Raw genomic sequence first — 56,848 nt, forward strand, 5'->3', positions numbered from 1 at the left:
TGCATGCTAAGAGACTCAAAACATCAAACGGACTGAACTGAGGAGGCGGCCGTCATGACAGGCGAAAGCAAGAAGGCGGCTCGATCCGACCTCGACGAAGCAGCGCTCTATTTCCATAAGCACCCCCGTCCCGGAAAGCTGGAAATCCAGGCGACGAAGCCACTGGGCAATCAGCGCGACCTGGCGCTTGCCTATTCGCCGGGTGTAGCTGCCCCCTGCCTTGAAATCCGCGACGACCCGGCAACCGCTGCCGACTATACAGCCCGCGCCAATCTGGTCGGCGTTGTCACCAACGGTTCGGCGGTGCTGGGCCTCGGCAATATCGGTCCGCTCGCCTCCAAGCCGGTGATGGAAGGCAAGGCGGTGCTGTTCAAGAAATTCGCCGGCATCGACGTTTTCGACATCGAGATCGATGCACCGGGCATCGAGCGCATGGTCGAGACGATCTCGGCACTGGAGCCGACCTTCGGCGGCATCAACCTGGAAGACATCAAGGCGCCTGAATGCTTCGAGGTCGAGGAGCAGTTGAAAGCGCGCATGGGCATACCGGTCTTCCATGACGACCAGCACGGCACCGCCATCATCGTCGCTGCCGCCGTGCTCAACGGGCTGGAATTCGCCGGCAAGTCGATCTCGGACATCAAGATCGTCACGTCGGGCGCAGGTGCTGCGGCGCTCGCCTGCCTCAACCTTCTGGTCTCGCTCGGCGCGCGGGTCGAAAACATCTGGGTCACCGACCGGTTCGGCGTCGCCCATAAGGGCCGCGTCGAGGAGATGGACCGCTGGAAAGACCCTTATGTGAAGGACACCGAGGCGCGCGCGCTGGCCGACGTTCTGCCCGGCGCCGACGTGTTTCTCGGCCTGTCTGCCGCCGGCGTGCTGAAGACGGAATTGCTGCACCACATGGCGCCCAAGCCGTTGATCCTGGCGCTGGCCAACCCCAATCCCGAGATCATGCCGGAAGCGGCACGGGCGGCGCGACCCGATGCGATGATCTGCACCGGCCGCTCCGATTTCCCCAATCAAGTCAATAACGTACTCTGTTTTCCTTACATCTTCCGTGGCGCGCTGGATTGCGGCGCAAGTGCCATCAACGAAGAGATGAAAATGGCCGCCGTTCGGGCGATCGCAGCGCTTGCCCGCGAAGAGCCGTCCGACGTTGCCGCGCGCGCCTATTCCGGCGAGACGCCGATCTTCGGCCCGGAGTTCCTGATCCCCTCGCCTTTCGATCCGCGGCTGATCCTGCGCATTGCCCCCGCCGTTGCCAAGGCAGCCTGCGAGACCGGCGTCGCGACCCGGCCGATCACCGATTTCGCCGCCTATATCGACAAGCTGAACCGCTTCGTCTTCCGCTCCGGCCTGGTCATGAAGCCCGTGTTCTCGATGGCCAAGACGTCAAGCGCCAAGCGCGTCATCTATGCCGACGGCGAGGACGAGCGCGTGCTTCGCGCCGCGCAGGTCGTGCTCGAGGAAGGCATAGCCGAACCGATCCTGATCGGCCGCCCGCACGTCATCGAGGTGCGGTTGAAACGCTATGGGCTGCGCATCAAGCCGGGCGTCGATTTCGGCCTGATCAACCCGGAAGATGATCCGCGTTACCGCCACTATGTCGACCTTTTGATCGAGCTTGCCGGCCGCCGTGGGGTGACTACGGAAGCGGCACGCACCATGGTGCGCACCGACAATACGGTGATCGCCGCCCTTGCCCTGAAGCGCGGCGACGCCGACGCCATGGTCTGTGGCCTTGAGGGCCGTTTCGAGCGCCATTTGCGCAACGTCACGCTGATCATCGGGCCACGCGCCGGCATTAGGGATCGCGACCTGTCGACGCTTTCCATGCTGATTTCGCAGCGCGGCATTATTTTCCTCACCGATACCCATGTCTCCGTCGATCCGACCGCCGAGGAGATTGCGGAGATGACCGTTCTGGCGGCCGAGGAGATTCAGCGTTTTGGCATCGAGCCCAAGGCAGCCCTGCTTTCGCATTCGGATTTCGGCTCCCGCGATTCGCCAAGCGCCATGAAGATGCGGCAGGCGGCGGCGATCCTGGCGCGCATCGCGCCCGACCTGCAATGCGACGGCGAGATGCATGCCGACTCGGCACTGTCGGAGCAGCTGCGCCAGCGCGTCTATCCGCATTCGCGGCTGAAGGGCGAAGCCAATCTGCTGGTGTTCCCCAATCTCGATTCGGCGAACATCACGCTGACCGCGCTGCGCACGATGATGGACGCGCTGCATGTCGGCCCGATCCTGCTCGGCACCGACAGCCCGGCGCACATATTGACGCCGTCGGTGACGTCGCGCGGTGTCGTCAACATGACCGCACTGGCAGTGGTCGAAGCCGCGCATAAGGCGCAAGCCATCGTCGAGCTGGGCTAGCCATGGGCCTTCTCAGATTGGCTTGAACCGGAAATGCCCTGTCTGCCTGAAGGCAGACAAAGTGTCCTCTTCCCTGGCGCCGCCGCCGATATTGTGAATGACCAGTCTTCTTGTCGGTACCAATGTGGAGCGATTGGACGACACGATGGCAATATGCGGCAGATTGCCGGGCAGCATCTGGGCGACGAGATCCCCAGGCCGATAATCGGCGGGGTCTTGGCTGACGGGCAAGGCGGCACCGCGCCGCTCGAAATAGACCGCAAGATTGGGCACACGGCGGTGGTCGATGTTGCGGTCCGGCGCTTTCAAGCCCCAAGCCTTCGGATAGGCGGCAAAATTGGCCCGCATATCCTCATGCACCAATTTTTGCAGGTCGAGATCGAAGGCGCGGCGATAGGCACGGATCACGACATCCGTGCACACACCCCGCTCGGGCTCAACGTCCCCGCCCGGATAGGCCAGGCGTGTATAGGTCGGATCGTAGAGTGTGGTGACGCCGATCTGCTCACGGGCAGCTTCGACCAATTTGGTACCCCAATCCGGCGTGATGGGCTTTTCCTGCGCCAAGGCAACCGGCATCGCCAGGCACAAAAGACCAAATTGCAGTGCGGCTCGACGGGTAATCGCGGTCATGCCAAGCCTCCGGGCGTTACTGAATCCAGGCATTCTTCTAGGCGAATACGCCTTTTTTCGTGCAACGCCAGGATGTCGCGGTTCTGGTTCTGTCGGAATATGTCGTGTGGCGTGGTCGATATGACAGCACCGGTCGTGATCGAAGCCGCGCACTGGCGCAAGCCATCGCCGATTTGGGCTGAAGCTGGAATCGGCGGTATGCTAAACAAACGATTAACCGCAAGCGCGGTAGCTTTCTGAACGACAGGCAGGCGGAGTTTCGGAGGGATGACGGGCGCATGTTGGAAGCTGACGCGTGCCGCCGCGCTGCTCGGTGCCCTGCTAATGTGCGACATTGCCGTCACTCAGGCGCGGGCCGCTCCGCGCCTCTGCCGCCAGCTTGAAGCCGATCTTGCCGCCGCTTCTCGTGGTGGCGGCGGCAAACCGGCTTTGCTCAGGAAATATGACGACGCAATCGTCCGGCAGCGCCAGCAGATTTCAAAGGCCGTCAGCCAGGCCAGCAGCGCCGGCTGCGGCTTTTCGCTGTCTCGCCGCAACGCCAACGCATGCGCAGCTCTCGACGCCACCATCGATCGCATGGCAGCCAATCTCGACGCCCTGCAGGCCAAGCGCGGCGACCTTGCCGGCGGTGGTTCGCGACGTGATCGTGCGCGCATATTGACGTTGCTTGACGCCAATGGCTGCCGCGATGATGCGGCGGCGCGGACGCCCGCGCCGGTCCGCGAAGCCAACCGTGAAAACGGCAAGCGAAACCTGCTCGACCAGCTTTTGGGCAGTCAGCCCGAAGAGGCCGACCAGGCTGAAGAACTGAGCCAGCCGGGCAACATCCGCACCGTGCTCAACAGCGCCGACATGGGCCAGCCCCAAGGCGAATTCCGCACCATGTGTGTGCGGACCTGCGACGGCTATTTCTTCCCGATGTCGAATGCTGCCTCGCTGGGCGATTTCGAGCGCGATCAGAAGAATTGCGAATCGAGCTGCCCCGGCACCGAGATGCAGGTTTTCTACACGCGCGGCGTGAACAGCGATTCGGCGTCGATGACGTCTTCGGTGACGGGCAGGCCTTATATCGAACTGCCGACGGCCTACCTCTACAAGCAATCCGACATGCCGCGGCCGCCGACCTGCGGCTGCAACGCCGCGCAGAATTTCGAGATCATCGCCGGCAACCCGCCAACCCGGGAACAATCCGAGGCGAATGTAGAGAGTACCCCGTTCATTCCGCTGCCGGTTGCCAGGCCTGATCCGGGCGCCGACCCGGAGACCTTGGCCAATGCAGAAGGCGGCCTCGACCGTGGGGCGATCAGACGCCTTGCTGTCAAACCTGTGCCCTCGCCGACATCGCTGCCGCCGCCGGAGCAGCGCAAGGTCAGGGTCGTCGGGCCAACGTTCCTTCCCGACCCAGCAGCGGCAACAGATCTGCAAGCTCCGGACCCGAAGGCTGTCCCGTAAGCGCCAGCCTGAGCGGCATGAACAGCGCCTTGCCCTTACGGCCGCTCGCCGCTCGGATCTTGCCCGTCCAGTCCTTCCAGACGGTGCCGTTCCAAGGCTCTTCCGGCAGCAACTCGAATGCCTGGCGAAGAAAGTCGCGGTCCTCGTCGGAAAACTCCGCCGGCTCCTCTGGACCGTCTCGAAGCGTACGCCACCAGATCGCCGCATCGGCCAGCCTGTCGAGATTGCCGCGCACGGCCAGCCAGAAAGACTCGGCCTGTTCGCCGGAGATGCCGAGCACGATCAGCCGGTCGCGCGCCTCGGAAAACGGCATGTGATGCAGCAGCGTGCGGTTGAGCACGAAGAGTTCGTCCGGGTCGAATTTGGCGGCGGATTTCGATGTTGCAGCCGGATCGAAGCGCTCGACTAGCTCGGCCATCGTTGGCACCGCCACGACGTTTTCCGAGGTGCCGACGAGCACCGCCAGCGAAGCGATCGCCATCGGCTCGATGCCGCTCTCACGCAGGCTCTGGATGGACAGCGCGCCGGTGCGCTTCGAAAGTCCCTCGCCTGATGCCGTTGTCAGGAGATTGTGGTGGCCGAACACCGGCGGCTCCGCGCCAAGTGCTCGGAACAGGGCTATCTGGACGCCGGTATTGGTGACGTGGTCGTCGCCGCGAATGACATGGCTGACGCCCATGTCGATGTCGTCGACAACCGAAGGCAATGTGTAGAGGTAGGTGCCGTCCTCACGCCGCAGAACCGGGTCTGAAAGCGAGGCGAGGTCGACGGTCTCTTCGCCGCGCACCAGGTCGTTCCAGTGGATTTCGGTGCGCTCCGGCTGTAGCGGATCGCTGCTGAAGTTGGGCAGCAGAAAGCGCCAGTGCGGCCGCCGGCCATCGGCCTCATATTCCGCCACCTGCTCGGGTGCCAGCGTCAGCGCCTCGCGGCCATAGACTGGCGGCAGGCCACGCGTGCGGCGCACCTTGCGCCTCAGGTCGAGCTCTTCAGGCGTCTCATAGCAAGCATAAACGAGGCGCGCCTCCTTCAGCCTCTCCAGTGCGGCATCGTAGATTTCGACCCGCCGCGACTGGTACTCCGTGGCATCGGGGAAGATGCCCAGCCAATGCAGGTCATATAGGATAGCGTCGGAAAACTCCTGCGTCGAACGGGCGACGTCGGTGTCGTCGAAGCGCTGGATGAAGCGGCCTTTGTTCTTGATGGCGAACAGCCAATTGAACAAAGCGGTGCGCGCATTGCCGATATGGATGCGGCCGGTCGGTGACGGGGCGAAACGGACGGTAACTGTCATGAGCGGGGCGTACCGGATGGTTTTGCTGTTGACAAGACGCGCCCCCGCGCTCGGCGGCAGACATAGAACATGACAAAGGCGAAGAAAAGACTGCAGCGCCGCACGTCTATCAAGACGCGCGGCACCGCAACCGTCAGATCACCAGGCCTTTGGTCAGTTCAAGCGCCTGGCGTTCGAACAGCCGGCGGTAGATGCCGCCTTGCAGCCGGATCAGTTGGTCATGCGAGCCCTCTTCGACGATGCGGCCGCGATCGAACACCAAAAGCCTGTCCAGCGCCCGCACCGTCGACAGCCGGTGGGCAATGACCAGCGTCGTGCGGCCGACCATCAACCGCTCCATCGCCTGCTGGATCAGCACCTCCGATTCCGAATCGAGGCTCGACGTTGCCTCATCCAGGATGAGAATGCGCGCATCGGCAAGAAAGGCGCGTGCGATTGCAACGCGCTGACGCTCACCACCCGATAGCTTTACGCCACGCTCGCCGACCAGCGTGCCATAGCCTTTCGGCAAATTGGCAATGAAGTCATGCGCGCTGGCCAATCGCGCCGCGTGCTCGATCTCGGCCTGCGTGGCGGCCGGCCGAGCATAGGCGATGTTTTCGGCCAGCGACCGGTGAAACAGGATCGGCTCCTGCTGGACGATTGCGATCTGTGCGCGCAGCGACGCCTGCGCCACATTCGCAATATCCTGGCCGTCGATCAGGATATTGCCCGCAGTCACGTCATAGAGGCGCTGGATCAGCTTGACGAATGTCGTCTTGCCGGAGCCCGAATGGCCAACCAGCCCAACCCGTTCGCCCGGCGCGATGTCCACCGAAAAGTCGCGATAGAGCGGCAGGCGGTGGCTGCCATAGTGGAACGTGACATTGTCGAAGGTGATACGGCCATCGGTGATCCGGATCGGTTTGGCTCCGGGCCGATCCTCGATGCCGAGTGGTTCGGACTGGAAGTCGACCAGTTCCTCCATGTCGTTGATCGAGCGCTGCAGATTGCGGATATGTGTGCCGATGTCGCGCAGATAGCCTTGCAGCACGAAGAATGAGGTCAGCACGAAGGCGACATCGCCGGCGCTCGCCTGCCCCCACGACCACAACAGCAGGGAGAACCCGATGACCGCTGCCCTCAAAAGCAGCAGCATCGTCCCTTGCGTGGTGCCGTTGACGGTGCCTCGCATCCAGGTGCGGCGCGTGCGACCGCGCCATTTGGCGACGACCTCGGCAAGCCGCGTCTCCTCGCGTTCCTCGGCGCCAAAACCCTTGACCACGGCGTTGCAGCTTACCGCGTCGGCCAGCGAGCCGCCGAGCCGTGTATCCCACGCATTGGCAAGCCTTGCCGCGGGCGCGACATAGCCAAGCGACAGCATCGTCGTCACCGCGATGAACAGAACCGAACCGGTGGCGACGACAGCACCCATCAGCGGCCAGAACCAGCCAAGCAGCAGCGTCGAGCCGACGAGCATGACGACCGATGGCAGCAGCGCGATCAGGATCGTGTCGTTGAGCAGGTCGAGCGCCCACATGCCGCGCGTTATCTTGCGCACCGTCGATCCGGCGAAGCTGTTGGCGTGCCAGTCGGTGGAGAAGCGCTGGACGCGGTGGAAGGCGTCGGCGGCGATATCCGCCATCATCTTCAACGTCAGCTCGACAATGGCCATGAAGGCGAGATTGCGCAGCACGACACCGGTGAGCGCCAGGGCCACCAGCATCGAAAAGGCCGCTGTCGCCGCGTTCCACGCAACATCGTCGGCCGCAGCACTGCTGGCGACGGCATCCACCAGCCGGCCGGAATAGAGCGGCGTCAGCACGTCGGCCAAGGTCGACAGCAGGAATGTGCCCATAATGCCGGCAAGCCGCCACGGCTGACACCGCCAATGGCTGAGCGTGAAGCCAAGAACGCTGCGAAAGGCGCCCGCGCGCAAATCTATTCGAAAACGAGTCATGATGTCATTCGGGCGCAAACGAGCCCGATCCCACGAAAGTAGAAATTGAAAAACCGCGTCGGCGCCGTTTGGCGCCCGGAGATGCGGAGGTTTGGCGTATTTGGCGGCCCTGTAGAGGGGCGGCGACCGGCAGCGGCGAAATACCTGCCTCGGTTCAGCCTTGCCGCGAGGCTATCTCGCGGCGCACTGACCAAGACCTAGGCTTCGCGGCCTCGCATAACGATGTCAAATCCTGGCATTCGGTTCCTCCTGAAGGGGAATCGCGGAGAGGTGTTTATAGAGACGCGTCAACGCCGCGCCAAGTCAGTAGATAGCCAAAAGCGCATCTGGTCCAAGCAGTGAGACGATTTTGCAACAATCGCGGGTTGTGCGCTGCCTCTGTTCAGGTTGCCGGGATACGGTCGAAGCGCATATAGCGGCCGTCGGTGGAAGGCCTGAAGCCGAGCTTTTCGTAAAGCGCATGGGCGTCGTTGGTCGACAGGCTCCAATGCGTGACCGTCTTGACGTCCGAGTGGTCGATAAGCGCCTGGACAAGCCGGGTTCCGATGCCTTGTCCGCGATACCCGGGCCAGACAATTATGTCGGCGAGATAGGCAAATACCGTACGGTCGGTGATCGCCCGGCCGAAGCCGACCTGATTGCCGCCGACATAGGCGCCGACGCACAGTGAGTTGGCAAAAGCGCGGCGGTGCAGTTCATCGCTGCGGCCGCTGCCCCAATAGCTCGCCTTCAAAATGTCGGATGTCGCCCGGAAGTCGATCCGCGACAGGTCAAAGCTAATTTCAAGGTTGGCCATGGCTAAACCGTTACGCAGGCCAATGGCCTACCCGCGATCCCTGAACCGGTTGGTGATGGGATAACGGCGGTCGCGGCCAAAGTTCTTCCTGGTGATCTTCACGCCGGGCGCCGCCTGCCGGCGCTTGTATTCTGCGACGTAAAGCAGGTGCTCGACACGCGCCACCGTCGCCCGGTCATGGCCGCGCGCAACGATCTCGTCGACGCCCATCTCGTTCTCGACCAGACACTCCAATATGTCATCGAGCACTGGATAGGGCGGCAGCGAATCCTGGTCGATCTGGTTCTCTCGCAGTTCCGCCGAGGGCGCCTTGTCGATGATGTTGGTCGGGATCACCTCGCCGGACGGACCGAGCGCACCCGGCGGCACATGCGCGTTGCGCCAACGCGACAATGCATAGACCTGCATCTTGTAAAGATCCTTGATCGGATTGAAGCCGCCATTCATGTCGCCGTAGAGCGTCGCGTAGCCGACCGACATCTCGCTTTTGTTGCCGGTGGTGACCACCATCGAGCCGAACTTGTTGGAAATCGCCATCAGGATAGTGCCACGTGCACGGCTCTGCAGGTTCTCCTCGGTAATACCTTCCTTGGTGCCCTCGAAAAGCTGCGTCAGCGCGTGCAGGAAACCTTCGACCGGCTCGAAGATCGGCACGATATCGTAGCGGCAGCCGAGTGCGCGGGCGCAGTCCTCGGCATCCTTGAGCGAGTCCTTCGAAGTGTAGCGGTAAGGCATCATCATGGCGCGCAGCCGTTCCTCGCCGAGCGCGTCGACGGCAAGTGCCGCGCAGATCGCCGAATCGATGCCGCCTGAGAGGCCGAGCACGACATTCTTGAAGCCGTTCTTGTTGACGTAATCGCGCAGGCCCAACATGCAGGCGCGGTAGTCGGCCTCCTCCTTCTCCGGGATTTTCGACATCGGTCCGTCAGAGCAGACCCAGATGTCATTCTTTCGCTTCCAGGTGGTGACGTTGACCGTCTCCTCGAACTGGCTCATCTGGAAGGCCAGCGTCTTGTCAGAACCTATGGCAAACGATGCGCCATCGAAAACCAGCTCGTCCTGGCCGCCAAGCTGGTTGGCATAGATAATCGGCAGTCCGCATTCGATGACCTGGCGGATGACGATCTGGTGGCGGACGTCGACCTTGCCGCGGTAATAGGGCGAGCCGTTCGGGACCAGCAGGATTTCCGCGCCGCTTTCGGCCAGCGTCTCGCAGACGGCAACCTCGCCCCAGATATCTTCGCAGATCGGCACTCCCACGCGCACGCCGCGGAAATTGACCGGCCCCTGGATCTCGGGGCCGGCCTGGAAGACGCGCTTCTCGTCGAACTCACCGTAATTCGGCAGATCGAGCTTGTAGCGTTCGGCAAGGATCTTGCCGCCGTCGGCAAAGATGATCGAATTGTGCGTGCCGGTCTTGCGCTTCAACGGCGTGCCGATGACGAAACCCGGGCCGCCGTCGGCGGTATCGCCGGCGAAATCCTCCGCCGCCCGCTCGCAGGCCTTCAGGAAGGCAGGCTTCAGCACCAGATCCTCAGGCGGATAGCCGGCAAGGAAAAGCTCGGTAAACAGCACGAGGTCGGCGCCTTGGCGGGCGGCATCCGCTCTCGCCTCGCGTGCCTTGGCAAGATTGCCGGCGACGTCGCCGACCGTCGGATTGAGCTGGGCGACGGCGATGCGCAATATGTCTGGAGCGGTCTTGTCTATCATGCCCGTGGGTTTAGCGCGGCAAAATTCGTCGGGCAATGGCGTTCGTTTGGACCAAACAGTCGATCCTATTCGCCCATATATTCGCGCAAGGCTTCCGGCGGATGGTTCTCGCCGATCGACATTGCCAGAATGCGCGAAATGTGCCGGCGCGGCAGCCCGGTTTCCGCCGCCCAGGCGTTTATCTGTACTTGGATCTTGTCCAGGTCCTTCTTCGATGTCGGGCTCTGCGCGAGGTCGAGCCCGGCGTCGCGCAGCGCTGCCGCCATGTCGGCCGAGACGATGAAGGCGTCCCACTCCAGCCAGCGCAGAAAATACTGGCCGGTATTGCCGCCGAGCCGGCTGCCATGCTTGCCGAGATAGGCCATCAATCCGACCTGGTCATCCGCCGGCCAATTGGCCAGGAACTTGCCGAAGCTGCCATGCTCCTTCGACACGCGCTCGACGAAGGCTGCGTTGTCGCGTACGGATTTGATCTTCTGCGGATTGCGGACGATGCGCTTGTCGAATGTGAGATCGTGCCAGAAATCGTCAGGCTGGAACAGCAGCCGCTTCGGCTCGAAGCCAAGAAATGCTTCCTCGAAACCCGGCCATTTCTGCTCGATGACGCGCCAGACAAAGCCGGCGGCAAAAACCCGCTCGGCCATGGTCGACAGGATCCGGTCGTCCGTAATCTTTGCCACCGCGGCATTGTCGGGCATAGGACCCAGCAGCGACGTCAGCGCTGCCTCACCGCCTTTGCGCTTCGCTGCACGGGCGCGAATTTTCTGAAAATCCACCATTGTTTCCTGACCCCATCGCGTCAATCTACCACTTCCCGTAGGAACCGGCAGCGTCTACCTCATCGCGGACGACGGAGGCGACGATGAACAAAACGATCGAGGACCTGGCAAGCCGCTGGCTGAAGCGAAAGCCGGACGGCCTCAGCGCGCTCGAAAGCCGGGTACTGCAATCTACGCTCGAGCGCACCACGATCTCCAAGGACACCAACAAGGCCGTCGCCTTTCACCAGACGTTTGGAGATCGCCTGGCCGACACCATCGCCCGGATCGGCGGCTCTTGGTCCTTCATCCTGGCATTCATTGGCTTCCTGATCCTGTGGACGGCAGGCAATGTCTGGCTCTTGTCGCGCGCCGCCTTCGATCCCTATCCCTTCATCTTCCTCAATCTCGTGCTTTCCATGGTTGCCGCCCTGCAGGCGCCAGTGATCATGATGGCGCAAAACCGCCAGACGGAGCGCGATCGAATCGACGCCGCCCACGACTATGAGGTTAATCTCAAGGCCGAGATCGAGATCATGGCGTTACACGAAAAGCTCGACGAACTGCGCCACAGCCAGATCATCGGCATGCGAGACGAGATCGCCCGGCTGGCCGAGCAGGTGAAGCGCATCGACGACATTCTGTCGAAGCAGCGAACGTCTTCATGACGGAAGTCATCCATCGTCTCATTGAGCAATATGGATTGGTCGCGGTTTTTCTGGGCTGCGTCGCAGAGGGCGAAAGCGCCGCAATTCTTGGCGGTTTTTTTGCGCATCAGCATGTCTTCATCCCGTGGCAGGCGTTTCTCGCAGCCGCGCTCGGCGCCTTCGGTGGCGACACGTTCTTCTTCATCTTGGGACGGAGCTTCGCCGACCATAAATTCGTGATCAGGCTCCGAGCCCGGCCGGGCTTCAGCCACGCCTACCGCCTTGTCACCTCTCATCCCAACATTTTCGTGCTGTCGAACCGCTACATCTATGGCCTCCGCCTGGTCGGCGGCATCGCCGCCGGGCTGTCGGGCATTGCGGCGGCGCGCTTCGTCATCCTCAACGCCATCTCATCGGTGGTCTGGGCGGCACTGTTCTGCACTGTCGGTTATGTCTTCGGGCTGGGCGCGGAGCACATCGTCGGCCAAGCGCTGGCTCGTCACGAGCGATTACTGATCGCTCTGGCAATCGGCCTTGTTGTGGCCATCCTCGGCTGGCTCGCGGCCCATATCGTCGCCATGAAGGAACTCCGCAAGGGAAGCTGATCGTCAATCAATGCCGAGCGCGCGATCACCCTTCTCGAGGATCAGCGGAATGATCAGGTCTTCCTCGTCGGCAAGATGCCGGGTCAACATGGTGATCAGCCGGCCGTTCTCGTCGGCATAGGCATCGGCGGCGAAACGCTGTTTGTCTTCGCTCTTCTGAAGCGTGCGGATGAAGGCATTTGCCGCCTCGGCATTGCGCTCCAGTCCCTCATGGATTGTGTGGTGATCGGCATCGAGAATCTCGAAGCCGCGCTTCAGACGGGTCTCGGCCCTGGCGAAGACCGGGAAATAATGATGGTCCTCGACATTGTGATGGCCGTCGAGATTGCCGAGGAAATGGTTGAGGCGCGGCGCGAACCAGCGCGCGAATTCCGGCGCGTTCAGCCTACTTTCTCGATAATCGCCGATACCATTGGTGAGCATGCCGCCAAGCTCGCGGAACATGTCGTGCCGCTGCAGCCACATATTGGCTATGCCGTGGATATTGGCATGCGCCTGCCAGTCCTCGCGCGGATATTTTTCGACCAGCCAGCGCAGATCGTCCGGCAGGCCCTCACGTTCAAGCAACAGAAATCCGGTGGTATCGGCCATGTCGGGCCCCTCAGTTGACCTGCATGTAGTGTCTGAAACGTCAGATCGGTACCCCGAGGATCCGCTCGATGACGGCGACGCCCCATACCCCGGCAGCGATCACCACCGAAATCAGCACCGCCAGCGAACCGCAATCCTTGGCCAGTTGGATATCGACGTTGAATTCGCGGCTGAACGCGTCGCATGCCGCCTCGATGCCGGTGTTCAGCACCTCGATCATGATCATGAGCAGCACCGCGCCGATCAGCAACGCATAGCCGCGCCACGATTCCGAAAGGAACCAGCCGAGCGGCAAGGCAAGCACGAGCAGCGTCAGCTCCAGCTGGAAGGCCTCCTCGCCGGCGGCCAGTTTGCGAAACGCCCGCACCGAATTGTAAAAAGCGTCGATCAGTCGCTGCATGCCAAAACCCTTCGGAATCACCGGCAGGGGATAGCGCAATGGCTGGACCAAGGGAATAAGGCGGCCTCTGCAAAGAATCAGCCGGCTGCCACCTTGATCGACGGCGTCGACTTCTCGAACTGCGGCAGCCCGTCATCGATGGCGTAATAATCGCCCTTGTCGCCGACGAAGATATGACATTCGCCTTGGAGCCTAGTTGGCGCGTCGAACAGCCCTGCCATGACCGAAACATAGCCGTCATCGCTCGGCTTCCAGAACAACAGAGAGCCGCATGTCTTGCAGAAGCCGCGCCTGGCGAACGAAGAGGCCTCGTACCAGGTGATGCTCTCCGCGCCGGTGATTGTAATGTCGCGGTCGGCAACGTTGGTCGCCGCATAAAAATGCCCGCTCTGCTTCCGGCACTGCGAGCAATGGCAGTAGACGACACCGCGTAGCGGTCCTCGTGTCTGGAACCGCACTGCCCCGCACAAGCATGATCCGGTGTGACTTTCAGCCATGTCGGCCTCCCGATGCAATTGCCATCGCCTGGCAGGATTCCAGTTTTGCGCGCGTTAGGCACGAGCAAATGCGACACCGGCGGGATTGAATACAAAAAGCGCCGGTTTTCGCCCGGCGCTTCTTCAATGACATCAAAGTTCAGATCATATCAGCCGTTAACGGCCTGCTTGTGCTGGACCGGATGGGTCTTCTTGAGCAGATCGGAGACCAGGAACGCCAACTCGATCGCCTGGTCAGCGTTGAGGCGCGGATCGCAATGGGTGTGGTAGCGGTCCTGCAGCTCTTCGGCGGTGATGGCGCGGGCGCCACCGGTGCATTCCGTGACGTTCTTGCCGGTCATCTCGACATGGATGCCGCCCGGATGCGTGCCTTCGGCGCGGTGCACCTCGAAGAAGGTCTGCACCTCCTTCAGGATGCGGTCGAATGGCCGTGTCTTGTAGCCGGCGGCCTCGATCGTATTGCCGTGCATCGGGTCGGACGACCACACCACGCTGCGGCCTTCCTTCTGCACCGCGCGCAGCAGTTTGGGCAGATGGTCGGCAACCTTGTCGGAGCCGAAGCGGGCGATCAGCGTCAGCCGGCCGGGCTCGTTCTCCGGATTGAGCAGGTCGATGAGCTGCAACAGGCCATCCGGCGTCAGCGACGGACCGCATTTCAGCCCGAGCGGGTTCTTGATGCCGCGGCAATATTCGACATGCGCATGGTCGGGTTGGCGCGTGCGATCACCGATCCAGATCATGTGGCCAGAGGTGGCGTACCAGTCGCCGGAGGTCGAATCGACGCGGGTCAGCGCCTCCTCGTAGCCGAGCAGCAACGCTTCGTGGCTGGTGTAGAAATCCGTCTCGCGCAGCGCGTAATTGGTCTCCGAGGTGATGCCGACGGCCTTCATGAAGTCCATCGTCTCGGTGATGCGGTTGGCGAGCGATTCGTATTTCTCGCCCTGCGGGCTGTCGGACACGAAGCCGAGCATCCATTGATGCACGTTCTCCAGGCTGGCGTAGCCGCCCTGGGCGAAGGCACGCAAAAGGTTGAGCGTCGCCGCCGATTGGCGGTACGCCATCTCCTGTCTTGCAGGATCGGGAATGCGCGACTTGGCGTCGAACTCGATGCCATTGATGATGTCGCCGCGATAGCTCGGCAGCGTTACACCGCCCTTGGTCTCATTGTCGGACGAGCGCGGCTTGGCGAACTGGCCGGCGACACGGCCGACCTTCACCACCGGCTGGGCGCCGGCGAAGGTCAGCACCACCGACATCTGCAGGAAGACGCGGAAGAAGTCGCGGATATTGTCGGCGCCATGCTCGGCGAAGCTCTCGGCGCAATCGCCGCCCTGCAGAAGGAATGCGTCACCGGCAGCGACGGCTGCAAGCTGCTTCTTCAGCTTGCGTGCCTCACCTGCAAAAACCAACGGCGGAAACGTGGCAAGCTGGGCTTCCGTGTTCCTCAGCGCGGCAAGATCCGGATAGGCAGGAACCTGCTGGATCGGCTTGGCTCTCCACGAATTCGGCGACCATTTCGTCATCGAAGCACCTAACGCTCTTTCACACGGACGCCATCGCCCGCCAATCCGCCCCATATGGGGTCGCGGCTCCATACACGAAGCCGATTTCCTATTCTAGACCGGAAGTGGTCGCGTGGCGAATGAGCACGGCACTGCGAAAGTGCCGATGCGGCTGTGCCCAGAGCACCAGCCACGCGCTGCTACGCCGCCTTCTCCACCAGCCGCGCCAGCTGCGTCATGACAACCGCTGAGCCAGCCAGCCGCTTCTCGGGCGTCGCCCAGTCACGGCTGAAGACGACGCTCTGGTCGGGTCGGATCTTGGCCAGCGAGCCCTGTTCGCCGATGAGCTTGACCAGCCCGACCGGATTGGGGAATTCCCGCTTGCGGAAATGGACGACGACACCTTTCGGCCCGGCGTCGAGCTTCTCCACGTTGGCCTTGCGGCAAAGCGCCTTGATGAAGACGATCTTCAACAGATGCTTTACCTCTTCCGGCAACGGTCCGAACCGGTCGATCAGCTCGGCGCCGAAAGCATCGATCTCTTCCGTATTTTCGAGATCGCCAAGACGGCGATAGAGCGCCAGCCTGAGCTGCAGATCCGGGACGTAGCTTTCCGGGATCATCACCGCCGTGCCGACGGCGATCTGCGGCGACCAGCCGCCGTCCTGCACCTCGCCGGAATCCTTCACTTCGGCCACCGCCTCCTCCAGCATCTGCTGGTAGAGCTCGAAGCCGACCTCCTTGATGTGGCCCGACTGCTCTTCGCCAAGCAGATTGCCGGCGCCGCGGATGTCGAGGTCGTGGCTGGCCAGCTGGAAACCGGCGCCTAGCGTATCGAGCGATTGCAGCACTTTCAGCCGACGCTCGGCTGTATCGGTTAGCTTGCGGTTGGCGGGCAGAGTGAACAGCGCATAGGCGCGCACCTTCGAACGGCCGACGCGGCCACGCAACTGATAGAGCTGAGACAGGCCGAACATGTCGGCGCGGTGTACGATCAGCGTATTGGCGGTCGGTATATCGAGGCCGGATTCGACGATGGTGGTCGACAAAAGCACATCGTACTGGCCGTCATAAAAGGCATTCATGATATCGTCGAGCTCGCCGGGCGGCATCTGGCCGTGGGCCACCGCCACTTTCAGCTCAGGCACGGATTCGCGCAGGAAATCATGGATTTCCGTGAGATCGCTGATACGCGGTACGACGTAGAAGGAATGGCCGCCACGGTAGCGCTCGCGCAGCAGCGTCTCGCGGATGACCAGCGGATCGAAAGGGGAGATGAAGGTACGCACGGCCATGCGATCGACCGGCGGCGTGGCGATCAGCGACAGCTCACGCACCCCGGTCAAGGCAAGCTGAAGCGTTCGCGGGATCGGCGTCGCCGACAGCGTCAGAACGTGGACGTCGGTCTTGAGATCCTTCAGCCGCTCCTTGTGCTTGACGCCGAAATGCTGCTCCTCATCGATGATCAGCAGGCCGAGATTCTTGAACGAGATCGAGGAGCCGAGCAGTGCGTGCGTGCCGATGACAATGTCGACTTGGCCTTCGGCGACGCCCTTCTTGGTCTCGGCCAGTTCCTTGGCGCCGACCAGCCGCGAGGCCTGGGCAACGCGGATCGGCAGGCCGGAGAAGCGCTGCGAGAAGGTCTTGAAATGCTGGCGCGACAACAATGTCGTCGGCACCACCACCGCGACCTGAAAGCCTTCCATCGCCGCGATGAAGGCGGCACGAAGCGCGACTTCGGTCTTGCCGAAGCCGACATCGCCGCAGATCAGCCGATCCATCGGCTTTCCAGCGCCCAGATCACCCATGACCGAATCGATTGCCGTTTGCTGGTCGTCGGTTTCTTCATAGGGGAAACGCGCCGCAAACTCGCCATAGAGGCCTTCCGCCGACACCAGCGCCGGCGCGGCCCGCATTTGTCGCTCGGCGGCGATGCGGATCAGCTGCCCGGCCATGTCGAGCAGGCGTTTCTTCAGCCGTGCCTTGCGCGATTGCCAGGCGCCGCCGCCAAGCTTGTCGAGCGTCGCCTCGGCCGAATCCGAGCCATAGCGCGACAGCAGCTCGATGTTTTCCACCGGCAAGAACAGCCGATCGTCGCCGGCATAGTGGATTTCAAGGCAATCGTGCGGCGCACCGACCGCCTCGATGGTGCGCAGCCCGATGAAGCGGCCAATGCCATGGTCGGCATGCACGACGATATCGCCTGAAGACAATGCCGAAGCCTCGGCGATGAAGTCGGACGCGCGCTTCTTGCGCTTCGAGCGCCGGATCAGCCGGTCGCCGAGAATGTCCTGCTCGGCGACGACGACCAGTTTCTCGGTCTCGAAGCCGGATTCGAGCGGCAGCACGGCCAGGGCCGCCTGCCCTGGCTCAAGCCTTTCGGCTTCGGCAAGCGTCGCCACCGGCTCCAGATTGCCAAGGTGATGCTCGACCAGGATCTGGCCGAGCCGGTCGAGCGAACCTTCAGTCCAGCCGGCGACGACGACACGGCGGCGTGCAGCGCGCTCGTCGGAAATGTGTTTGACGACGACGTCGAAGACGTTGGCGTTAGGGTCGGCGCGTTCCTCGACGAAGCTGCGGCCATGGCGCGAGCCGGCATGGAACACCTTTTTCGCACCGGCATCGGGCGCGTCGAAGGAGGTGAAGTCGATCGCTTCGCGCGGACCAAGCGAGGCAATCAGGTTCTCGGGCGACAGATAAAGCTGATCCGGCGACACCGGCTTGTAGGGCACGGCATCCTTCAAGGCGCCGTCGGCCTGTTTTTTTCGCGCCTCGTAATGATCGAGGATCAGAGTGTGGCGCTCGGCCAGTGCCTCATGCGCCAGATGATCAAACACCACGGGCGCATCCGGCAGGTAATCGAACACGGTTTCCAGCCGCTCATAGAAGAACGGCAGCCAGTGCTCCATGCCGGCAAACCGCCTGCCCTCGCTGACCGCCGCATAGAGCCCATCGTCGCGCGAGGGCGCGCCAAAGGCTTCGATGTAGGCGCGGCGGAAGCGGCTGATGGTTTCCGGCGTCAGCGCCACCTCGCTCATCGCCTGCAGCGCCATCGACTTGCGTTGGCCGATGGTGCGCTGGGTTGCGCTGTCGAAGACGCGGATCGATTCCAGCGTATCGCCGAAGAAATCGAGGCGCAGTGCCTCCGTCCAGCCGGGCGCGAAGAGATCGAGAATGCCGCCGCGCACGGCAAATTCGCCGATGCCGCGCACCGTCGGCACCCGCTCGAAGCCGGAAGTCTCCAGCCGTGACACCAGCGCGTTCATGTCGATCTGGTTGCCGGGCTTGGCGTGAAAGGTCTGCGCCTCGACGAGTTCCGCCGGCGGAATGCGTTGAAGCAAGGCGTTCGCGGTGGTGAGAATGACGGCGCGGTGCGGCTTCTTCGCCAGCGCGATCATCGCTGCCAGCGCATCGAGCCGCCTTGCGGCGGCGTCGGCGCCGGGCGAGACGCGGTCGTAAGGCAGGCAGTCCCAGGCCGGCAGTTCCAGCACCGGCAGGCCCGGCGCGGCAAAGGCAAGCGCCTCGACGATCGCCGGCAGACGCTGGCCGTCGCGCGCCACGAACAGCACCGGCTTGTCAGGGGCGATCTCGTGCGCAGCCTGCACCAGCGCAAAGGCTTCGTAGCCGTCGGCGACGCCATCGACGATGAACTGGCCGGCGCGGCCTTTCGGCAGACCGATCGTAGGGATAAGGCTCATGGCTACACGTTGTTCAGAAGGTCATCTCCCGGCGCGAAGCCAGGATTTTTTGCAGGACGGTACAGTCGATATCCGCCGGAACCGGGCGTTCGCCAGTGACGAGAGGCAGGAATTCGGTGTCGGGAATGTCGAGGAGCCTCTCATATTGGTCGATTTCGTCGCCGGTCAAGGCGCCGATCTCGGCATCGGCGAAGCTGCCGAGTATAAGGTCCATCTCGCGCATGCCGCGGTGCCACGAACGAAACAGAAGCTTGCGGCGGCGGGCATCGAGCCCCTCGCTTGATCGTTTCGTTCCGGTCATCTTGCAACATCCTTGCCCAGGCGGCGCATATAGCGTGGATAGAAGGCGGTGTCAGCCTTGCGCTACAGTCGCCGCAACATAAGCTGACATCATGCGTCCCTCCCTCCTCGATCCGCTGTTTGTCCCGATCACCTCGCTTGCCGGGGTCGGGCCAAAAGTTGGCGCCCTGATCGAAAAAGTCGTAGCAGCCGACCTCGGCGACCGGGCCGCGCGCGCCGGGGATCTCTTGTTCGTGCTGCCGCATACTGTCATCGACCGCCGCAACCGGCCTGGCATCGCCGGCTCGGCGGAAGGCGCCATCGTTACGCTCGACGTCCGCATCGACCGCCACCAGCCGCCGCCACGCGGCAACAGGTCGGTCCCTTACCGGGTCTACGCCCATGACGACACCGGCGAGATCGCGCTGACCTTCTTCCATGCCCATGCCGCCTATCTCGAAAAAGCAATGCCCGTAGGCGAGCATGTCGTCGTCTCCGGCCGCATGGAATGGTTCAACGGCCGCCCGACCATGGTTCACCCCGACCATATCGCACTTGCCGACGACGCGGAAAACCTGCCGCTGGTCGAGCCGGTCTATCCGCTGACCGCCGGGCTCTCGGGCAAGGTACTGCGCCGGGCCATCGGCCAGGCGCTGGCCCGCCTGCCGGTGCTGCCCGAATGGCAGGACGGTGAGTTCCGGCGCCGCCATGCCTTTCCTGCTTTCAGCGATGCGCTCAACCGCATCCACAATCCTGCCGACCCGATCGACGTCTCCGTCGACGGCGCAGCGTGGCGGCGCCTTGCCTATGACGAGTTCTTGGCCGGCCAGGTATCGCTGGCGCTGGTGCGGGCCAAGGTCCGCCGATTATCTGGCCGGCCATTGGTCGGCGACGGCCGCATAGTCGAACAACTGCGCGTGGCACTCCCCTATTCGTTGACCATGTCGCAGGAAATGGCGCTTGCCGAAATCAACGCCGATCTCGGTGACCCCGAACGCATGCTGCGCCTTTTGCAGGGCGATGTCGGCTCCGGCAAGACGGTGGTCGCGCTGCTTGCCATGGCGCGTGCCGTCGAGGCCGGCGGCCAGGCGGCATTGATGGCGCCGACCGAAATCCTGGCGCGCCAGCATCTGGCAACAATTGCGCCGTTGGCGGAACGGGCCGGCCTGCGTGTCGCCGTCCTCACAGGTCGCGAAAAGGGCCGCGAGCGTGCCGACACGCTGACCGGGCTGGCCAATGGTGACATCGACATCGTCGTCGGCACCCATGCGCTGTTCCAGGAAACGGTGACGTTCCGTGACCTCGTGTTCGCCGTCGTCGACGAGCAGCACCGTTTCGGCGTCCATCAGCGCCTTGCCATTACCGCCAAGGGCGATGCGCCCGACATGCTGGTGATGACAGCAACGCCGATACCGCGGACGCTGGTGCTGACTGCATTCGGCGACATGGATGTGTCGAAGCTGACGGAAAAGCCGGCCGGCCGCCAGCCGATCCGCACCGTCACCTTGCCGCTTGAACGGCTCGACGAACTGATCGGACGCATGCTCGACGCCGTCGCCGATGGCCAGAAAATCTACTGGATCTGTCCGCTGATCGAGGAATCCGAGGAGATCAAGCTGATGTCGGCCGAGGACCGTTTTGCCTCGCTGAAGCCGCTGTTCGGCGACCGCATCGGCCTGGTGCACGGCCGCATGAAAGGCACCGACAAAGACGAGGCGATGCGCGCCTTCAAGCAGGGCGACACCCGTATCCTGATCGCCACCACCGTCATCGAGGTCGGCGTCGATGTGCCGGACGCGACGATCATGGTCATCGAGCATGCCGAGCGTTTTGGCCTCGCCCAACTGCACCAATTGCGCGGCCGGGTCGGGCGTGGCGACAAGCCTTCATCGTGCGTGCTGCTCTACAAGGATCCGCTCGGCGAGACGGCAAAACGCCGTTTGTCGGTAATGCGCGAGACCGAGGACGGCTTCCGTATCGCCGAAGAGGATCTGAAGCTGCGCGGCGAAGGCGAGTTGCTCGGCACCCGCCAGTCCGGCACGCCGGGCTTCCAGGTGGCGCGCATCGAGGCGCATGCCGACCTGCTCGAGGCCGCTCGCGACGATGCGCGGCTGATCCTGTCGCGCGATCCGGAATTGCAGTCCGAACGCGGCACGGCGCTGCGCCTGTTGCTCTATCTGTTCGGCCGCGACGAGGCCGTGCGGCTCCTGCGTGCCGGCTGAGGCATCGTGTCGAGCGGCGGATTGGCAAGCGCGCCGTGGATCTGCTCGCCATTCACCGTCACCATTTTGACCGCCGGCGCCACCAAGCCGGCCGACACGATCAGCTTGGCTCCGTCCTCGATTGTCATGTCGAGCAGCACAATGTCGGATTTCGGCACATACATCAGAAAGCCCGTCGTCGGGTTGGGCGTACATGGCATGAATACGGCAATCAGCGGATCGCCTTCCCGGTCGAGCTTCTGGTTGATCTCGGTTTCCTTCTCGCTGGCGACGAAGACCAGCGACCAGACCCCTTTGCGCGGATATTCGACCAACCCGACCTGGCGGAACATGTCGCCCTTGTTCGACAGCACGGTCTCGAAAATCTGCTTCAGCGAACGGTAGATGCCGCGCACCAGCGGCATGCGGCCAAGCAGGCGCTCGCCGAAATTGACGATGGCGCGGCCAACGATATTGGCGGTCATAAAGCCGATGAAGGTGATGAGGATCAAGGCAACGATCAGCCCAAAACCCGGCACTGGAAACGGCAGGTAGGTGTCCGGATTGTAGCGTACCGGAATGTAGGGTTTCACCCAGGAATCGACCCAACCGATCAGCGACCAGGCAATGTAGGCGGTAATCGCCAGCGGCGCGCAAACGACGAAGCCGGTCAGGAAATAGTTTCTCAGCCGGGTCATGCCTGAGGTCTTGAGAGCATCCGACATGGTTCACCGCAGCGTGTGTTTGCAGCGCGACACTACTGAACCCCAAGGCGCTTTGGAATGGCGAAGTTTTTAAAAGATCAACTATGCCGCGGCTTCCAGCGGTTCGATCTTCTCGAGCTCCGGTGCGAGTTTCTTCGCCTCGGTTTCAAGTTCATAAGCCTGCTGAAAATTCATCCAGAATTCCGGCGTGGTGTTGAAGAGCCTGGCGAGGCGAAGCGCGGTATCAGGAGTCAGGCCGATCTCTTCCTTGGCAATGCGTTCGATACGGGTACGAGGAAGATTGAGCTTCTTCGCCAGCGCACCGGCACTCATACCGAGCGGGACGAGATATTCCTCGCGCAGGAACTCTCCGGGGTGAATTGGACGTACGAACTTGAGCATGGTTCAGAGACCTCAAGGGTTTAGGGCAAGTGCCCGCTCAATGGTAGTCGACGATCTCCACCTCTTCGGCGCCAGCGTTGGTCCATTTGAAGCAGGCATTGGTCGTTGATACGAATTGAATGCTGCCCAGCTCTGCTCCCTTCAGGGCTTCAAGGCGATTTCCGGGTGGCGATCGTTCAATTGTCCGGCGTTTTCGATCGCTCGAAGACGACGTTCGCCACGGGCAACCAGATCCGGTGGAAAACCTTTCGGTGCCTTCCCCTCGGCAACCGCTTCCACCGCTTTGCCTTTGAACGAAACGATCAACTTGGACCCTATCGGTAGCCGTTTGGAACCGATCATTCCACCGTTACCGATTTCGCCAGATTGCGCGGCTGGTCGACATCCGTGCCCATGAACACGGCGGTGAAATAGGCGAGCATCTGGATCGGCAGTGCGTAGATGATCGGCGAGATGATTTCCGGCACGTCCGGCAAAACGATCGTCTCCATCGTCTTCACCGTGGCGTGCGCGGCGCCCTTGCTGTCGGTGATCAGGATGATCTTGCCGCCGCGCGCCGCCACCTCCTGCATGTTCGAGACGGTCTTTTCGAAGATACGGTCATGCGGGGCGATGACGATGACGGGCATGTTCTCGTCGATCAGCGCGATCGGGCCGTGTTTCAACTCGCCGGCGGCATAGCCTTCGGCGTGGATATAGGAAATTTCCTTGAGCTTCAGCGCGCCTTCCAGGGCCAGCGGAAAATTGGTGTCGCGGCCGAGATAAAGCACGTTCTTGTAGTGCGAGAGGTCGCGCGCGATCTTTTCGATCTGCCCGTCGAGCTTTAGCACCTGGTTGGCATAACGCGGCGCTTCCGACAGCTCGCGTATCAGCGTTTTCTCCTGCTCCTGCGAAATCGTTCCGCGCGCCACGCCGGCCCGCACCGCCAGCGAGGCCAGCACGGAAAGCTGGCAGGTGAACGCCTTGGTCGAGGCGACGCCGATCTCCGGGCCGGCCAATGTCGGCAGGATGACGTCGGATTCGCGCGCCATGGTCGATTCGCGCACATTGACGACCGCGCCGATCTTCATGCCGGCCTTGCGGCAGTAGCGCAGCGACGCCAGCGTGTCGGCGGTCTCACCCGATTGCGAGATGAAGAAAGCGGCATCGTTCTTCGACAGCGGCATCTCGCGATAGCGGAACTCCGAAGCGACATCGATGTCGACCGGCAGCCGCGCATAGCGCTCGAACCAGTATTTGCTGATCAGCCCGGCGAGATAGGCGGTGCCGCAGGCCGAGATCGCCAGCCGGTCGACCTTGGCGAAATCGAACGGCAGGTCGAGCGGCTTCGAGACGCCGCCGACGAAATCAACATAATGCGCCAGCGTGTGCGAGATCACTTCCGGCTGCTCATGGATCTCCTTTTCCATGAAATGGCGGCGGTTGCCTTTGTCGACCATGAAGCTCGTGCTGAGCGACTGTTGGCGTTTGCGGTCGACCTTGTTGCCGCCCATGTCGAAGATATCGACCTCGTTGCGGCGCACCACCGCCCAGTCGCCGTCTTCCAGATAGGTGATCGAATTGGTGAAAGGGGCAAGCGCAATGGCGTCGGAGCCAAGGAACATCTGGCCGTCGCCATGACCGACCGCGAGCGGCGGGCCATTGCGCGCGCCGACGATCAGATCCTCGTCGCCCTTGAACATGATGGCGAGCGCAAAGGCGCCTTCCAGCCGCTTCAGCGCCTTGTGCGCCGCCTCAACCGGCTTCAGCCCCCTGGCCAGTTCGCGAGCCACCAGATGCGCGACGACTTCGGTATCGGTCTGCGAGGCGAAGCTGTAGCCGTCGCGCATCAGCTCGTCGCGCAATTCGGCGAAATTCTCGATGATGCCGTTATGGACGATGGCGACGCCGTCGGAAAAATGCGGATGCGCATTACTCTCGTTCGGAACGCCATGCGTGGCCCAGCGCGTGTGGCCGATGCCGATCATGCCCTCGAGCGGTTCGTCCTTCAGCAGGCGCTCGAGATTGACCAGCTTGCCCTCGGCGCGGCGGCGGTCAAGCCTGCCGTGCTCGATCGTGGCGACGCCGGCCGAGTCATAGCCGCGATATTCGAGCCTTTTCAGCGCATCGACGATAAGCGGCGCGACCGGCGAGTCACCGACAATTCCAACGATACCGCACATGGCGCTTGCCCCCGATTCCGACCTCAAACCCAGCGCTATTTAGAGACTGCCGGGCTGTCGCGAAAAATCACATTCCATTTCGTCCGGTATCAGCCGGACTATCCTGCACAGATGCACCATGACAGGGCGCACTTGCAATCCGGTTACTGCAATTGCTCAGTTTCTCCGCTTATGTATCCTATCTCGGCTCAACGGCTCCAGAAATCAGTCAAAGACATGATGCGGCTATGAACGAACGAATTGACACGGTGACGCTTTGGCGTCCGGTTAGGCCCCGCGAACTGGAGTTGATCCAGAGGGCAGGGATGCGCGCCTTTCCTCCTCGACTTGCCGATCAGCCGATCTTCTATCCGGTTACCAGCGAGGCCTATGCCACCCAGATCGCCCGAGACTGGAACGTGCCCGCGAGCGGATCAGGTTTCGTGACGCGTTTCGAGGTGCGTCGCAGCTTTCTGGACCGTTACAGCGTCCAGCATGCCGGCAGCCGGGCGCATCTGGAATACTGGATTCCGGCCGAAGACCTGTCGGCCTTCAACGATGCAATCGTTGGCGAAATCCAGCTTGTCGCCGAGTTCCGCTAGTCTACCCTTTTTTGCGGGCCGCCGCGGCCTGAGAAAAACGCTCTCGCAACTCCTTGCCCTTGCCGGGTAGAGTCCGCTGGCGGGCGCGGCCGAAAGCCAGCGCATCGTCGGGTACGCTTTCGGTAATGACGCTGCCCGAGGCGATGTAGCCGCCCTTGCCGATGGACACCGGCGCCACCAGCGAGGAGTTCGAGCCTATGAAGGCGCCCTCGCCGATATCGGTGAAGAATTTCGAATAGCCGTCATAATTGCAGGTGATGGTGCCGGCGCCGATATTGGCGCCGGCACCGATGCGGGCATCGCCGATATAGGTCAGATGGTTGACCTTCGCGCCCTCCTCGACGATCGCCTGCTTGACCTCGCAGAAATTGCCGACCTTGGCCTTGGTTCTCAGATCGGCCCCGGGCCGCAGCCGCGCGAACGGCCCGACATCGCAATTCGACGCGATGGTGGCGCCTTCGATATGGCTGAAGGCATGGATCTTGGCCCCCGTCGCGATTTTCACGCCCGGCCCGAACCAGACATTGGGTTCGACGACCGTATCGGCGCCGATCTCGGTGTCGTGCGAGAAGAACACAGTTTCGGGCGCGATCAGCGTAACGCCAGAAAGCATCGCCTCGCGCCGCCGGCGCTGCTGCCAGATACCTTCCGCCTGGGCAAGCTCGGCACGGTTGTTGATGCCGAGCGCGTTCTCGAAACTGGCTTCGGTGGCGACGACATCAAGTCCCTGCGCAGCGGCGATCTCGACGATGTCGGTGAGATAATACTCGCCCTTGGCGTTCTTGCTGCCGACTTGATCGAGCAGCTTCAGCGCGTGCCTGCCGGCGACCGCCATCAGCCCGCTATTGCAGAAGGTGATCTTTTTCTCCTCGTCCGAGCAGTCCTTCTCCTCGCGGATGGCCACGAGCTTGCCGGCCTTTTCGATAAGCCGGCCGTAGCCCGAAGGATTTTCCGTACGGAAGCCGACCACGACGACGGCCGCACCTTCCGCCAGCTTCAGCCTCGCCGCCGCGAGCGCTTCCGGATCGATCAACGGCGTGTCGCCAAACATCACCAAGATATCGTCATAACCTTTTGATATTGCTGCACGTGCGGCAAGCACGGCGTGCGCGGTGCCGAGACGTTTTTCCTGAACGAAAGCCTCGGCCTTCGGCGCAAACTTGAGTGCAGCCTTGCGCATCTCATCGGCGCCATGGCCGATCACCAGCGCCAATTCGCCGCTGCCGGCGGCTTCGGCCGCCTTGACGACATGGGCAACCATCGGCAGGCCCGCGATTGTGTGCAGCACTTTCGGCACTGCACTCTTCATGCGCGTGCCTTCACCGGCGGCGAGGATGATGGACAGGCAGGATCTCTGGCTCATGGGGACAGCAACCGTTGAAAGGGGTCTGGAATCGAAGCGTTAGTAGCACCGGCGCCATGCTGCACCAATGCGGTTAAATTCCGGTGAGACGGTGGAACCTCCAACCCGCGACACGCTCAAGCCGATCGGCTCAGGCGGCTTCCGCCTCGTTGCGTGATGCGAAGCTGGGGGCTCGGCCACGGCCGTATTGCCGTGGCGAACAGTTCATGACCCGCTTGAAGGCTGTGCTGAAGGCGCTTTCGGATTCGTAGCCGAGCGAAAGCGCTATGACGGCGACGGGATCGCTGGAATTCGTCAGCCGGTCGCCAGCCAGCAGCATTCGCCAGCGCGTCAAATAGTCCATCGGCGACGCGCCAACCGTCTCCTTGAATCTGAGCGCAAAGGTCGATCGCGACATGCCGGCCCGTTCCGCCAGTTCCTGTAGCGTCCAGCCATGCGCCGGATCGTCATGCATGGCGCTGATCGCCGCGCCGATCTGTTTGTCCGCGAGGGCAAAGAGCCAGCCGATGCCACCTTTCAATCCTTCCGAAAGATGCAGCCGCAGCGCCTGAACCAGCATCATGTGGGCGAGGTGCTGGATCATCAGAAAGCCGCCCGGCTGCGGCTCGCGCAGCTCCTGCATCATCCGCTCCACAGACCAGCGCAGCGCCGACTGGTCCGACTCTTTGCGGATATGCACAATGGCTGGCAGCATCCGCAACAGCATGCCGGCATGATTGCCGCCAAGCGCGAAGCGGCTGCTGACCAGAAAGAAATCACCACCGCCATTGTGGGTCACGACACCGCCGGCTCGCGCAGGCGGAAAAATCTTGACGGCTTCAACAGGCGTCAAGCTCATGTCGCTTGCAAGGCGGAAAGGCCGTCCACTCGGCAGCAGGAAGCAGTCTCCCGTCTCAAGGCGCACTGCGTCAGCAACGCCCTCCACAGACAGCCAGCACCGGCCGGAGACCACCGCTCCGGTCTTGATGCTTTGCTGCTGGTCGGGGAACTGGATCGACCATTCACCACCAGCATCGAAACCGGCCGACATATAGTTTCGCGGCTTCAGCAGCGAGAGCACATCTGAAAGGGGATCCACAGGTCATTCCGGACGATTGCGAAGATAATACGGACTTTACCGCATAGATCGTATTTTCTCAAGCGCCTATCACGACACAACTGAGCCGCGAAAATGGTCGTGGCCAGAAACGAACAAGGAGAAGTCGTGATGCGTGTTTTCGTTACCGGAGCGACCGGATTCGTCGGTTCTGCCGTCGTTCAAGAACTCGTCGGCGCCGGCCATCAGGTGCTCGGCCTCGCCCGCTCGGCGGCGTCGGCCAAGTCGCTTGCAGCCACCGGAGCCGAGGTGCATCGAGGTGACCTCGAAGACCTCGAAAGCCTCAGCAGGGGCGCAGCGGCAGCTGATGGAGTGATCCATACCGGCTTCAACCACGACTTCTCGAAGTTCGCGCAAAATTGCGAGATGGACCGGCGCGCCATCGAGGCCTTGGGCGGTGCACTCGAAGGCTCCGAGCGGCCCCTGCTCGTCACCTCCGGGACCGCGCTCCAGGTGCGGGGCCGTATCGCGACCGAGGAAGATGCGCCTGTCCCATCTTCCGCTTCGTATCCCCGCGCCTCCGAAGCGACAGCCGCCGCGCTGGCGGCACGCGGCGTGCGCGCGTCGGTTGTGCGCCTTCCTCCGTCGGTCCATGGCCAAGGCGACCACGCTTTTGTTCCTATTCTCATCGACCTCGCTCGCAAGAAGGGCGTGTCGGCCTATATCGGCGAAGGGCTCAATCGCTGGCCTGCCGTGCATCGGTTCGATGCCGCCCGCGTCTACCGGCTTGCGCTCGAGCATGGAGCCGGTGGCGGGCGATATCACGCGATCGCCGAAGAAGGCGTTCGGTTCAAGGACGTCGCCGGCGTGATCGGCCGGCGCCTAAACGTGCCGGTCGTCGCCAAGTCCGCGGAAGAAGCCGCCGATCATTTTGGCTGGTTCGCTATGTTCGCGGCGATGGATGTCCCGACCTCGAGCGAACGGACCCAGGCGCTGCTGGGGTGGCAGCCGAGCGGACCCGGGCTGATCGCTGATATCGACCAGCCGGGCTATTTCGAAGGCTGAACAGACCCATGTCGGGCGGCAAACCTATCCCAATTGCCCCAGCACCGGAAAATTCTCGAGCAACCAATAGGACACCGCCTGCACGCCGCCGGTCAGGAAAAACACGCCGGCGACCACCAGCAACGCGCCGATGGCCTTTTCGACGCGGCCGAGATGGACGCGGAATTTCCCGAGAAAGCGCATGAAGGCGCCTGAAAACAGCGCCGCAACGAGGAAGGGAATACCGAGGCCGAGCGAATAGGCGGCGAGCAGCAGCGCGCCCTCGCCCACCGTCTCGCGGCCGCCGGCAAGCGTCAGGATCGGCCCCAGCACCGGGCCGATACAGGGCGTCCAGCCAAAGGCGAAGGCCAGGCCCATGACGTAAGCGGCGATCAGGCTGGCCGGCTTGCCTTGTGACTGGAAGCGCGCCTCGCGTGAAAGCAAAGGGATGCGCAGTACGCCGAGGAAATTCAGCCCCATCAGGATGATCAGCACGCCTGCCGCCATTGCCAGCGGCTCCTGCCAGACTCGCAGCAAATGGCCGATGGTCGAGGCGCCGGCGCCGAGCGCGACGAAGACGGTCGAGAAGCCGAGCACGAAGGCGATTGAGGAATTAATCAGCGCGCCTCGCGCGCCGGCCTTTGCCGTAATGCCGGCCTCGCCGCGGAAATCATCGACCGACACGCCGGCCATATAGCACAGGTAAGGCGGCACCAGCGGCAGCACGCAGGGGGACAGGAAGGAAATTGCTCCCGCCCCGATCGCACTGACATAGCCGACGTCCAATGCCATTTCCGTCTCCCGATGACTGCGCAGCCATATAGCCGCGACAACAGCCGTCCGCCAATCACCATCGCGTGGCCCCATCACATTGGGTAGCAAGTCGACGCCCGCCCGGGAAGAAAGGGCGGCCAGGCAGCGTTGGTCAAACGAAACTGCGTTGTTCCGCGCGCTTTTCGAATGATCCAGGGAGAAGTCCATGAAAACGATCGCAATTGGCATGGCCGCGCTTTTGCTCGGCACTGCCGCATCCTTCGCTGCCGAGGCGTGGAAGGAAGCGGAGGTCGGCGGCACCAAGATCTACACCGACGCCAGCGGCATGACGCTCTACACATACGACAAGGACGAGGCGGGCAAGTCGAACTGCTACGACAAATGCGCCGCCAATTGGCCGCCGCTGAAGGCTGACGCCAACGCCAAGGCCGAGGGCGAGTGGACGATCGTCGACCGCACCGACGGCACCAGGATGTGGGCCTACGAAGGTAAGCCGCTCTACACGTTCATCAAGGACAAGAAGGCCGGCGACGTGACCGGCGAGGGTGTCGGCGGCGTCTGGCATATCGCCAAGGCCGACTAGGCCTTGAGCTTCTGATCGGCCGTAACAGGCGGTAACACGGCTGGTCGCTGGGAACTCGACCCAACCGCCCCGGCGGCCAGCTTTTCAGCACGGTACTTCCTTGCGACTGTCCGAGCAAAATGCCGGGCAAGCGATTGCGCGCTTTACCGCATCTGTTCAAGCAGGGCTGGCGCGTGCTCGATGTTTCTCTTATATCCGCGGGAGAGTTTGTCCCGTTCTCCAGGATCAATTGCCGGGTTTGTCCAGCGATAGGCTGCTCATTTCCCTTGTCCAGGATTGCGGAAATCGCATGGCGCGCCGTTGGGTTGCGCATTCGGTACAGGGCCGCATTTTGACTGCTTGGCCTTGACCGGATGCAAAAGCGCGGCCATGTGAGCGACACATTGAACGAGATTTCGTCGCGCGCAGCGGAATTCTTCTGCCGCATCACAACTGATATGAGACCGTATGGACGTCGTCGTCGTCGAATCGCCGGCCAAGGCGAAGACAATCAACAAGTACCTCGGCAAGAACTACAAGGTTCTGGCCTCGTTCGGCCATGTCCGCGATCTGCCGGCCAAGGATGGCTCGGTGCGTCCGGATGAGGACTTTGCCATGTCCTGGGCCGTCGACACCGCGTCTGGAAAGCGTCTCGCCGATATCGCCAAGGCGGTCAAGGACGCCGACGGGCTGATCCTCGCCACCGATCCGGACCGCGAGGGCGAAGCGATCTCCTGGCATGTCCTGGAAGTGCTGAAGCAAAAGCGCGCGTTGAAGGACAAGCCGGTCAGCCGCGTCGTCTTCAACGCCATCACCAAGGCGTCCGTGCTGGAGGCGATGGCCAATCCGCGCCAGATCGACGCGCCGCTGGTCGATGCCTATCTCGCTCGCCGTGCGCTCGACTATCTGGTCGGCTTCACGCTGTCGCCCGTGCTGTGGCGCAAGCTGCCCGGCGCCCGCTCCGCCGGCCGCGTCCAGTCGGTGGCGCTGCGTCTGGTCTGCGACCGCGAATCCGAGATCGAGCGCTTCATCCGCGAGGAATACTGGCAGGTCGCCGCCATTCTCGGTACGCCGCGCAAGGATAATTTCGAGGCGCGGCTGACCGCCTTCGAGCGCAAGAAGCTGCAAAAGCTCGACATTTCCAACAAGGCGCAGGCCGACGACATCAAAGCGATGCTCGAAGGCGCCAGCTTCAAGGCGGCGTCGGTCGAAGCCAAGCCGACCAAGCGCAATCCCGGGCCGCCCTTCACCACCTCGACGCTGCAGCAGGCAGCCTCATCGGGCCTCGGCTTTTCGGCCAACCGCACCATGCAGGTGGCTCAGCGGCTCTATGAGGGCATGGAGATCGGCGGTGAGACCACCGGCCTGATCACCTACATGCGAACCGACGGCGTGCAGATGGCGCCGGAGGCGATCTCTGCCGCGCGCGATGCGATTGCCAAGGAATTCGGCCCTAAATACCTGCCTGAAAAGCCGCGCTACTATTCCGCCAAGGCCAAGAATGCCCAGGAGGCGCACGAAGCGATCCGTCCGACCGATTTCATGCGCACGCCGGCTTCCGTCAGGCAGTATCTCGACGCTGACCAGGCGCGGCTTTACGAGATGATCTGGAAACGCGCCATCGCCAGCCAGATGCAGCCGGCCGAGATAGAGCGCACCACGGTCGAGATCGAGGCAGTCAACGGCCCGCGCACCGCCGAGCTTCGCGCTGTAGGCTCGGTTGTTCGCTTCGACGGCTTCCTTGCCGCTTACATCGAGCAGAAGGAAGAAGATTCGGAAGACGAGGAAAGCCGCCGCCTGCCCGAGATCCGTGCCGGCGAGCAGCTCACACGCGAGGCGATCAACGCCACCCAGCACACCACCGAGCCGCCGCCGCGTTATTCGGAAGCTTCGCTGATCAAGAAGCTGGAAGAGTTGGGCATCGGCCGGCCGTCGACTTATACGGCGATCCTGAAGACGCTCGAGGATCGTGACTATGTCACCATCGACAAGCGCAAGCTGGTGCCGCAGGCCAAGGGCCGGCTATTGTCGGCCTTCCTCGAAAGCTTCTTCGAGCGTTATGTCGAGTACGACTTCACCGCTTCGCTGGAGGAAAAGCTCGATGAGATTTCCGACGGCAAGCTCGCATGGAAGGACGTGCTGCGCGATTTCTGGAAGGATTTTTCCGGCGCCGTCGCCGACATCAAGGAGTTGCGCGTCACCGACGTCCTCGATGCATTGAACGAGGAACTGGCGCCGCTGGTCTTTCCCGCGCGGGAAGACGGTTCGAACCCGCGCATCTGTCCGAAATGCGGCACCGGCAACCTGTCGCTGAAGCTCGGCAAGTTCGGCGCCTTCGTCGGCTGTTCGAACTATCCCGAATGCTCCTTCACCCGCCAGCTCGGCGACGCCGCCAATCCCAATGGCGAGAACGGCGGTGGTGAAGACGGCACCAAAGTGCTCGGCAAGGACCCCTATACCGCCGAGGAGATCACGCTGCGCAATGGCCGGTTCGGCCCCTATATCCAGCGCGGCGACGGCAAGGATGCCAAGCGCTCCAGCCTGCCCAAGGGCTGGACGGTCGATTCGATCGATCACGAAAAGGCGCTCGCCTTGTTGTCGCTGCCGCGCGACGTCGGCAAGCATCCGGAATCCGGCAAGATGATTTCGGCCGGGCTGGGGCGGTACGGGCCGTTCGTGCTGCATGACGGCACCTACGCCAATCTCGACAGCATCGAGGACGTGTTCTCGATCGGCCTCAATCGCGCCGTCTCGGTGATCGCCGAGAAGCAATTGAAGGGCAAAGGCGGCCGCAATGGCGGCACAGCCGCTGCGCTCAAGGAACTAGGCGAGCATCCTGCCGGCGGCGGCAACATAGTCGTGCGCGACGGCAAATACGGGCCTTATGTGAATTTCGGCAAGGTCAACGCGACGCTGCCGAAGGGCAAGGATCCGCAATCGGTGACGATCGAGGATGCGGTGTCGCTCATTGCGGAAAAGGAAGCCAAGGGCGGCAACGGCGCCAGGAAGCCCTTCCGCAAAGCGGCCGCGCCTGCCAAGAAACCGGCTGCGGCCAAAAAACCGGCGGCCAGGAAAAAGGGATAGGACGGGTTGGCGCGCAAAGTCTCCGGAAGAAGCCACGGCGATCTGCGCACCGCCGATACCCGTGCCAAGGTCAGGGACAATTACCGGCCTTCACGCGACGAGATACTGCGTTACATCGCCGAAAATCCGGACCGCGCCGGAAAACGCGACATCGCCAAGGCGTTTGCGCTGCGCGGCGAAGACCGTATCTGGCTGAAGGACGTCTTGCGCGACCTGCAGGATGAAGGCCTGCTGACCAAGGAGCGCAAGCGGCTTGCCCGTGTCGGCGCCCTGCCCCACGTCGCGGTGCTCGACATCTTCGGCCGTGACGCCGACGGTGTGCTGCTGGCGCACCCGACCGAAGCGATTGGCAATGGCGAACCTCCGGTCATAGCGATCCGCGTGTCGCGCGGCGGCAATGGCCCGACGCCGGGCATCGGCGACCGCGTGCTGGCCAAGACCTTTCCGACCGACGATCCGGCAGGCCCGGCCTATACGGGCCGGGTGATGAAGATATTCGAGAAGCGCACCGATGCGGTTCTCGGCGTTTTCCGTGTGCTGAAGGACGGCACGTTCCGCATCGAACCGGTGGAAAGGCGTCAGCCGGAGCTGGTCGTCGACAAGGAATTCCAGAACGGCGCCAAGAACGGCGACCTGGTCGAGGTCGAGCCGGCACGGGCCTCGCGCTACGGGCTGCCGCGAGCCAAGGTTCTGGCGGTGTTGGGGTCGCTGACCAGCGAAAAGGCGGTCTCGATGATCGCCATCCACGCACACGACATTCCGCATATTTTCCCCGCCGACGTCATCGCCCAGGCGGAGGCGGTCAAGCCGGCGACGCTTGCCGGCCGCGAGGATTGGCGCGAGCTGCCGCTGCTCACCATCGATCCGGCCGATGCCAAGGATCATGACGACGCGGTGTTCGCCATGCCTGACACCGACGAGAAGAACGCCGGCGGCGTGATTGTCACCGTCGCCATTGCCGATGTCGCTGCATACGTGCGCTATGGCACGGCGCTCGATCGCGAAGCGCTGAAGCGCGGCAATTCGGTCTATTTTCCCGACCGAGTCGTACCGATGCTGCCGGAGCGCATCTCGAACGACCTCTGTTCACTGCGCGAGGGCCAGGATCGTCCAGCGATAGCGGTGCGTATGACTTTCTCGGCCGATGGCCACAAACTCAGACACTCCTTCCATCGCGTCATGATGAAGTCGGCGGCGAAACTCGCCTATCAGCAGGCGCAAGCGGCGATCGACGGCGCACCGGATGACACGACTGGCCCGATCCTCGATACGGTGCTGAAGCCGCTATGGGACGCCTACGCGATCCTGAAGCGCGGCCGCGACACGCGCCAGCCGCTCGAACTCGATCTGCCCGAGCGCAAGATCCTGCTCAAGCAGGACGGCACCGTCGACAAGGTCGTCGTGCCGGAGCGGCTCGACGCGCACAAACTGATCGAAGAGTTCATGATCCAGGCCAATGTCGCCGCCGCCGAGACACTCGAGGCGAAGCGCCAGGCGCTGGTCTACCGCATCCACGATGCGCCCTCGCTCGCCAAGCAGGAATCGCTGCGTGAATTCCTGCAGACGCTTGGCCTGTCGCTGGCGCGCGGCGCGCAAATGCTGCCGAACCAGTTCAACGGCATCCTCGCTCGCGTGCGCGGCGCCGATAATGAGGGGCTGGTCAACGAAGTGGTGCTGCGCTCGCAGAGCCAGGCCGAATATTCGCCCGCCAATATCGGCCATTTCGGCCTCAACCTGAAGCGCTACGCGCATTTCACCTCGCCGATCCGTCGCTATGCCGACCTGATCGTGCATCGTGGGCTGATTGCCGCACTCGGCCTTGGTCCGGGGGGCCTGACGCAGGACGAGGCGGAGCGGCTGGAAGAGGTCTCGGCGCTGATTTCGGCGACCGAGCGGCGCGCGATGGCCGCCGAGCGCGACACGGTCGACCGGCTGATCGCCGCCTATCTCGCCGAGCGCATCGACGACCGTTTCGACGCCCGCATCTCGGGCGTCACCAAATCGGGCCTGTTTGTCCAATTGCCGCAGTACGGCGCGGACGGCTTCATTCCGGTTTCAACCCTGGGCGGCGACTACTATATATACGACGAAACTGCTCGATCGCTATTCGGAGAACGCACCGGCAAGGGCTATCAGCTTGCTGATCGCGTCGAGGTTCGCCTGATCGAGGTGGCGCCGATGGCCGGCGCGATGCGTTTCGAGATGCTGACCGAGCCAAAGCCGCTGCCCGGCTCCAAACGGTCGTTCCACAAGGCCAAAGGCCGCGCCCGGGCGTCGCAATCGCGTCCAGGCTCGCGCGGCAGGAGACGGTAATGCCAACAGAACTGCAGGTGGAAGAACGGATTTTCGGTGGCGAACATCACTCGGGCCGGACCGCCCGGCCGCTATGGACGGCAATGAAGCGCGGCATGCTCGGCCGCTGCCCGCATTGCGGCGAGGGCAAGCTGTTTCGCGCCTTCGTCAAGACCGTCGACAAATGCGATCATTGCGGCGAGGAGCTCCACCACCATCGCGCCGACGACCTGCCGGCCTATCTCGTGGTCGTCATTGTCGGCCACATCGTGCTCGGGGCCTTCATGGGTGTCGAGGCGACCTCGACGCTGTCTACCTGGCAGCACATCGCCATCTGGGTGCCATTGACCATCATTCTGGCCGTCGTCCTGCTGCAGCCGGTCAAGGGCGCTGTCATCGGCCTGCAATGGGCGTTTTATATGCACGGCTTTGGCGGTGAAGAAGATCTGATCGAGTCGCATCCCGAGGCTTGAAACCGAGGCTGGCGCAATCGGCATGGCTGGACGCCACTTTCGCATCGGAGAAGATTCCGCTAGGTCGACCGCATGGACGTTATGACCAAGGCGGAAGTCGACAAGGTTGAGCGGATCGCGCTCGAGGCCAAGCCTATACGCCCGCGCGACGCCGCGACGCTGATCCTGCTTGACCGCAAAGGCGACGAATTCCTGGTGCTGATGGGCCGCCGCCACGCCGGTCATGCCTTCATGCCGGGAAAATTCGTGTTTCCCGGCGGCCGCACCGATCCGGCCGACAGCCGCATCTCGACAGCCACCGCACTTCATCCCGAGGAAGAAGCGAGATTGACCGCTGGCATCGGTCGCACCAGCCCGGCTCGCGCCCGCGCCATTGCCTTGTCGGCAATCCGCGAAACCTATGAGGAGGCCGGCCTGCTGATCGGTCAAAAAGGCGTGTTCGCAACCGCCAGGCGCGACTGGCAGGGCTTTGTCGAACACGGCGTCATCCCATCACTGCAAGCGCTGCGCTTCGTCGCACGCGCCATCACCCCGCCCAACCGGGTGCGCCGCTTCGATACGCGCTTTCTCGCCGCATGGCGCGACGATGTCGCCGTTGAACGGCCGGGTGGCGGTCCGACCAACGAGTTGGAGGACGTCGTTTGGCTGCCGCTGGCCAAGGCCAGGCAAGCCGATATTCCAGACATCACGCGCACCGTCCTGGAGGAACTGGAAACGCGGCTCGCCTGGGATCCGCTGCTGAGCCCCGGCAGTCCCGTGCCGTTCTACCGGCTTGTCCGCAATCGCTTCGTCCGCGAAATTCTCTAGAGCAGCCAGGCATTCCATGACAGTCGATACCCAGCCGCAGGGCAAGGAACGCGTACACTGGCTGCCGATGGTCGCGGCGATCTCGTCGATCAGCGTCGTCGGCATTGCCATCGGCCTTGGCATGCCGCTGCTCAGCGTGATCCTGGAAACGCGTGGCCATTCCGCGTCGATGATCGGTCTCAACACCGCGGTCGCCGGCCTCGCCTCTATCGCCGGCGCGCCGCTCGCCACCCCGCTTGCCATGCGGTTCGGGGTCGCCTGGACGATGCTTGCCATGATCGCCGCCGGGGCGCTGGCCTTTGTCGGTTTCCATTTCGCGCCAGCTTTCTGGATGTGGTTTCCGCTGCGCGTGCTGCTGCATATCGCGCTGACGGTGCTGTTCATCCTGTCGGAATTCTGGATCAGCACCTCGGCGCCGCCACACCGGCGCGGACTGGTCCTCGGCATCTATGCCACCGTGCTGTCTCTCGGCTTTGCCGCCGGGCCTTGGCTGTTCGCCCATCTCGGCAGCAGTGGCTTCCTGCCCTTCGGCGTTACCATCGCCTTGGTTACGCTCGCTGCCATACCGGTCCTGGCGGCACGCAACGAGAGCCCGACGATCGTCTCGGACGGCGAAACCAGCAATTTCCTGCGTTACATCTGGCTGGTGCCGACGGCGACCGCGGCCGTGCTGGTGTTCGGCGCGGTCGAGACCGGCGGCTTTGCACTGTTCCCGGTCTACGGTAGCCGCATCGGCTACTCAGAGGCGGACGCCGCCCTTTTGCTCACCATGATCGGGCTTGGCAACGTGCTGTTGCAGATCCCGATCGGCATGATCAGCGACCGCGTAAGCGACCGTCGCTATCTGCTGATGGCCTGTGCCACCGTCGGGCTTGCCGGCACGGTCTTCATGCCGTACTTCGCGCAGAACTGGCATTTGATGGCAGCGCTTCTGTTCGTCTGGGGCGGTGTGGTCGCTGCCATGTACACAATCGGCCTGGCGCATCTCGGCTCGCAGCTTTCCGGCCACGAATTGGCCTCCGCCAACGCCGCCTTCGTGCTCTGCTACGGCGTCGGCATGGTGCTTGGCCCGCAGGCGATCGGCATCGGCATGGACGCTTTCGGGCCGTCGGGCTTCGGTTGGGCGCTCGGCCTGTTCTTCGCCTGCTATATCGTGCTGGTCGGCACCAGGCTGCTCCGCAAAATCCTCTGAGTCGGCCCAGCTGCCGACATCGCTCCCACTGCTGACCAACTCCTGACACAACCATGTCAGGAGGGCTCGAGTATATGCTCCCCCAAAGTGCATAAGCAGGGAGACCTCGGATGATCGATAGTGGCTTTGAAACGAAATCGCTGCGGATGGAATTGCTGCTGCTGGTGACCTTTCAGGCACCGGCAGCCGATGTCGACCGCATCATGGAGGCGGTGGTCGCGATCGCGCCGCTCGAAATGGGCAAATATGACAGCAATGCCTTTCAGTCGGCGGACGGCATCGAACGTTACCGGCCGCTTGAAGGTGCCGCCGCCGGCGCCGAGACGGAATTGCGCAGGCGGTCGGGGACTGTCGAGGTGTCGTTCGAACTGCCTGATGACCAGAAGCTCGCCGCACGCGTCGTCGAGGCGATTTATCAGGTTCACAGCTATCAGGAACCGGTGATCCGCATTCAGCCACTGCTTGCCAGCCGCTCCAAGGGTCTCGACGACCGCACCAACCCGAACCGCTGGTGGAACACGACGGGAGACTGGAAGAAGGCGATGCCAGTCAGGGAAGACGCATAAATCTGGACAAGGGTGAATGTGGACAAGGGTTGACTTTCCGGGCGCGTTCTTTATGTGTCGCGGCAAGTTTCCCGCGTCCGGGTGTTTCCCCGTGCTCCAGCGGCCAAAACTCCACGAACATTCAACGGACGGACATCATGGCCAAAGCCGCAAACATCAAGATCAAGCTTCTGTCGACCGCCGACACCGGTTTCTTCTACGTGACCAGCAAAAACAGCCGCACCAAGACGGACAAGCTGTCGTTCCGCAAATACGACCCGGTCGCCAAGAAGCACGTCGAATTCAAGGAAACCAAGATCAAGTAATCGGGTTTTTTCTCGCAGTACCGAAACGCCGCCTTCCGGGCGGCGTTTTTCATTTCGGGGATACAGGGCTAGCCGATGCGATCGCCGCTTGCCGGATCGAACAGATGGAGCGATGCCGGATCAGCCGACAGGCGCACGGCCTCACCCGGCTTCACGCTGGCCCGGCCCATGGCAAACACGCAGACCTGCTGGCCGGCAAGCCTGGCATAGAACTGGGTGGACAGGCCGAGCGGCTCCACGACACCCACCTCGCCCTTCAGCGCGCCATTGTCGGCGAGCCGGATATGCTCGGGCCGCAAGCCGACGGTGATCGCATCGCCATCCCTGAGCGGCAGGCCGTCCGGCAGCCTCAGCTTCTGGCCGTCGGCCAGGATGGCATCCGGCTTGGCGCCCTTTTCAACCACGGCAGACAGAAAATTCATGCCGGGCGAGCCGATGAACCCGGCGACGAACATGTTGACCGGCCGGTCGTACAGATCGAGCGGCACACCGACCTGCTGGACGAGGCCGTCATGCATGACGACGATGCGGTCGGCCATTGTCATCGCTTCGGTCTGGTCGTGGGTGACATAGACCGAAGTGGTCTTCAATTGCTGGTGCAGCGCCTTGATCTCGGCACGCATGTGAACGCGCAGCTTGGCATCGAGGTTCGAAAGCGGCTCGTCGAAGAGAAAGACCTTCGGGTCGCGTACGATGGCACGGCCCATGGCGACGCGCTGACGCTGGCCGCCGGATAATTGCCGAGGCAGGCGCTGCAGAAGCGCATCGAGCCCGAGCCGCTTGGCGGCCCCGTCCACCCTTGCATCGATCACCGGCTTCCCGGCCTTCCTCAGCATCAGGCTGAAGCCCATGTTCTTCGACACGTCCATGTGCGGATAGAGCGCGTAGGACTGGAATACCATGGCAATGTCGCGGTCCTTTGGCGCAATGTCGTTGACCAGGCGCTCACCAATATGGATTTCGCCGTCGGAGACCTCCTCCAGCCCGGCGATCATACGCAGCAGTGTCGACTTCCCGCAGCCGGACGGGCCGACCAGAACGACGAACTCGCCGTCGGCGATTTCGAGATCGACCGCGTGCAGAACGCGCACGGCTCCATAGTCTTTGCGGACTTTGTCGAGTGTAACGGAGGCCATCGATCTATCCCTTGACGGCGCCGGCGGTAAGGCCGGTGACGAGGTAGCGTTGCAGGAAGGCAAAGAAGACGCAGACCGGGATCAGCGCCAGGATGGAAGCCGCCATCATCTGTCCCCAGTCGACCGCGAATTTGCCGATATAGGTGAGCAGGCCGACCGCGAAAGTCTTCTGGTCGTCGCTGGAAATCAGCATCAGCGCAAACAGCAACTCGCTCCACGCGGCGGTAAAGACGAAGCCGAGCGTCGCGCCCATGCCGGGCAGCGTCAGCGGCACGATCACCTTGCGCATCGCCTGCAAGCGCGTGCAGCCGTCGATCATGGCTGCCTCTTCCAGGTCTCGCGGGATGCCGTCGAAGAAAGATTGCATCAGGAAGGTCGCAAAGGCCGTATTGAATGCGGTGTAGATGATGACGAGGCCGATCAGGCTGTTGATGAGGCCGATCTGCCCCATGATGCGGTAGATCGGCGGAATGACCATCACCAGCGGGAACGTCTGGGTGAGCAAAAGCAGGATGGCCAGGGTCGCCTTGCCGCGGAAGGAAAATCGCGACATGGCGTAGCCGGCCAGCGTGGCAATGACCGTTACGAAGGCTGCCGTCGACACCGAAACGATAACGCTGTTCAGGAAGTAGCGCGGGAAATCGGTGGCTTCGAGCACGGTGACAAAGTTCTGCAGCGTCGCTTGCGACGGCCAGAAAGTGATGCCTTCGGAATAGAGCAGCCGCTCCGGCGTAACCGAGATCTTCAACGTCCAGAAGATCGGGAACAACGCGAAGGCCATATAGGCGGCGATGGCGCCGTAAAGGCCGATACCGCCGAGGACGCGCGAGGAAGCGGAGCGTCCGGCAATCATCAGACGTGCCTCACCAGCGAACGGCGGATGCCGATAAGCGCAACCGCGTAGACGATGAGCAGCACAAGCAGCAGGACCGCCACTGCGGAGGCATAGCCTTTGTCCAGCGACTTGAACGCGCTGACATAGATATAGACCGGCACTGTGGCGGTCGAACCGGCAGGCCCGCCTTCGGTCATGACGAAGATCAGGTCGGCGAATGTGGCGATCCATATCGTGCGCAGCATGACGGTAATGACGATGGTCGGCGCCAGGAACGGCAGCGTCACCTTGGTGAAGCGCTGCCACGGCGAGGCGCCGTCGATCGCCGCCGCCTCATGCAGTTCTGACGGGATCGACTTCAACGCCGCCAAAAGGGTGATGGCAAAAAAGGGAATGCCGAACCAGACATTGGCGACGATCGGCCCCCACATGGCTGTCGAGGGATCGGAGAGCACGTTGGTTGGCTCGGCTTTCAGCCCCAAGGCGTAGAGCCAATGCGGCAGCGGCCCGATGATCGGGTTGAACAGCCAGGCCCAGGTCAGGCCCGAGAGGAAGGACGGTACCGCCCAAGGCAGGAACACCACGGCCTGCACGATCTTTCTGCCCCGGAACGGGGTGTCGAGCAGCAGCGCCAGGCCAAGTCCAAGGAAAAATTGGAAGAACAGGCTGGCTGCCGTCCACCATAGCGTGTTGACGAGCGCCTGCCCGAGCACAGGATCCGACAGCATCGCCTGATACTGCCCAAGCCCGACATATTCGGATTTGAAAGCGGAGAATTTGCGGAACGAGTAGCCGACACCGATAACCAGCGGCACCAGCAGCACGACGACCAGCAGCGCGATCGCCGGGCTGAGATAGAGCCAAGGCTCGATCGCGGCATGGGATAGCCGCCTCTTTCGCGGCCTCCCGGCGGATCGGATTTCGGACACGGCATAGGTCATTGGTACTGGATCGTCTCCTGGGTAAGCACGGGCTGGCGACAGCGCCTTCCCCGTTTACGGGGAGATGCCGGTCCACCCTCCGCAGCTGCAGCGCAGCTGCTGCGGAGGACGGGCAGGCAGATGAGAAGCAGCGCGAGCCAAGTCGGGTTGGCGCCGCCCCTCATCCGTCACGTCGTGACACCTTCTCCCCGTGAACGGGAGAAGGAAGAAAAGCTATTTCTTGTTCTTGGCCAGCCAGTCCTGCTGTTCCTTGGTCAGGAACTTGGCCCATTCGTCGGCCACGTCCTTGGCCGCCTTCTGACCAAGTAGCACTTCCTGAAAATTCTTGATCGCCACCTGGTCTACGAAATTGCCAAGGTTTTCCAGGTGAGTCGGCGGCGTCACCATCTCGTATTTGTCGCCGTTGTTCAGTTCCTCGAACCAGCCCTTGAACTGCTCGGTCCTGAAGTGAGCGTCCTGGTCGGCGCCGTTGTGGATTGGAATGACGCCGACTTCCTTTGCCCATTCCAGATTGTCCTTGGGCGACAACAGCGTCGCCATCAGCTTCCAGGCATCGTCCTTGTGCTGGGAATTGGCGAACATCGCCCAGCCGGCATAACCGAGCGTCGGATAGGATTTGCCGCTCGGCCCGACCGGCATCGGCGCCACGGCGAAATCGTCGGCGCTCATCTTGTCGGCGATGCCGAGCAGCGCGTCGGGATCCTGGTTCAGCATGGCGCAGGTGCCGCTGTAGAACCCGGTGACGGTCTCGTTGAAACCCCAGCTCACCGCATCTTTCGGCGCCAGGCCGTTCTTGTACATGTCGGCGAGCATCTGCAGGCCCTTGACCGAGCCTTCCTCATTGATGGTCGAGGTGCCGTCCTCGTTGAAATAGCCGCCCTTGCCGGCTGCGATGTTCATGAACATATGCATGCCGTTGAAGGCGCCCGGGCCGCCGCGCAGGCAGTAGCCATATTTGCCCGGTATCGCCGAGATTTTTTTGGAGTCCTCGACGAATTCATCGAGCGTCGCCGGCGGACCGTCCAGACCGGCCTCCTTGAACAGCTTCTTGTTCCAGAACAGCGCGTTCAGGTAATAGCCGTAAGGGATCATGTACTGCTTGTTATCGACCGTCGAGCCGAACTGCTTGGCACGCTCGCCAAGCGTTTTGGCATCGTCCCATTTGGCCATGTATGGCCCGAGATCCTCGAGCTGGCCGTTGGTCGCATAGAGGCCCATCCAGCGCTCCGGCATCTCGACGATGTCGGGCGTGTCGCCGGCCTGCACCATGGTGAGGAACTTCTCGAACGCCTGTCCCCAGGGCAGTGATACCAGCTCGACCTTGACACCCGGATTGGCCGCCTCGAATTCGGCGATCTGCTTCTTGAGGAATTCGGTACGCGGCGGGCTGGTGATGACCTCGACCATCTTGACCGTGGAATCGGCCAGCACGCTGCCGGCGGAAATCGCCAGACCCAAGACGGCACCAAGAAGGATGCTCAGTTTTTTCATGTTCAGCACTCCCATTTTGAACGGCTCCTTTATCTTTTTGCTCTGTCGAAGGCCCGGGCAACATCCGCCCACAGGTCTTCGACACTTTCCAATCCGACACTGAAGCGGATGGTTCGTGGGCTGACGCCGAAGCGCGCCATCGAATTCAGGCCCGGCGTCTGCTCGAGCGAGGCCTTTGCCGGAACGACCAGGCTCTCATGGCCGCCCCAGCTGACGCCGATGCGAAAGAGTTTCAGCGCATCGACGAAAGCCGGGATGTCGACGTCTTCCGTCACTTCGAACGAGAACAGCCCGGCATAGCCGGCAAGCGTCGCCTTGCCTGGATGGTTGGAATAGGCCGGGTGGTTGACCCGCTCGACATGGTCATGCGCTTTCAGCCGTTCGGCGATGGTCAGCCCGCTCTTCATGTGGTGCGGCAACCGCAGCGGCAATGTGCGCAGGCCACGCAGCAACAGCCAGGCCTCGAAAGGCGAAAGTTTGCCGCCGAGATAGGAATAGGTCTGCTCGTTGATATGTCGGATATGGGCGGCCGAACCGGCCACCACACCGGCGACGGTGTCGCTGTGGCCGCCGAGATATTTCGAGGCCGAATGCAGCACCAGGTCGACACCGTGCGAAATCGGCTTCTGGAACACCGGCGTCGCCCAGGAATTGTCGATCGAGGTGATGATGCCCTGCTCTTTGGCCAGCCGCGCCAGCTGGGTTATGTCCTGGAGCTCGAACATCATCGACGTCGGGCTTTCCAGGTAGAGCAGCTTGGCGCCGGGAAGTGCTGCCGCGACCGCGTCCGGATCGGAACCGTCGACATAGTCGACCTTGATGTTGAGCCGTGGCAAAAGCCGTTCGAACAGCCGGTAGGCATCGCCGTAGCAATTGCGCACGACAACCATGCGCTCACCGGCACCGACGAAAGCAAGCACCGTGGCGCTGATCGCCGCCATGCCGCTGGAAAAGCCGCGCGCGGCCTCCGCGCCTTCGAGAGCGGCGACACGCGCCTCGAACTCCATGACCGTCGGGTTGTCGCCGCGCGAATAGATCGGCTGACGTCGCCTGCCGGCGAATGTGTCGGCCATCTCGGAATAGTTGGCGAAGGTGAAGAGCGAAGTCTGGTAGATCGGCGGGACCACCGCGCCGCCGGGGAAAGGCTCGTCATGGGCGAGAAGCGTCGCTGCCTCGGCGAGATAGTCGTTTTCGAAACCGGCGGGATGATCGTTCATTTCTGGCCTGAAAGTTCGAGTTTGGCCGCGCCGCGCTTCAGATCGTCCTCGACGGTGGCGATCAGCTTGAGCGCCTCGGCCCGAGCCCCCTCCGGATCGTGCGCGGCAATGCGTTCGTAGATGGTGCGGTGGTAAGGAAAGCTGGCGTGGCCGAAATCACGAACGCCGAGCGGATGCTCCCAGAAACGATGGAACAGTTCGTGCATGGCGGCGATGATCTGCTCGAACAGCGGATTGCCGGAACTGCGGTAGATCGACTGGTGGAATTCCCAGTCCTCCTCCGCCGACATCCCGGCGCGGGTGTGGAAGGCCTGCTCCATAATGTCGAGCTTGCGCCCGATCTCGACGAGATCTGCCTGGCCCGCGCGGACGGCGCACAGGGCGGCGGCTTCCGCTTCCAGTGCCCGGCGGATTTCCAGCGTCTGCATCAGGCTGGTGAAATCATTGCCGCCGGCCAGCGTCAGCGGCATGTGCAGCATGTCCAGCGAGACCACTCCCTTGAGATAGGTGCCGCTGCCTTGGCGCCGTTCGACCAGGCCGAGCCCTTCCCACCGCGTCAACGCCTCGCGCACGGTGTTGCGGCTCACCTTGAGGCGCTCGGCAAGGATTCGTTCGGTCGGCAGTCTCTGGCCGGGCCCGAGAGCTTCCCGCATCACAAAGCCGGCCAGCGCCTTGAGCACCGCGTCGTCACGAGCAGTTGCCTGTATGGGGGAAAGGCCGAATTCGGTCATGCCAACGGGTCACCAAATGGCTCAATGGTCCAACCAATTTCTGCATAGAAGACAGGGGCCTGTCAATCGACTGCGGGCGCATACGCCCTGCCCAGCCGGCTATTTCAAAGGGCGCTGTCGCTGCCGCAACAAAAACCAAGCGTTTTCCGGGTCTTGGCGTAGAATCCTGATGTGTTCTGAAAATTGGGGGCCGGCCGGCGTTTGGCAGCGGTACGAGGAGGCCACTATGTGCCAGCGCCGGCCGGCCGACCCCACGGACCCAGGAGATGCGGCGGACCTGAGCATCATGGGGTATTCTTCGGGTCGAACCGGCGATCTAGCCTCGTGCCGGTTACGTCTAAGGGCTGCACATTTGCGCAACAACTTATGGAAATCAACCGTTTCTTAACCAAGCCTCGCAAATCGCTTGGATCAAGGTAAATTCGTAACCTTGTCGCGTTGACCCGGCAATTGGTGTTCGGTGCTAAGCCGCCTTGGCGACGACGCGATTGCGGCCGCCGCTCTTGGCTTCGTAGAGCGCAAGGTCGGCGCGTTTCATTAGCGCGGAGACCGTGTCCACCCCTTTCAGCACCGACGAAACGCCGACGCTGACGGTGACTTCGACGGCTTTGCCTTCGGCGCCGACGGGAAACGGCAGTTGGGCGATTTCGGCGCGAATGCGCTCGGCGACCTTTTCGGCCACCGCGCCGTCGGTGTCCGGCATCACCACGACGAACTCCTCGCCGCCGAAGCGGCAGGCTAGGTCGATGCCGCGCACATTCTTGCGCAGCCGCCGCGCGAATTCGCGCAGCACGTCGTCGCCGCCGTCATGGCCATGCGCGTCATTGATGCTCTTGAAGCGGTCCAGATCGGTGATCATCACCGACAGCGGCCGGCGCCGTGCCACGGCGCGGTCGAACAGCGTCTGCAGATGGCTGTCGAGATAGCGCCGGTTGTGCAGGCCGGTCAGGGCATCGGTCACCGCCATCTCGATGGTCTGGGTGACGCTGGCGCGAAGCTGGTCGTTGTAGCGCTTGCGGCGCACCTGCGTACGCAGCCGCGCGGTCAGCTCCTGCTGGTCGATCGGCCGCATCAGATAATCATTGATGCCGAGTTCGAGGCCGCGGATGATACGCCCCTCCTCGCCCTCGTCCGCCAGAAGGATGATCGGCAGGAAACGGGTGCGATCGAGCGAGCGCAATTGCGAGCAGAGCCTCAGCGGGTCGAAATCGGCGAAGGCCGTCGAGATCATCACGCATTCATACGGCTGCTCGGCGGCCTGGAAGAAGCCTGCATGCGGATCGTTGGCGACGTCGAGATCGGCACTGCCGCGCAGCATCTTCTGGACGCGCTCGAACGAGGATTTGCGCTCGTCGACCAGCAGCACCTTCGGCACCGCGTCGTCGGCAGCGAAGTTGCGGCTCAAAAGCTCCTCGATGCCGATATTGCGTGTCGTCGAGGCGCGCAGCCGCAGCTCGTCGGTCAGCGATTTCAGCCTGACCAGGCTCTTGACGCGCGTCATCAGCTGCAGATCGTTGACCGGCTTGGTCAAAAAATCGTCGGCGCCGGCCTCGAGGCCGCACACCCGGTCCGAAACCTGGTCGAGCGCGGTGATCATCACGACAGGGATATGCGACGTCGCCGGGTCGCCCTTCAGCCGCCGGCAGACCTCGAACCCGTCCATATCGGGCATCATCACGTCGAGCAGCACGACGTCGACCTTGCCGTTCTCGCAGATCTCGATCGCGTCCGGCCCGTTGGTGGCGGTCAGGACCTCGAAATATTCGGCGAGCAGCCGAACCTCCAGCAGCCTGACATTGGCTGGGATGTCGTCGACGACGAGGATCCGCGCGGTCATTTCACAAAGCTCCGGCTCGGCTGAGAAGGGACATCAGGCATCGCCCAGGTAGGATTTGATGGTTTCGATGAAACGCGGCACCGAGATCGGCTTGGAGATATATGCCTCGCAGCCGCCCTGGCGAATGCGCTCCTCGTCCCCCTTCATCGCGAAGGCGGTGACGGCGATGACCGGGATGACGTGGAGATCATCGTCCTCCTTCAGCCATTTGGTGACCTCGAGGCCCGACACTTCCGGCAGCTGGATGTCCATCAGGATGAGGTCCGGCCTGTGCTGCCGCGCCAGATCCAGCGCTTCCAGGCCGTTGCGTGTGCGCACCGTCTCGTAGCCGCTCGCTTCGATGAGGTCGCGAAAGAGCTTCATGTTGAGCTCGTTGTCTTCGACGATCATAACCTTCTTTGGCATCGATTTCCCGTCCCGGCTGACCTTCCACTCGAAGGGTGCCGTCATGCGCCCCTTGTCGGCACGCACCAAACCTGTTCCCACTATACGGCAATATGATTGACGAAACGCAAACCGGCCGCCCTAAAAGCGTTCGGATTCCAGATCGGCGGCTTGCTGCCGGCGACACTTGCCACTACTGCGAAAACAGAACGATTCCGCCCATGAAGGAAGGTAGCGATGGCAAACGCAGCGTCAATGCGCGAGGAAGCGGAAACCATTGCCGTAAAGGCGTTGGGCTTCGTCGCCGCCGATCCGGAACTTCTGCCCCGCTTCCTGGCGATCACCGGCATCGAAGCCCATTCCATCCGCCGGGCGGCGGGCGAGCCGGGATTCCTGGCCGGCGTGCTGCAGTTCATCCTTGCCCATGAGCCGACGCTGATGCGTTTTTCCGAGGAGACCGGAACGCCGCCCGCCGCAGTCGGCAAGGCATTGCGGGCGCTGCCGCTCGGCGACGACAATCATGAGCATTCGGTATGAGCGACGATCCCGAGACGGCGCGGCAGATCGAGGAGCTGGCCGCCGACGACCGGCCGCTGCTGGTGCTCGACGTCGACGACGTCGTGCTCGAATTCATCCGGCCGTTTCCGCATTTCCTCAAATCGCGCGGCTTCGGCCTGACGCTGGCTTCCTTCCGCCTCACCGGCAACATCGCTGAAACGGCGAGCGGCCGTTTGATCGAACAGCCCGAGGTTACGGCACTTCTGGGGGAATTCTTTGACGCCCAGGCCGATTGGCAAAGCATCACCGACGGTGCCGAGGATGCTCTTGCAGCGCTTAGCGACAGCGCCGAGATCGTTCTGCTAACCGCCATGCCGCACAAGCACCGCGTGGTGCGCCGTGCGCATCTCGACGCGCTCGGATTGCCCTACCCGCTTTTGACCACCGAAATGGCCAAGGGGCCGGCGGTGGCCAAATTGCGCGGCAACAAGGGCCGCCCGGTCGCTTTCGTCGACGATCAGCCGTCCAATCTTGTGTCGGTGCAGAACTCGGTCGCCGATGCGTATCTCTTCCATCTGATGGCCGACAATTCGCTGCGCGCTTTCCTGCCGCCGCCGCCGGACGGCGTCAGCGTCGTCGAAGACTGGCGCGACGCCGCGCCGAAGATCGCGAGTGCTCTGGGGCTTTAATGCGAGCGCTCAGGGCTGCAGCTTCGGTCCTGCCCCGCCATTGTCGCCGCCGTCCGAATCCTCGCCCCCGGTCGAATTGTCCGTTCCATTCGCGCCATCATCGCCCGAGTTGTCATCCTGGCCGGCGCTGTCGTCCTGGACTTCATCCGGCCCCTTCAGCATGGCGCCGTTGACCGCAACGGAGCCATCGGCCTTGGTGTTGATCACCCATTCCAGCCGGCCATCCGGCAGCGTCTTGCCAAAACCTTTGACGGCCAGCGCAAAGGGGAAGGCCTGCGCCATCTGCTCATCGCTCTTGGCGCCTTCCTTCAGGGCATCGACGATCCTGTCGTAGCCGGCCACAGCGACGGTCACGGTCGCATCAGGCTTTTCGCCGCCCGGGAAAGTCATCTCGCCTTCCATGGCGACTTCGACATCGCCATTCTTCACGGTCGAGTGGCCGAGGATTACTTTGGGTTTCTTGGCCTTGAAATCGGCGACCAAAGCCTTGCCGAATTCCCCCGGCAACGGCGGATTCTTATTGAGATCAAAGGCTTCGATCGCCTTCTTCGCCATCGTGTCGAGATCGATATTGGCACCGCCGAAGTTGAGGTCGATATCCGTCGGCACCAGTGGACCAGTCCAGGCGGGCAGCAATTGCCGGGGGATCGTCAGACCGGAGGCCTTGATCCCATAGTTGATCTTGCCGTTCTGGGAGACGCCATCCATGCCGCTAGCCAAATCCAACTGCTTCGCACCCCACTTGCCGACTGGGCTCTCAATTGCGAAATCCTTGAAGGCGTACGTTCCATCGATTCTTTCCCAGACAGGCAACGCCGCAAGGAGACGTGACTTAAGTTCCGCCTGATTTACTTTCAGTTTCGCCTCGTCTTCATTAGCGACGGCAAAAGCAAGCAGATCCATCAACGGCTTTGTCCGAACACCCTTGCCGTTTGCATGCACCGAAAATTCCGGCGCATTGAGGGTGACCGGGAAATTCAACCCTCGCTCGGGATCGTTGATTTTGAGGACTTCAGCAAAATTCAAGATCTTTCCGCGACAGTGAAATCGATGCCGCCGTTCGCCGATTTCGTCGAATTTAGCGTGGCGGTGCCGGCACCGGCAGAGACATCGGCCTCTTGCTTCGGCTCCCGGGTTTTCATCGTCATAGCGTCCATTGACCCCGTGGCGCTGACGAAGGCCACCAGGGCCGGATCATACACACCGGTGAACTTGTTGTTCGACACCGAAAAGTCGATGTGCTGCGGCCCTTGAGGCCCCTTGAAATCGAACGATCCGGTCAGCGACGTATCCGCCGACACGTCCCACTGCCCGTCCTGGCGCGGCTTGACCCGCATGTCGTAAGGCGTGACGTCGAACTTGAAGGAATCCTGTTTCGACAGCAAAGCGACGAGCGGCTTGAAATCGACGGCGAGTTTGTACGCATCGCCGTCGGCAGTGATTTTCACCAGCCCGATATCGAAACCCTGCCTGCCGAAATAATGTGCCAGATCATCGGTAAGCTTCTTCGCGCCTTGGCTGTCGACGGTCTGGGCGAAAGCGGGCGCGCTAAACGCGACGGCGAGAACAAGTGGCAATACACGCTTCACGTCGATTCTCCGTTGTCTCGGGCCAAATCATTGCTTGTATTAGTGAAACAGCGTTACAGCGGCAAGACGCCGGCTGTAGGCCAAAAGCGCATCCGGCTAAAGCACCAGCCGCACCAGCGGTCGGCCTGGCTTACGTTCGACCAATCGCTGGAACCCGGCCTTCTCGAAGACCCGCGACGAGCCGACGAACAGCCCGATCGAGCGCGAATCCTTCGACAGGTCGATCGGGCAGGCCTCGATCAGCCGCGCGCCGTTCTCGCGGGCGAACTCGATGCCGCCTTGGACCAGGCGGTGCGACAGGCCCTTGCCGCGTGCTTTGGTGCGGATGAAGAAGCAGGAGATCGCCCAGACGCCCGGATCGCTGGCGTCGGCGGGGTCGATCGGCGCCGACCCCCTGCCCTGGTTGTTCCATTCGGGCACGTCGGCACGCGGGCCGATCTGCATCCAGCCGACCGCCTGGCCACCCTCGAAGGCCAGCAGGCCGGGCGGCGGCCCGGCCTCGATCCGCGCCTTGATGTGGTCCTTGTTGCGCTCCCGGTTGCTCGCGCGGCGCGCTGCGGGCGACAGCCGGAAATGTGTGCACCAGCAGCCGTAGCAGGCGCCTTGCCTACCGAAAAGATCTTCGAAATCCGCCCAAAGCTCGGGCACTAGCGGCGCTATGGTCGTATTCATGAGCTCTCTCCCGGCCCACCGCCTTGTCGTGGCATCCGTCCTGACGTACCATTGCATTTGTTCTCTTTATGTTCGCAGCGATGGCGGCCCCTGTCAACAATCCCGAACACGGTTTTTGCCGCGACTGCCTGAGTTTTCAGCGCAGCGAGGCACGCCGTTGCGAGCGCTGCGGCAGTCCACGGCTCGCCCGCCATCCGGAGCTCTACCGGCTGCGCCTTGCCCATATCGATTGCGACGCGTTCTACGCGGCGGTCGAAAAGCGCGACAACCCGGCGTTGAAGGACCGGCCATTGATCATCGGCGGCGGCAAGCGCGGCGTCGTCTCCACCGCATGCTACATTGCCCGCATCCACGGCGTGCGCTCGGCAATGCCGATGTTCAAGGCGCTCGAAGCCTGCCCGGAAGCGGTGGTCCTGCCGCCGGACATGGAAAAATACGTGCGCGTCGGCCGCGAGGTACGCGCCATGATGCAGGCGCTGACGCCGCTGGTCGAGCCGCTCTCGATCGACGAGGCCTTTCTCGACCTGGCCGGCACCGAGCGCCTGCATGGCCTGCCGCCTGCGGTGGTCCTGGCGCGCTTCGCACTCGGCGTGGAAAAGGAAATCGGCATCACCGTTTCGGCCGGCCTTTCCTACTGCAAGTTCCTGGCCAAGGTGGCGTCGGACTTCCGCAAGCCGCGCGGGTTTTCGGTGATCGGCGAGGCCGAGGCTATCGGCTTCCTGGCCGAGCAGCCGGTGACGCTGATCTGGGGGGTCGGCAAGGCCTTTGCCGCCACGCTCGAGCGCGACGGCATCCGCACCATCGGCCAGTTGCAGCGCATGGAACGTGGCGATCTGATGCGCCGCTACGGCGTCATGGGCGACCGGCTCTACCGGCTTTCGCGCGGCGAGGACGACCGTCGCGTCGTTCCCGACCAGGACGCGAAAAGCGTCTCGGCGGAAACCACTTTCGATACCGACATCGCCTCCGTCGACGAACTGGTTTCGGTGCTGAGGGCGCTGTCGGAAAAAGTCTCGGCCCGGCTGAAGAAATCCGGCATTGCCGGACGCACCGTCGTCCTCAAGCTGAAGACCCAGGATTTCAAGATCCGCACGCGCAATCGCCAGCTCGGCGATCCGACCCGGCTGGCCGACCGCATCTTTCAGACCGGGCTCGAGCTGCTGCGCAAGGAAGCGGATGGCACGAAATACCGGCTGCTCGGCATTGGCGTCAGCGATCTCTCCGACGATGACCGGGCGGACCCGCCCGACCTGGTCGACCTCCAGTCACGCAAGCGCGCCATGGCCGAAGGCGCCATCGACACGCTGCGCGGCAAGTTCGGCCGCAGGGCGGTGGAAACCGGCTATACCTTCGGCAAGGGCCGCGATGCCCATCCGCCCGAACCGGTCGAGGAATGATACCGGCCTGTTGAGATTCAGGTCAGGCCGAGTCGAGAAGGGTGGTTTCCGAGAACCGGAGCGGAGCGTACTTGTGAGTACGTGAGCACCGGCCTACGCCGGCCGTAGCCTTAACTGCCACGATCGCTCAGAATGCTTCCGCCGGCGAAGGCCGAAAGCGCAGGAAACCGCGTTTCGCAGGCCGGCCTCACCTGAATCTCAACTTGCCCCAGTCACGTGCGCTGCAGATCGATCCGGGTGGTCACCACACTTTTCCCGGTTTTCGGATCGGTATCGACGACGATCAGCCGCATGCCATTCTCGCCGTTCTTCTCGACCGTCATTTGCGCCTTGCGATCGCCATTGACCTCCTTGGCCCAACGGATGCCGAGATTGATTGCGTTGCCGGAGCGGCTGCCGCTCAATTGCGCCGGCCCGGTGCGCGATCCGACATAGGTGCCGGTGTATTTCGTCCCGCTCGATTTGAGATCGGCGCTGATGGCGCGCGTTACCACGATAAGACCGCGGCAGCTGCCGTCGAGCGACAGCGAGCTCGACGTTGCGTCGGAATTGAAATGACAGGAGACATTCACCGTCGGCGCATCGGTGGTCACCTTGACGATGCCTTTGCCGGCGAAATTCCCCTGGAATGAGCGAAGAAAATCCGGATCGTCGGCATGCGCTGCCCCGGCCCCGGCCGTCAGGCAGCCGGCAAGTACAAATCGTGCAAGTGATTTCATCGGACCGCTCCTCGTTGGTATCCAAAACACAGCACGCAAACACTGAGGGACCAACGCTCCCCTCAGCGGCGGGTTCCGGCTTCAACATCACTGTTTGCAACGCTGCGCGGCTGGCCCAGTCGAATGCGTCGGCTAGCGGTTGCGATGAGCGCTCCGGCTTGCGACATAGCCGCATGGCACCCGCACCCTCGATCCCCAAGGCCGCGTTCTGGATGGCGCTGTCGATCGCCTCGTTCCTGGCGATGTCGGTGGCCGGCCGTGCCACGACGGCCGAACTAAACGTCTTCCAGGTGCTCGAGCTGCGCTCGGTGATCGGCTTTTTCATCCTGTTGCCGCTGGTCATGATGTCAGGCGGTTTTGCGGCGATGCGCACCGGACGCCCGCTGGCTCATATCGCCCGCAACGTCGTCCACTATACCGGCCAGGCTGCCTGGCTCTACGCCCTGACGCTGATCCCGCTTGCGGTACTGATCTCGATCGAATTCACGACGCCGATCTGGACCGCTTTGCTGGCCGTCGCTTTCCTCGGCGAAAGGCTGTCCCGGCCACGGCTGGCGGCGATCGTGCTCGGGCTGATCGGCGTTGTGATCATCGTGCGTCCGGGCGTCGGCGCGGTCAATCCGGGACATGTCATCGTGCTGGGAGCCGCGGTCTGCTTCGGCGTCTCGGTGGTCCTCGTCAAGTCGCTGACGCGGACGGACAGCGTCGTGCGCATCATCTTCTGGATGTTGATCATCCAGTCGCTGCTTGGCCTCGTCCCGGCGCTTTACGAATGGCGCAACCCGCCGCTTGAGCTCTGGCCGTGGATCCTGCTCATCGCCTTCACCGGCATGTCGTCGCATTTCTGCATGGCCCGCGCACTTGTCTATGCCGATGCGACGGTCATCTCGCCAATGGACTTTTTGCGCGTGCCGCTGTCGGCGGTGATCGGATGGCTGCTCTATCACGAGCAGATCGACGCCTTCACCGCCGGTGGCGCCCTGCTGATCCTCATGGGAAATCTGCTCAACCTGCAGCGGAGAGCACCGCAACCGGCGGAGATCGCCGCTTCATAAGCGTGCGCTAACTCTTAGACCAGTTCCACCTCGACCACGCCCGGCACCGCCCGCATCGCCGACGCGATCTGCGGCGATACGCGGTAGCGGTTGGGCAACTCGATCTCGACCTCGCCCTCGCCGCCTTCCTTGATGACGATGATGCTCACCTGACTGTCGCCACGCTGGCCAAGCTGCGATTGGATTGTCGATGCCGGTGCGTCATTTCTGACGAAGATGCGCAACGCTTTCTGGATACGGCTTGCCTCTTCCTCCAACGACTGCACGGTCTGGATGCGCAGATTGACGCCTTCAGGCCTGTCCTCGGCCGAAACGGTGATCACCACCGAGCGGCCGGGTTCGAGCAGGTCGCGGTATTGCGCCAGCCCCTCGGAAAACAGCACCGCTTCATACTGGCCGGAGGTGTCGGAGAACTGCACGACGCCCATCTTGTTGCCGGTGCGCGTCTTGCGCTCCTGCTTGGTGGTCACCGTGCCGGCGAGCCGGCCGGCGGCAGCACCGCGTTTGACGGCGGCCGAAAACTCGCCCCAGGTCTGCACCCGCATTTTCTGCAGCGCCGCCTTGTATTCGTCGAGCGGATGCGCCGAGAGATAGAACCCGACCACCTGGAATTCACGGTGCAGGCGGTCGGCGACGAGCCAGGGATCGGTCGCCGGCAAGTTGAGCGCCTGCGACTGTGCGCCGAGCGAGGCGCCAAAGATGTCATGCTGGCCGGTGACGGCATTCTGCTGCGCCAGCGACGCCAGCCCCATCATCCGCTCGACGCCGGCCATCATCGCCGCGCGGTCATGACCGAAGCAGTCGAGCGCGCCGGCCATGATCAGGCTTTCGAAGACGCGCTTGCCGACGATCTTCGGATCGACCCTTTCACAGAAATCGGCGAGGCTCTTGAAGGGTTTTTCGCCGCGCGTGGCGACGATGTGCTCGACCGCCGCATCGCCGACGCCCTTGAGCGCGGCCAGCGAATAGAAGATGCGGTTCTCGCCGACCTCGAAATCCCGGAACGACGTCATGACCGACGGCGCCACCACCTCGATGCCGAGGCGCAGCGCATCCTGGCGGAAATCGGCGAGCTTGTCCGTATTGCCCATGTCGAGCGTCATCGATGCCGCCAGGAATTCGACGCGGTAATGCGCCTTCAGATAGGCGGTCTGGTAGGAGACGACGGCATAGGCGGCGGCATGCGATTTGTTGAAACCGTAGTCGGCAAACTTTGCCAGCAGGTCGAAGATGAAGTCGGCTTGCGGCTTGCCGACGCCGCGCTCGACCGCGCCCGAAACAAAGCGCTCGCGCTGCTTGTCCATCTCGGCGCGGATCTTCTTGCCCATGGCGCGGCGCAGCAGATCGGCTTCGCCCAGCGAATAGCCGGAGAGCTCCTGCGCGATCTGCATCACCTGTTCCTGGTAGACGATGACGCCTTGCGTCTCCTTGACGAGATGGTCGATCTTCGGGTGGATCGACGCCATCTCTTCCTCGCCGTGCTTTCTGGCGTTGTAGGTCGGTATGTTCTCCATCGGCCCCGGCCGGTAGAGCGCGACCAGCGCGATAATGTCCTCGATACAGTCGGGCCGCATGCCTATCAGCGCCTTGCGCATGCCGGCACTTTCCACCTGGAACACGCCGACCACTTCGCCGCGCGACAGCATGGCATAGGTTTCGGGGTCGTCGAGCGGAATGTGGGCAAGATCGATCTCGATGCCGCGGCGGCGGATCAGCTTGACGGCCCTGTCCAGCACCGTCAGCGTCTTCAGGCCAAGGAAGTCGAATTTCACCAGCCCGGCCTGCTCGACATATTTCATGTTGAACTGCGTGACCGGCATGTCCGAGCGCGGATCGCGGTACATCGGCACCAGCTCCGACAGCGGCCGGTCGCCGATGACGATGCCGGCGGCGTGCGTCGAGGCGTGCCGATAAAGACCTTCCAGTTTCTGCGCCGTATCGAGCAGCGTCTGCACGATCGGCTCACGCTCCGCCTCTTCGGCAAAGCGCGGCTCGTTGGCGATGGCGTCGGCGAGCTTGACCGGATTGGCCGGGTTCGACGGCACCATCTTGCTCAGCTTGTCGACCTGCCCGTAAGGCATCTGCAGCACGCGGCCGACGTCGCGCAGCACCGCGCGCGCCTGCAGCGTGCCGAAGGTGATGATCTGGCCAACCTGGTCGCGGCCGTATTTCTGCTGGACGTAGCGGATAACTTCCTCGCGCCGGTCCTGGCAGAAGTCGATGTCGAAGTCGGGCATCGAAACGCGGTCGGGATTGAGGAAGCGCTCGAACAGCAGCGAAAAACGCAGTGGGTCGATGTCGGTGATGGTCGTGGCATAGGCGACCAGCGAGCCGGCGCCCGAACCGCGGCCCGGGCCGACCGGAATCCCTTGTGCCTTGGCCCATTTGATGAAGTCGGCAACGATCAGGAAATAGCCCGGATATTTCATCTTCTCGATGACGCCGAGCTCGAAATCCAGCCTTTCGCGATATTGCTCGACCGTGTAGCCCGGCGTCGGGCCGTGCGCCGCCAGCCGCGCCTCCAGCCCTTCATGCGCCTGCCTGGCAAGCTCCTGCGCCTCCGCCTTGACCGCAGCATCGGCGTCGGCGACATCGCGGCCGGCAAAGCGCGGCAGAATCGGATTGCGGGTCTTCGGGTAATACGAGCAGCGAAGCGCGATCTCGACGGTGTTGTCGATTGCTTCCGGCAGGTCGGCGAACAGCCTCGCCATATCGGCCTGGCTTCTCAGGAAGTGGTCGGGCGAAAGGCGGCGGCGATTGTCGGCCGCCACCACGGAACCTTCGGCGATGGCGATCAGGGCGTCATGCGCCTCATAGTCTTCACGAGAGAAGAAAAACGCCTCGTTGGTGGCAACCAGCGGCAGATCGTGGCGGTAGGCGAGGTCGACCGACGACTGCTCGATGGCGCGGTCGTAACCGGAGACCCGCTCAA

At 62.7% G+C, this 56,848-nt stretch carries 50 protein-coding genes and 1 pseudogene (1 of these 51 cut by a window edge); 19 read left to right on the forward strand and 32 right to left on the reverse strand.

All coding sequences use genetic code 11. The features are described from left to right. Positions 1 to 54 precede the first annotated feature (54 nt). A complete protein-coding gene (locus NKH99_RS19835; RefSeq protein WP_352682916.1) occupies positions 55 to 2,379 on the forward strand; it encodes an NADP-dependent malic enzyme in 2,325 nt (774 codons plus the stop codon). Between the two features lie 12 nt (positions 2,380 to 2,391). On the opposite strand, the gene NKH99_RS19840 is transcribed toward NKH99_RS19835, so the two are convergent. Then, complete coding sequence (locus NKH99_RS19840; protein ID WP_352613795.1) at positions 2,392 to 3,012, reverse strand: DUF1287 domain-containing protein; 621 nt, start codon at positions 3,010 to 3,012, stop codon at positions 2,392 to 2,394. Between the two features lie 267 nt (positions 3,013 to 3,279). Here NKH99_RS19840 and NKH99_RS19845 point away from each other — a divergent pair, with 267 nt between their 5' ends. Continuing rightward, positions 3,280 to 4,464 carry a DUF2865 domain-containing protein gene (locus NKH99_RS19845; RefSeq protein WP_353015089.1) on the forward strand — a complete coding sequence of 395 codons (1,185 nt, stop codon included), beginning with the start codon at positions 3,280 to 3,282 and terminating at the stop codon, positions 4,462 to 4,464. On the opposite strand, the gene gltX is transcribed toward NKH99_RS19845, so the two are convergent. The 5 genes from gltX to NKH99_RS19870 form a co-directional block, all read right to left on the reverse strand. Further along, positions 4,382 to 5,755 carry a glutamate--tRNA ligase gene (gene gltX, locus NKH99_RS19850; protein ID WP_352471740.1) on the reverse strand — a complete coding sequence of 458 codons (1,374 nt, stop codon included), beginning with the start codon at positions 5,753 to 5,755 and terminating at the stop codon, positions 4,382 to 4,384. The two genes, NKH99_RS19845 and gltX, sit on opposite strands and share 83 nt — an antisense overlap. Positions 5,756 to 5,888: 133 nt before the next feature. Further along, the gene (locus NKH99_RS19855; protein ID WP_352613797.1) at positions 5,889 to 7,694 is read right to left on the reverse strand and encodes an ABC transporter ATP-binding protein; all 1,806 of its coding nucleotides are present in this window, start codon (positions 7,692 to 7,694) and stop codon (positions 5,889 to 5,891) included. A 382-nt stretch (positions 7,695 to 8,076) separates the two neighbouring features. Then, on the reverse strand, positions 8,077 to 8,490 hold the full coding sequence (locus NKH99_RS19860) for a GNAT family N-acetyltransferase (RefSeq protein ID WP_353015091.1): 414 nt from the start codon (positions 8,488 to 8,490) through the stop codon (positions 8,077 to 8,079). 27 nt (positions 8,491 to 8,517) lie between these two features. Then, positions 8,518 to 10,200, reverse strand: a complete 1,683-nt coding sequence (locus NKH99_RS19865) for an NAD+ synthase (RefSeq protein ID WP_353015093.1) — start codon at positions 10,198 to 10,200, stop codon at positions 8,518 to 8,520. A gap of 65 nt (positions 10,201 to 10,265) precedes the next feature. Then, positions 10,266 to 10,979, reverse strand: a complete 714-nt coding sequence (locus tag NKH99_RS19870) for a DNA-3-methyladenine glycosylase I (protein WP_352502474.1) — start codon at positions 10,977 to 10,979, stop codon at positions 10,266 to 10,268. 83 nt (positions 10,980 to 11,062) lie between these two features. Here NKH99_RS19870 and NKH99_RS19875 point away from each other — a divergent pair, with 83 nt between their 5' ends. Further along, on the forward strand, positions 11,063 to 11,626 hold the full coding sequence (locus NKH99_RS19875) for a DUF1003 domain-containing protein (protein ID WP_023680015.1): 564 nt from the start codon (positions 11,063 to 11,065) through the stop codon (positions 11,624 to 11,626). Continuing rightward, on the forward strand, positions 11,623 to 12,210 hold the full coding sequence (locus NKH99_RS19880; protein WP_353015096.1) for a DedA family protein: 588 nt from the start codon (positions 11,623 to 11,625) through the stop codon (positions 12,208 to 12,210). Before NKH99_RS19875 ends, NKH99_RS19880 begins: the two co-directional genes overlap by 4 nt. Positions 12,211 to 12,213: 3 nt before the next feature. Here the strand turns inward: NKH99_RS19880 and NKH99_RS19885 are convergent, their stop codons facing one another. The 6 genes from NKH99_RS19885 to NKH99_RS19910 form a co-directional block, all read right to left on the reverse strand. Next, positions 12,214 to 12,801, reverse strand: coding sequence for a hemerythrin domain-containing protein (locus tag NKH99_RS19885; RefSeq protein WP_353015098.1), 588 nt, complete (start codon positions 12,799 to 12,801; stop codon positions 12,214 to 12,216). Between the two features lie 40 nt (positions 12,802 to 12,841). Next, positions 12,842 to 13,201, reverse strand: a complete 360-nt coding sequence (locus tag NKH99_RS19890; RefSeq protein ID WP_352471749.1) for a diacylglycerol kinase — start codon at positions 13,199 to 13,201, stop codon at positions 12,842 to 12,844. Between the two features lie 77 nt (positions 13,202 to 13,278). Further along, on the reverse strand, positions 13,279 to 13,698 hold the full coding sequence (locus NKH99_RS19895) for a GFA family protein (protein WP_353015101.1): 420 nt from the start codon (positions 13,696 to 13,698) through the stop codon (positions 13,279 to 13,281). 149 nt (positions 13,699 to 13,847) lie between these two features. Further along, positions 13,848 to 15,221 carry a class II 3-deoxy-7-phosphoheptulonate synthase gene (locus NKH99_RS19900; RefSeq protein ID WP_352540630.1) on the reverse strand — a complete coding sequence of 458 codons (1,374 nt, stop codon included), beginning with the start codon at positions 15,219 to 15,221 and terminating at the stop codon, positions 13,848 to 13,850. Positions 15,222 to 15,400: 179 nt separating this feature from the next. Beyond that, positions 15,401 to 18,898 carry a transcription-repair coupling factor gene (mfd, locus tag NKH99_RS19905; protein ID WP_352816413.1) on the reverse strand — a complete coding sequence of 1,166 codons (3,498 nt, stop codon included), beginning with the start codon at positions 18,896 to 18,898 and terminating at the stop codon, positions 15,401 to 15,403. 13 nt (positions 18,899 to 18,911) lie between these two features. After that, a complete protein-coding gene (locus NKH99_RS19910; protein WP_352471754.1) occupies positions 18,912 to 19,199 on the reverse strand; it encodes an FAD assembly factor SdhE in 288 nt (95 codons plus the stop codon). Between the two features lie 91 nt (positions 19,200 to 19,290). Here NKH99_RS19910 and recG point away from each other — a divergent pair, with 91 nt between their 5' ends. After that, complete coding sequence (recG, locus tag NKH99_RS19915; RefSeq protein WP_352502469.1) at positions 19,291 to 21,399, forward strand: ATP-dependent DNA helicase RecG; 2,109 nt, start codon at positions 19,291 to 19,293, stop codon at positions 21,397 to 21,399. Here recG and NKH99_RS19920 read toward each other — a convergent pair. The 4 genes and pseudogenes from NKH99_RS19920 to glmS all read right to left on the reverse strand — a co-directional run bounded on the left by NKH99_RS19920 (position 21,351) and on the right by glmS (position 24,646). Next, positions 21,351 to 22,103, reverse strand: coding sequence for a DUF502 domain-containing protein (locus tag NKH99_RS19920; protein WP_023680026.1), 753 nt, complete (start codon positions 22,101 to 22,103; stop codon positions 21,351 to 21,353). The genes recG and NKH99_RS19920 overlap by 49 nt on opposite strands. A gap of 81 nt (positions 22,104 to 22,184) precedes the next feature. Beyond that, complete coding sequence (locus NKH99_RS19925; RefSeq protein WP_352540632.1) at positions 22,185 to 22,484, reverse strand: HigA family addiction module antitoxin; 300 nt, start codon at positions 22,482 to 22,484, stop codon at positions 22,185 to 22,187. A gap of 37 nt (positions 22,485 to 22,521) precedes the next feature. After that, positions 22,522 to 22,790 (reverse strand): annotated as a pseudogene (locus NKH99_RS19930) (type II toxin-antitoxin system RelE/ParE family toxin). A gap of 32 nt (positions 22,791 to 22,822) precedes the next feature. Beyond that, positions 22,823 to 24,646, reverse strand: coding sequence for a glutamine--fructose-6-phosphate transaminase (isomerizing) (gene glmS, locus NKH99_RS19935; RefSeq protein ID WP_353015106.1), 1,824 nt, complete (start codon positions 24,644 to 24,646; stop codon positions 22,823 to 22,825). Positions 24,647 to 24,873: 227 nt separating this feature from the next. On the opposite strand from glmS, the gene NKH99_RS19940 reads away from it, so the two are divergent. Next, entirely contained in the window at positions 24,874 to 25,227 is a 354-nt protein-coding gene (locus NKH99_RS19940; RefSeq protein ID WP_353015107.1) for an ADP-ribosylation/crystallin J1, read from the forward strand. A gap of 1 nt (position 25,228) precedes the next feature. Here NKH99_RS19940 and glmU read toward each other — a convergent pair whose 3' ends face one another. Beyond that, on the reverse strand, positions 25,229 to 26,590 hold the full coding sequence (gene glmU, locus NKH99_RS19945) for a bifunctional UDP-N-acetylglucosamine diphosphorylase/glucosamine-1-phosphate N-acetyltransferase GlmU (RefSeq protein ID WP_353015109.1): 1,362 nt from the start codon (positions 26,588 to 26,590) through the stop codon (positions 25,229 to 25,231). Positions 26,591 to 26,720: 130 nt separating this feature from the next. Then, entirely contained in the window at positions 26,721 to 27,668 is a 948-nt protein-coding gene (locus NKH99_RS19950; protein WP_352502464.1) for an AraC family transcriptional regulator, read from the reverse strand. A 129-nt stretch (positions 27,669 to 27,797) separates the two neighbouring features. On the opposite strand from NKH99_RS19950, the gene NKH99_RS19955 reads away from it, so the two are divergent. Further along, positions 27,798 to 28,691: an SDR family oxidoreductase gene (locus NKH99_RS19955; protein WP_353015110.1), complete on the forward strand. Its 894-nt coding sequence runs from the start codon at positions 27,798 to 27,800 to the stop codon at positions 28,689 to 28,691. A 24-nt stretch (positions 28,692 to 28,715) separates the two neighbouring features. On the opposite strand, the gene NKH99_RS19960 is transcribed toward NKH99_RS19955, so the two are convergent. Next, entirely contained in the window at positions 28,716 to 29,462 is a 747-nt protein-coding gene (locus tag NKH99_RS19960; protein WP_352471765.1) for a cytochrome c biogenesis CcdA family protein, read from the reverse strand. 187 nt (positions 29,463 to 29,649) lie between these two features. Here NKH99_RS19960 and NKH99_RS19965 point away from each other — a divergent pair, with 187 nt between their 5' ends. From NKH99_RS19965 to rpmG, 8 genes are all read left to right on the forward strand, one after another. After that, positions 29,650 to 30,027 carry a COG4315 family predicted lipoprotein gene (locus NKH99_RS19965; RefSeq protein WP_352471767.1) on the forward strand — a complete coding sequence of 126 codons (378 nt, stop codon included), beginning with the start codon at positions 29,650 to 29,652 and terminating at the stop codon, positions 30,025 to 30,027. A 447-nt stretch (positions 30,028 to 30,474) separates the two neighbouring features. Next, entirely contained in the window at positions 30,475 to 33,090 is a 2,616-nt protein-coding gene (topA, locus tag NKH99_RS19970) for a type I DNA topoisomerase (RefSeq protein ID WP_353015112.1), read from the forward strand. A gap of 6 nt (positions 33,091 to 33,096) precedes the next feature. Next, complete coding sequence (gene rnr / locus NKH99_RS19975) at positions 33,097 to 35,403, forward strand: ribonuclease R (RefSeq protein ID WP_502898793.1); 2,307 nt, start codon at positions 33,097 to 33,099, stop codon at positions 35,401 to 35,403. Next, positions 35,403 to 35,855, forward strand: coding sequence for a DUF983 domain-containing protein (locus NKH99_RS19980; RefSeq protein ID WP_023679976.1), 453 nt, complete (start codon positions 35,403 to 35,405; stop codon positions 35,853 to 35,855). Before rnr ends, NKH99_RS19980 begins: the two co-directional genes overlap by 1 nt. 72 nt (positions 35,856 to 35,927) lie before the next feature. Beyond that, the gene (locus NKH99_RS19985; protein WP_352540637.1) at positions 35,928 to 36,662 is read left to right on the forward strand and encodes an NUDIX hydrolase; all 735 of its coding nucleotides are present in this window, start codon (positions 35,928 to 35,930) and stop codon (positions 36,660 to 36,662) included. A gap of 16 nt (positions 36,663 to 36,678) precedes the next feature. Beyond that, positions 36,679 to 37,854: an MFS transporter gene (locus NKH99_RS19990; RefSeq protein ID WP_352502459.1), complete on the forward strand. Its 1,176-nt coding sequence runs from the start codon at positions 36,679 to 36,681 to the stop codon at positions 37,852 to 37,854. 110 nt (positions 37,855 to 37,964) lie between these two features. Then, the gene (locus tag NKH99_RS19995) at positions 37,965 to 38,420 is read left to right on the forward strand and encodes a YqfO family protein (protein ID WP_352770284.1); all 456 of its coding nucleotides are present in this window, start codon (positions 37,965 to 37,967) and stop codon (positions 38,418 to 38,420) included. Between the two features lie 137 nt (positions 38,421 to 38,557). Further along, complete coding sequence (gene rpmG, locus NKH99_RS20000) at positions 38,558 to 38,725, forward strand: 50S ribosomal protein L33 (RefSeq protein WP_006201775.1); 168 nt, start codon at positions 38,558 to 38,560, stop codon at positions 38,723 to 38,725. Between the two features lie 68 nt (positions 38,726 to 38,793). Here the strand turns inward: rpmG and NKH99_RS20005 are convergent, their stop codons facing one another. The 8 genes from NKH99_RS20005 to NKH99_RS20040 all read right to left on the reverse strand — a co-directional run bounded on the left by NKH99_RS20005 (position 38,794) and on the right by NKH99_RS20040 (position 47,318). After that, positions 38,794 to 39,861, reverse strand: coding sequence for an ABC transporter ATP-binding protein (locus NKH99_RS20005; RefSeq protein ID WP_352770283.1), 1,068 nt, complete (start codon positions 39,859 to 39,861; stop codon positions 38,794 to 38,796). Positions 39,862 to 39,865: 4 nt separating this feature from the next. Continuing rightward, complete coding sequence (locus tag NKH99_RS20010) at positions 39,866 to 40,714, reverse strand: carbohydrate ABC transporter permease (protein ID WP_352770280.1); 849 nt, start codon at positions 40,712 to 40,714, stop codon at positions 39,866 to 39,868. Further along, positions 40,714 to 41,637 carry a carbohydrate ABC transporter permease gene (locus tag NKH99_RS20015; RefSeq protein ID WP_352471776.1) on the reverse strand — a complete coding sequence of 308 codons (924 nt, stop codon included), beginning with the start codon at positions 41,635 to 41,637 and terminating at the stop codon, positions 40,714 to 40,716. The genes NKH99_RS20010 and NKH99_RS20015 overlap by 1 nt, the downstream gene beginning before the upstream one ends. A gap of 213 nt (positions 41,638 to 41,850) precedes the next feature. Further along, positions 41,851 to 43,128, reverse strand: coding sequence for an ABC transporter substrate-binding protein (locus tag NKH99_RS20020; RefSeq protein ID WP_352770278.1), 1,278 nt, complete (start codon positions 43,126 to 43,128; stop codon positions 41,851 to 41,853). Positions 43,129 to 43,157: 29 nt separating this feature from the next. Further along, the gene (locus tag NKH99_RS20025) at positions 43,158 to 44,345 is read right to left on the reverse strand and encodes a PLP-dependent transferase (RefSeq protein ID WP_352770275.1); all 1,188 of its coding nucleotides are present in this window, start codon (positions 44,343 to 44,345) and stop codon (positions 43,158 to 43,160) included. Then, positions 44,342 to 45,076 carry a FadR/GntR family transcriptional regulator gene (locus NKH99_RS20030; RefSeq protein WP_023679986.1) on the reverse strand — a complete coding sequence of 245 codons (735 nt, stop codon included), beginning with the start codon at positions 45,074 to 45,076 and terminating at the stop codon, positions 44,342 to 44,344. Before NKH99_RS20030 ends, NKH99_RS20025 begins: the two co-directional genes overlap by 4 nt. A 463-nt stretch (positions 45,077 to 45,539) precedes the next feature. Beyond that, a complete protein-coding gene (locus NKH99_RS20035) occupies positions 45,540 to 46,913 on the reverse strand; it encodes a PleD family two-component system response regulator (protein WP_352502453.1) in 1,374 nt (457 codons plus the stop codon). Between the two features lie 33 nt (positions 46,914 to 46,946). Then, complete coding sequence (locus NKH99_RS20040) at positions 46,947 to 47,318, reverse strand: response regulator (RefSeq protein WP_006334976.1); 372 nt, start codon at positions 47,316 to 47,318, stop codon at positions 46,947 to 46,949. Positions 47,319 to 47,534: 216 nt separating this feature from the next. Here NKH99_RS20040 and NKH99_RS20045 point away from each other — a divergent pair, with 216 nt between their 5' ends. Beyond that, positions 47,535 to 47,834 carry a DUF3572 domain-containing protein gene (locus NKH99_RS20045; RefSeq protein WP_352502452.1) on the forward strand — a complete coding sequence of 100 codons (300 nt, stop codon included), beginning with the start codon at positions 47,535 to 47,537 and terminating at the stop codon, positions 47,832 to 47,834. Next, complete coding sequence (locus NKH99_RS20050; protein ID WP_353015116.1) at positions 47,831 to 48,484, forward strand: hypothetical protein; 654 nt, start codon at positions 47,831 to 47,833, stop codon at positions 48,482 to 48,484. Before NKH99_RS20045 ends, NKH99_RS20050 begins: the two co-directional genes overlap by 4 nt. A 9-nt stretch (positions 48,485 to 48,493) precedes the next feature. Here the strand turns inward: NKH99_RS20050 and NKH99_RS20055 are convergent, their stop codons facing one another. The 3 genes from NKH99_RS20055 to NKH99_RS20065 all read right to left on the reverse strand — a co-directional run bounded on the left by NKH99_RS20055 (position 48,494) and on the right by NKH99_RS20065 (position 50,745). After that, on the reverse strand, positions 48,494 to 49,510 hold the full coding sequence (locus tag NKH99_RS20055) for a hypothetical protein (RefSeq protein WP_353015119.1): 1,017 nt from the start codon (positions 49,508 to 49,510) through the stop codon (positions 48,494 to 48,496). Continuing rightward, positions 49,507 to 50,073, reverse strand: a complete 567-nt coding sequence (locus tag NKH99_RS20060) for a hypothetical protein (protein WP_353015122.1) — start codon at positions 50,071 to 50,073, stop codon at positions 49,507 to 49,509. Before NKH99_RS20060 ends, NKH99_RS20055 begins: the two co-directional genes overlap by 4 nt. A gap of 96 nt (positions 50,074 to 50,169) precedes the next feature. Continuing rightward, positions 50,170 to 50,745, reverse strand: coding sequence for a GNAT family N-acetyltransferase (locus NKH99_RS20065; protein WP_352471783.1), 576 nt, complete (start codon positions 50,743 to 50,745; stop codon positions 50,170 to 50,172). 68 nt (positions 50,746 to 50,813) lie between these two features. On the opposite strand from NKH99_RS20065, the gene NKH99_RS20070 reads away from it, so the two are divergent. Continuing rightward, positions 50,814 to 52,142: a DNA polymerase IV gene (locus NKH99_RS20070; protein WP_353015124.1), complete on the forward strand. Its 1,329-nt coding sequence runs from the start codon at positions 50,814 to 50,816 to the stop codon at positions 52,140 to 52,142. Between the two features lie 212 nt (positions 52,143 to 52,354). Here the strand turns inward: NKH99_RS20070 and NKH99_RS20075 are convergent, their stop codons facing one another. Next, positions 52,355 to 52,861: a hypothetical protein gene (locus tag NKH99_RS20075; RefSeq protein ID WP_352471786.1), complete on the reverse strand. Its 507-nt coding sequence runs from the start codon at positions 52,859 to 52,861 to the stop codon at positions 52,355 to 52,357. Between the two features lie 173 nt (positions 52,862 to 53,034). On the opposite strand from NKH99_RS20075, the gene NKH99_RS20080 reads away from it, so the two are divergent. Next, complete coding sequence (locus NKH99_RS20080) at positions 53,035 to 53,916, forward strand: DMT family transporter (RefSeq protein ID WP_352471788.1); 882 nt, start codon at positions 53,035 to 53,037, stop codon at positions 53,914 to 53,916. Between the two features lie 14 nt (positions 53,917 to 53,930). On the opposite strand, the gene dnaE is transcribed toward NKH99_RS20080, so the two are convergent. After that, a protein-coding gene (gene dnaE / locus NKH99_RS20085) for a DNA polymerase III subunit alpha (RefSeq protein ID WP_353015126.1) crosses the window boundary here: on the reverse strand, positions 53,931 to 56,848 show its 3' portion. The gene runs 610 nt beyond the window's last position; the window shows 2,918 of its 3,528 coding nt (coding positions 611-3,528); its start codon lies beyond the right edge, outside the window; it ends in the stop codon at positions 53,931 to 53,933.

The organism is Mesorhizobium sp. M0854 (assembly GCF_040319815.1).
GTDB lineage: Bacteria > Pseudomonadota > Alphaproteobacteria > Rhizobiales > Rhizobiaceae > Mesorhizobium.

Excerpts from the sequence above, each read along its gene's own strand:
- NKH99_RS19835 (WP_352682916.1), top strand. The coding sequence starts at position 55 with ATGACAGGCGAAAGCAAGAAGGCGGCTCGATCCGACCTCGACGAAGCA.
- NKH99_RS19840 (WP_352613795.1), bottom strand. The coding sequence starts at position 3,012 with ATGACCGCGATTACCCGTCGAGCCGCACTGCAATTTGGTCTTTTGTGC.
- NKH99_RS19845 (WP_353015089.1), top strand. The coding sequence starts at position 3,280 with ATGACGGGCGCATGTTGGAAGCTGACGCGTGCCGCCGCGCTGCTCGGT.
- gltX (WP_352471740.1), bottom strand. The coding sequence starts at position 5,755 with ATGACAGTTACCGTCCGTTTCGCCCCGTCACCGACCGGCCGCATCCAT.
- NKH99_RS19855 (WP_352613797.1), bottom strand. The coding sequence starts at position 7,694 with ATGACTCGTTTTCGAATAGATTTGCGCGCGGGCGCCTTTCGCAGCGTT.
- NKH99_RS19860 (WP_353015091.1), bottom strand. The coding sequence starts at position 8,490 with ATGGCCAACCTTGAAATTAGCTTTGACCTGTCGCGGATCGACTTCCGG.
- NKH99_RS19865 (WP_353015093.1), bottom strand. The coding sequence starts at position 10,200 with ATGATAGACAAGACCGCTCCAGACATATTGCGCATCGCCGTCGCCCAG.
- NKH99_RS19870 (WP_352502474.1), bottom strand. The coding sequence starts at position 10,979 with ATGGTGGATTTTCAGAAAATTCGCGCCCGTGCAGCGAAGCGCAAAGGC.
- NKH99_RS19875 (WP_023680015.1), top strand. The coding sequence starts at position 11,063 with ATGAACAAAACGATCGAGGACCTGGCAAGCCGCTGGCTGAAGCGAAAG.
- NKH99_RS19880 (WP_353015096.1), top strand. The coding sequence starts at position 11,623 with ATGACGGAAGTCATCCATCGTCTCATTGAGCAATATGGATTGGTCGCG.
- NKH99_RS19885 (WP_353015098.1), bottom strand. The coding sequence starts at position 12,801 with ATGGCCGATACCACCGGATTTCTGTTGCTTGAACGTGAGGGCCTGCCG.
- NKH99_RS19890 (WP_352471749.1), bottom strand. The coding sequence starts at position 13,201 with ATGCAGCGACTGATCGACGCTTTTTACAATTCGGTGCGGGCGTTTCGC.
- NKH99_RS19895 (WP_353015101.1), bottom strand. The coding sequence starts at position 13,698 with ATGGCTGAAAGTCACACCGGATCATGCTTGTGCGGGGCAGTGCGGTTC.
- NKH99_RS19900 (WP_352540630.1), bottom strand. The coding sequence starts at position 15,221 with ATGACGAAATGGTCGCCGAATTCGTGGAGAGCCAAGCCGATCCAGCAG.
- mfd (WP_352816413.1), bottom strand. The coding sequence starts at position 18,898 with ATGAGCCTTATCCCTACGATCGGTCTGCCGAAAGGCCGCGCCGGCCAG.
- NKH99_RS19910 (WP_352471754.1), bottom strand. The coding sequence starts at position 19,199 with ATGACCGGAACGAAACGATCAAGCGAGGGGCTCGATGCCCGCCGCCGC.
- recG (WP_352502469.1), top strand. The coding sequence starts at position 19,291 with ATGCGTCCCTCCCTCCTCGATCCGCTGTTTGTCCCGATCACCTCGCTT.
- NKH99_RS19920 (WP_023680026.1), bottom strand. The coding sequence starts at position 22,103 with ATGTCGGATGCTCTCAAGACCTCAGGCATGACCCGGCTGAGAAACTAT.
- NKH99_RS19925 (WP_352540632.1), bottom strand. The coding sequence starts at position 22,484 with ATGCTCAAGTTCGTACGTCCAATTCACCCCGGAGAGTTCCTGCGCGAG.
- glmS (WP_353015106.1), bottom strand. The coding sequence starts at position 24,646 with ATGTGCGGTATCGTTGGAATTGTCGGTGACTCGCCGGTCGCGCCGCTT.
- NKH99_RS19940 (WP_353015107.1), top strand. The coding sequence starts at position 24,874 with ATGAACGAACGAATTGACACGGTGACGCTTTGGCGTCCGGTTAGGCCC.
- glmU (WP_353015109.1), bottom strand. The coding sequence starts at position 26,590 with ATGAGCCAGAGATCCTGCCTGTCCATCATCCTCGCCGCCGGTGAAGGC.
- NKH99_RS19955 (WP_353015110.1), top strand. The coding sequence starts at position 27,798 with ATGCGTGTTTTCGTTACCGGAGCGACCGGATTCGTCGGTTCTGCCGTC.
- NKH99_RS19960 (WP_352471765.1), bottom strand. The coding sequence starts at position 29,462 with ATGGCATTGGACGTCGGCTATGTCAGTGCGATCGGGGCGGGAGCAATT.
- NKH99_RS19965 (WP_352471767.1), top strand. The coding sequence starts at position 29,650 with ATGAAAACGATCGCAATTGGCATGGCCGCGCTTTTGCTCGGCACTGCC.
- topA (WP_353015112.1), top strand. The coding sequence starts at position 30,475 with ATGGACGTCGTCGTCGTCGAATCGCCGGCCAAGGCGAAGACAATCAAC.
- NKH99_RS19980 (WP_023679976.1), top strand. The coding sequence starts at position 35,403 with ATGCCAACAGAACTGCAGGTGGAAGAACGGATTTTCGGTGGCGAACAT.
- NKH99_RS19985 (WP_352540637.1), top strand. The coding sequence starts at position 35,928 with ATGGACGTTATGACCAAGGCGGAAGTCGACAAGGTTGAGCGGATCGCG.
- NKH99_RS19990 (WP_352502459.1), top strand. The coding sequence starts at position 36,679 with ATGACAGTCGATACCCAGCCGCAGGGCAAGGAACGCGTACACTGGCTG.
- NKH99_RS19995 (WP_352770284.1), top strand. The coding sequence starts at position 37,965 with ATGATCGATAGTGGCTTTGAAACGAAATCGCTGCGGATGGAATTGCTG.
- rpmG (WP_006201775.1), top strand. The coding sequence starts at position 38,558 with ATGGCCAAAGCCGCAAACATCAAGATCAAGCTTCTGTCGACCGCCGAC.
- NKH99_RS20005 (WP_352770283.1), bottom strand. The coding sequence starts at position 39,861 with ATGGCCTCCGTTACACTCGACAAAGTCCGCAAAGACTATGGAGCCGTG.
- NKH99_RS20010 (WP_352770280.1), bottom strand. The coding sequence starts at position 40,714 with ATGATTGCCGGACGCTCCGCTTCCTCGCGCGTCCTCGGCGGTATCGGC.
- NKH99_RS20015 (WP_352471776.1), bottom strand. The coding sequence starts at position 41,637 with ATGACCTATGCCGTGTCCGAAATCCGATCCGCCGGGAGGCCGCGAAAG.
- NKH99_RS20020 (WP_352770278.1), bottom strand. The coding sequence starts at position 43,128 with ATGAAAAAACTGAGCATCCTTCTTGGTGCCGTCTTGGGTCTGGCGATT.
- NKH99_RS20025 (WP_352770275.1), bottom strand. The coding sequence starts at position 44,345 with ATGAACGATCATCCCGCCGGTTTCGAAAACGACTATCTCGCCGAGGCA.
- NKH99_RS20030 (WP_023679986.1), bottom strand. The coding sequence starts at position 45,076 with ATGACCGAATTCGGCCTTTCCCCCATACAGGCAACTGCTCGTGACGAC.
- NKH99_RS20035 (WP_352502453.1), bottom strand. The coding sequence starts at position 46,913 with ATGACCGCGCGGATCCTCGTCGTCGACGACATCCCAGCCAATGTCAGG.
- NKH99_RS20040 (WP_006334976.1), bottom strand. The coding sequence starts at position 47,318 with ATGCCAAAGAAGGTTATGATCGTCGAAGACAACGAGCTCAACATGAAG.
- NKH99_RS20045 (WP_352502452.1), top strand. The coding sequence starts at position 47,535 with ATGGCAAACGCAGCGTCAATGCGCGAGGAAGCGGAAACCATTGCCGTA.
- NKH99_RS20050 (WP_353015116.1), top strand. The coding sequence starts at position 47,831 with ATGAGCGACGATCCCGAGACGGCGCGGCAGATCGAGGAGCTGGCCGCC.
- NKH99_RS20065 (WP_352471783.1), bottom strand. The coding sequence starts at position 50,745 with ATGAATACGACCATAGCGCCGCTAGTGCCCGAGCTTTGGGCGGATTTC.
- NKH99_RS20070 (WP_353015124.1), top strand. The coding sequence starts at position 50,814 with ATGTTCGCAGCGATGGCGGCCCCTGTCAACAATCCCGAACACGGTTTT.
- NKH99_RS20075 (WP_352471786.1), bottom strand. The coding sequence starts at position 52,861 with ATGAAATCACTTGCACGATTTGTACTTGCCGGCTGCCTGACGGCCGGG.
- NKH99_RS20080 (WP_352471788.1), top strand. The coding sequence starts at position 53,035 with ATGGCACCCGCACCCTCGATCCCCAAGGCCGCGTTCTGGATGGCGCTG.